Origin of the sequence: Alkaliphilus pronyensis, assembly GCF_009017275.1 — a bacterium.
Classification (GTDB): domain Bacteria; phylum Bacillota; class Clostridia; order Peptostreptococcales; family Natronincolaceae; genus Alkaliphilus_C; species Alkaliphilus_C pronyensis.
The window spans coordinates 1-57,671 of sequence record NZ_WBZC01000031.1 but is presented as its reverse complement, the minus strand read 5'-3'; the positions used below and the strand labels follow the sequence as shown (position 1 = coordinate 57,671).

64 protein-coding genes (1 of these 64 running past the window's edge) are annotated in these 57,671 nt (G+C 34.0%); 3 read left to right on the top strand and 61 right to left on the bottom strand.

Annotation, left to right across the window (positions count from 1 at the left end):
• The 17 genes from F8154_RS09540 to F8154_RS09460 all read right to left on the bottom strand — a co-directional run.
• Positions 1-685, bottom strand: partial view of a YitT family protein gene (locus tag F8154_RS09540; RefSeq protein WP_151861396.1) — the 5' portion only. The gene continues 188 nt to the left of window position 1, outside the view; the window shows 685 of its 873 coding nt (coding positions 1-685); the start codon lies at positions 683-685; its stop codon lies off the left edge, out of view.
• Positions 686-699: 14 nt separating this feature from the next.
• Positions 700-1,422: a WecB/TagA/CpsF family glycosyltransferase gene (locus F8154_RS09535; RefSeq protein ID WP_151861395.1), complete on the bottom strand. Its 723-nt coding sequence runs from the start codon at positions 1,420-1,422 to the stop codon at positions 700-702.
• A 1-nt stretch (position 1,423) separates the two neighbouring features.
• Positions 1,424-2,509: a polysaccharide pyruvyl transferase CsaB gene (gene csaB / locus F8154_RS09530; RefSeq protein WP_192930237.1), complete on the bottom strand. Its 1,086-nt coding sequence runs from the start codon at positions 2,507-2,509 to the stop codon at positions 1,424-1,426.
• Positions 2,510-2,551: 42 nt separating this feature from the next.
• The gene (locus F8154_RS09525; protein WP_151861393.1) at positions 2,552-3,043 is read right to left on the bottom strand and encodes a DUF4330 domain-containing protein; all 492 of its coding nucleotides are present in this window, start codon (positions 3,041-3,043) and stop codon (positions 2,552-2,554) included.
• Positions 3,040-4,170 carry a glycosyltransferase gene (locus F8154_RS09520; RefSeq protein WP_151861392.1) on the bottom strand — a complete coding sequence of 377 codons (1,131 nt, stop codon included), beginning with the start codon at positions 4,168-4,170 and terminating at the stop codon, positions 3,040-3,042. Before F8154_RS09520 ends, F8154_RS09525 begins: the two co-directional genes overlap by 4 nt.
• A gap of 99 nt (positions 4,171-4,269) precedes the next feature.
• On the bottom strand, positions 4,270-4,755 hold the full coding sequence (locus F8154_RS09515) for a hypothetical protein (protein WP_151861391.1): 486 nt from the start codon (positions 4,753-4,755) through the stop codon (positions 4,270-4,272).
• 81 nt (positions 4,756-4,836) lie between these two features.
• Positions 4,837-5,769 carry a PIG-L deacetylase family protein gene (locus tag F8154_RS09510; protein WP_151861390.1) on the bottom strand — a complete coding sequence of 311 codons (933 nt, stop codon included), beginning with the start codon at positions 5,767-5,769 and terminating at the stop codon, positions 4,837-4,839.
• 14 nt (positions 5,770-5,783) lie between these two features.
• Complete coding sequence (locus F8154_RS09505; RefSeq protein WP_151861389.1) at positions 5,784-6,839, bottom strand: GNAT family N-acetyltransferase; 1,056 nt, start codon at positions 6,837-6,839, stop codon at positions 5,784-5,786.
• 16 nt (positions 6,840-6,855) lie between these two features.
• Positions 6,856-7,932, bottom strand: coding sequence for a glycosyltransferase (locus F8154_RS09500; protein WP_151861388.1), 1,077 nt, complete (start codon positions 7,930-7,932; stop codon positions 6,856-6,858).
• The gene (locus F8154_RS09495) at positions 7,925-9,526 is read right to left on the bottom strand and encodes an O-antigen ligase family protein (RefSeq protein WP_151861387.1); all 1,602 of its coding nucleotides are present in this window, start codon (positions 9,524-9,526) and stop codon (positions 7,925-7,927) included. Before F8154_RS09495 ends, F8154_RS09500 begins: the two co-directional genes overlap by 8 nt.
• Before the next feature lie 17 nt (positions 9,527-9,543).
• Positions 9,544-10,035: a DUF4330 domain-containing protein gene (locus F8154_RS09490; protein WP_151861386.1), complete on the bottom strand. Its 492-nt coding sequence runs from the start codon at positions 10,033-10,035 to the stop codon at positions 9,544-9,546.
• 168 nt (positions 10,036-10,203) lie between these two features.
• Complete coding sequence (locus F8154_RS09485) at positions 10,204-10,563, bottom strand: type II toxin-antitoxin system PemK/MazF family toxin (RefSeq protein WP_456298073.1); 360 nt, start codon at positions 10,561-10,563, stop codon at positions 10,204-10,206.
• The gene (locus tag F8154_RS09480) at positions 10,556-10,831 is read right to left on the bottom strand and encodes a CopG family ribbon-helix-helix protein (protein ID WP_151861384.1); all 276 of its coding nucleotides are present in this window, start codon (positions 10,829-10,831) and stop codon (positions 10,556-10,558) included. Before F8154_RS09480 ends, F8154_RS09485 begins: the two co-directional genes overlap by 8 nt.
• 161 nt (positions 10,832-10,992) lie before the next feature.
• Positions 10,993-12,165: an alanine racemase gene (alr, locus tag F8154_RS09475; protein ID WP_151861383.1), complete on the bottom strand. Its 1,173-nt coding sequence runs from the start codon at positions 12,163-12,165 to the stop codon at positions 10,993-10,995.
• Between the two features lie 31 nt (positions 12,166-12,196).
• Positions 12,197-12,829 (bottom strand): LolA family protein, encoded by a 633-nt coding sequence (locus F8154_RS09470; RefSeq protein ID WP_151861382.1) that lies wholly within the window; start codon positions 12,827-12,829, stop codon positions 12,197-12,199.
• A 12-nt stretch (positions 12,830-12,841) separates the two neighbouring features.
• Entirely contained in the window at positions 12,842-13,237 is a 396-nt protein-coding gene (gene acpS / locus F8154_RS09465; RefSeq protein WP_330577875.1) for a holo-ACP synthase, read from the bottom strand.
• A 14-nt stretch (positions 13,238-13,251) separates the two neighbouring features.
• Positions 13,252-13,881, bottom strand: a complete 630-nt coding sequence (locus tag F8154_RS09460; RefSeq protein WP_151861381.1) for a hypothetical protein — start codon at positions 13,879-13,881, stop codon at positions 13,252-13,254.
• A gap of 145 nt (positions 13,882-14,026) precedes the next feature.
• On the opposite strand from F8154_RS09460, the gene F8154_RS09455 reads away from it, so the two are divergent.
• Positions 14,027-14,965: a hypothetical protein gene (locus F8154_RS09455; protein WP_151861380.1), complete on the top strand. Its 939-nt coding sequence runs from the start codon at positions 14,027-14,029 to the stop codon at positions 14,963-14,965.
• Between the two features lie 54 nt (positions 14,966-15,019).
• Here the strand turns inward: F8154_RS09455 and F8154_RS09450 are convergent, their stop codons facing one another.
• The 35 genes from F8154_RS09450 to F8154_RS09295 form a co-directional block, all read right to left on the bottom strand.
• Positions 15,020-16,876: a complex I subunit 5 family protein gene (locus F8154_RS09450; protein WP_151861379.1), complete on the bottom strand. Its 1,857-nt coding sequence runs from the start codon at positions 16,874-16,876 to the stop codon at positions 15,020-15,022.
• Between the two features lie 291 nt (positions 16,877-17,167).
• The gene (locus tag F8154_RS09445; protein ID WP_151861378.1) at positions 17,168-19,336 is read right to left on the bottom strand and encodes a complex I subunit 5 family protein; all 2,169 of its coding nucleotides are present in this window, start codon (positions 19,334-19,336) and stop codon (positions 17,168-17,170) included.
• A gap of 255 nt (positions 19,337-19,591) precedes the next feature.
• Positions 19,592-21,076, bottom strand: coding sequence for a proton-conducting transporter transmembrane domain-containing protein (locus tag F8154_RS09440; protein ID WP_151861377.1), 1,485 nt, complete (start codon positions 21,074-21,076; stop codon positions 19,592-19,594).
• A complete protein-coding gene (locus tag F8154_RS09435) occupies positions 21,069-21,452 on the bottom strand; it encodes a cation:proton antiporter subunit C (protein WP_151861376.1) in 384 nt (127 codons plus the stop codon). The genes F8154_RS09440 and F8154_RS09435 overlap by 8 nt, the downstream gene beginning before the upstream one ends.
• Positions 21,452-21,874, bottom strand: a complete 423-nt coding sequence (locus F8154_RS09430; protein ID WP_151861375.1) for an MnhB domain-containing protein — start codon at positions 21,872-21,874, stop codon at positions 21,452-21,454. Before F8154_RS09430 ends, F8154_RS09435 begins: the two co-directional genes overlap by 1 nt.
• The gene (gene mbhE / locus F8154_RS09425; RefSeq protein WP_151861374.1) at positions 21,867-22,172 is read right to left on the bottom strand and encodes a hydrogen gas-evolving membrane-bound hydrogenase subunit E; all 306 of its coding nucleotides are present in this window, start codon (positions 22,170-22,172) and stop codon (positions 21,867-21,869) included. Before mbhE ends, F8154_RS09430 begins: the two co-directional genes overlap by 8 nt.
• The gene (locus tag F8154_RS09420; protein ID WP_151861373.1) at positions 22,169-22,408 is read right to left on the bottom strand and encodes a hydrogenase subunit MbhD domain-containing protein; all 240 of its coding nucleotides are present in this window, start codon (positions 22,406-22,408) and stop codon (positions 22,169-22,171) included. Before F8154_RS09420 ends, mbhE begins: the two co-directional genes overlap by 4 nt.
• A gap of 30 nt (positions 22,409-22,438) precedes the next feature.
• Positions 22,439-22,744 carry a monovalent cation/H(+) antiporter subunit G gene (mnhG, locus tag F8154_RS09415; protein ID WP_151861372.1) on the bottom strand — a complete coding sequence of 102 codons (306 nt, stop codon included), beginning with the start codon at positions 22,742-22,744 and terminating at the stop codon, positions 22,439-22,441.
• Between the two features lie 12 nt (positions 22,745-22,756).
• Positions 22,757-23,023: a monovalent cation/H+ antiporter complex subunit F gene (locus tag F8154_RS09410; RefSeq protein WP_151861371.1), complete on the bottom strand. Its 267-nt coding sequence runs from the start codon at positions 23,021-23,023 to the stop codon at positions 22,757-22,759.
• On the bottom strand, positions 23,020-23,529 hold the full coding sequence (locus F8154_RS09405) for a Na+/H+ antiporter subunit E (protein WP_151861370.1): 510 nt from the start codon (positions 23,527-23,529) through the stop codon (positions 23,020-23,022). The genes F8154_RS09410 and F8154_RS09405 overlap by 4 nt, the downstream gene beginning before the upstream one ends.
• A gap of 173 nt (positions 23,530-23,702) precedes the next feature.
• Positions 23,703-24,479 carry an ABC transporter permease gene (locus F8154_RS09400; protein WP_151861369.1) on the bottom strand — a complete coding sequence of 259 codons (777 nt, stop codon included), beginning with the start codon at positions 24,477-24,479 and terminating at the stop codon, positions 23,703-23,705.
• Complete coding sequence (locus F8154_RS09395) at positions 24,463-25,437, bottom strand: ABC transporter ATP-binding protein (RefSeq protein ID WP_151861368.1); 975 nt, start codon at positions 25,435-25,437, stop codon at positions 24,463-24,465. The genes F8154_RS09400 and F8154_RS09395 overlap by 17 nt, the downstream gene beginning before the upstream one ends.
• Before the next feature lie 101 nt (positions 25,438-25,538).
• Complete coding sequence (locus F8154_RS09390; RefSeq protein ID WP_151861367.1) at positions 25,539-25,985, bottom strand: CBS domain-containing protein; 447 nt, start codon at positions 25,983-25,985, stop codon at positions 25,539-25,541.
• Positions 25,986-26,081: 96 nt separating this feature from the next.
• Entirely contained in the window at positions 26,082-29,645 is a 3,564-nt protein-coding gene (gene addA, locus F8154_RS09385; RefSeq protein ID WP_151861366.1) for a helicase-exonuclease AddAB subunit AddA, read from the bottom strand.
• Positions 29,638-33,045, bottom strand: a complete 3,408-nt coding sequence (gene addB, locus F8154_RS09380; RefSeq protein WP_151861365.1) for a helicase-exonuclease AddAB subunit AddB — start codon at positions 33,043-33,045, stop codon at positions 29,638-29,640. Before addB ends, addA begins: the two co-directional genes overlap by 8 nt.
• Before the next feature lie 71 nt (positions 33,046-33,116).
• Entirely contained in the window at positions 33,117-34,085 is a 969-nt protein-coding gene (locus F8154_RS09375) for a 3'-5' exoribonuclease YhaM family protein (protein ID WP_151861364.1), read from the bottom strand.
• Between the two features lie 280 nt (positions 34,086-34,365).
• Positions 34,366-34,845 carry a hypothetical protein gene (locus F8154_RS09370; RefSeq protein ID WP_151861363.1) on the bottom strand — a complete coding sequence of 160 codons (480 nt, stop codon included), beginning with the start codon at positions 34,843-34,845 and terminating at the stop codon, positions 34,366-34,368.
• Positions 34,829-35,068 (bottom strand): hypothetical protein, encoded by a 240-nt coding sequence (locus tag F8154_RS09365; RefSeq protein ID WP_151861362.1) that lies wholly within the window; start codon positions 35,066-35,068, stop codon positions 34,829-34,831. The genes F8154_RS09370 and F8154_RS09365 overlap by 17 nt, the downstream gene beginning before the upstream one ends.
• A 14-nt stretch (positions 35,069-35,082) precedes the next feature.
• Positions 35,083-35,340, bottom strand: coding sequence for a hypothetical protein (locus F8154_RS09360; protein ID WP_151861361.1), 258 nt, complete (start codon positions 35,338-35,340; stop codon positions 35,083-35,085).
• The gene (locus F8154_RS09355; RefSeq protein WP_151861360.1) at positions 35,333-35,617 is read right to left on the bottom strand and encodes a hypothetical protein; all 285 of its coding nucleotides are present in this window, start codon (positions 35,615-35,617) and stop codon (positions 35,333-35,335) included. The genes F8154_RS09360 and F8154_RS09355 overlap by 8 nt, the downstream gene beginning before the upstream one ends.
• A 5-nt stretch (positions 35,618-35,622) precedes the next feature.
• The gene (locus F8154_RS15105; RefSeq protein ID WP_192930236.1) at positions 35,623-35,796 is read right to left on the bottom strand and encodes a hypothetical protein; all 174 of its coding nucleotides are present in this window, start codon (positions 35,794-35,796) and stop codon (positions 35,623-35,625) included.
• A gap of 23 nt (positions 35,797-35,819) precedes the next feature.
• A complete protein-coding gene (locus tag F8154_RS09350) occupies positions 35,820-36,128 on the bottom strand; it encodes a hypothetical protein (RefSeq protein WP_151861359.1) in 309 nt (102 codons plus the stop codon).
• A gap of 22 nt (positions 36,129-36,150) precedes the next feature.
• Positions 36,151-36,318: a hypothetical protein gene (locus tag F8154_RS15100; RefSeq protein ID WP_192930235.1), complete on the bottom strand. Its 168-nt coding sequence runs from the start codon at positions 36,316-36,318 to the stop codon at positions 36,151-36,153.
• 128 nt (positions 36,319-36,446) lie between these two features.
• Positions 36,447-36,653 carry a hypothetical protein gene (locus F8154_RS09345; RefSeq protein ID WP_151861358.1) on the bottom strand — a complete coding sequence of 69 codons (207 nt, stop codon included), beginning with the start codon at positions 36,651-36,653 and terminating at the stop codon, positions 36,447-36,449.
• 11 nt (positions 36,654-36,664) lie between these two features.
• Complete coding sequence (locus F8154_RS09340) at positions 36,665-36,886, bottom strand: hypothetical protein (protein WP_151861357.1); 222 nt, start codon at positions 36,884-36,886, stop codon at positions 36,665-36,667.
• Positions 36,887-36,898: 12 nt separating this feature from the next.
• Positions 36,899-37,057 carry a hypothetical protein gene (locus F8154_RS15095; RefSeq protein ID WP_192930234.1) on the bottom strand — a complete coding sequence of 53 codons (159 nt, stop codon included), beginning with the start codon at positions 37,055-37,057 and terminating at the stop codon, positions 36,899-36,901.
• Positions 37,058-37,407: 350 nt separating this feature from the next.
• Complete coding sequence (locus F8154_RS09335) at positions 37,408-38,310, bottom strand: phosphatidylserine decarboxylase (RefSeq protein WP_151861356.1); 903 nt, start codon at positions 38,308-38,310, stop codon at positions 37,408-37,410.
• Between the two features lie 178 nt (positions 38,311-38,488).
• The gene (locus F8154_RS09330; protein ID WP_151861355.1) at positions 38,489-39,256 is read right to left on the bottom strand and encodes a YIP1 family protein; all 768 of its coding nucleotides are present in this window, start codon (positions 39,254-39,256) and stop codon (positions 38,489-38,491) included.
• 131 nt (positions 39,257-39,387) lie between these two features.
• Complete coding sequence (locus tag F8154_RS09325) at positions 39,388-40,296, bottom strand: DUF5050 domain-containing protein (protein WP_151861354.1); 909 nt, start codon at positions 40,294-40,296, stop codon at positions 39,388-39,390.
• Positions 40,297-40,389: 93 nt separating this feature from the next.
• Positions 40,390-40,509 carry a cyclic lactone autoinducer peptide gene (locus F8154_RS09320; protein WP_151861353.1) on the bottom strand — a complete coding sequence of 40 codons (120 nt, stop codon included), beginning with the start codon at positions 40,507-40,509 and terminating at the stop codon, positions 40,390-40,392.
• Complete coding sequence (locus F8154_RS09315; RefSeq protein WP_151861352.1) at positions 40,510-41,103, bottom strand: accessory gene regulator ArgB-like protein; 594 nt, start codon at positions 41,101-41,103, stop codon at positions 40,510-40,512.
• A 132-nt stretch (positions 41,104-41,235) separates the two neighbouring features.
• Positions 41,236-42,552: a sensor histidine kinase gene (locus F8154_RS09310; protein ID WP_151861351.1), complete on the bottom strand. Its 1,317-nt coding sequence runs from the start codon at positions 42,550-42,552 to the stop codon at positions 41,236-41,238.
• A 10-nt stretch (positions 42,553-42,562) separates the two neighbouring features.
• A complete protein-coding gene (locus F8154_RS09305) occupies positions 42,563-43,285 on the bottom strand; it encodes a LytR/AlgR family response regulator transcription factor (RefSeq protein ID WP_192930233.1) in 723 nt (240 codons plus the stop codon).
• A gap of 147 nt (positions 43,286-43,432) precedes the next feature.
• A complete protein-coding gene (locus F8154_RS09300) occupies positions 43,433-43,879 on the bottom strand; it encodes a hypothetical protein (RefSeq protein WP_151861349.1) in 447 nt (148 codons plus the stop codon).
• A gap of 206 nt (positions 43,880-44,085) precedes the next feature.
• A complete protein-coding gene (locus F8154_RS09295; RefSeq protein WP_151861348.1) occupies positions 44,086-44,853 on the bottom strand; it encodes a DUF2087 domain-containing protein in 768 nt (255 codons plus the stop codon).
• Between the two features lie 233 nt (positions 44,854-45,086).
• On the opposite strand from F8154_RS09295, the gene F8154_RS09290 reads away from it, so the two are divergent.
• Positions 45,087-46,595, top strand: coding sequence for a WG repeat-containing protein (locus F8154_RS09290; protein WP_151861347.1), 1,509 nt, complete (start codon positions 45,087-45,089; stop codon positions 46,593-46,595).
• Between the two features lie 118 nt (positions 46,596-46,713).
• Here F8154_RS09290 and F8154_RS09285 read toward each other — a convergent pair whose 3' ends face one another.
• From F8154_RS09285 to F8154_RS15090, 9 genes are all read right to left on the bottom strand, one after another.
• On the bottom strand, positions 46,714-47,283 hold the full coding sequence (locus F8154_RS09285; protein WP_151861346.1) for a hypothetical protein: 570 nt from the start codon (positions 47,281-47,283) through the stop codon (positions 46,714-46,716).
• Between the two features lie 152 nt (positions 47,284-47,435).
• Complete coding sequence (pyrE, locus tag F8154_RS09280; protein ID WP_151861345.1) at positions 47,436-48,020, bottom strand: orotate phosphoribosyltransferase; 585 nt, start codon at positions 48,018-48,020, stop codon at positions 47,436-47,438.
• Between the two features lie 12 nt (positions 48,021-48,032).
• A complete protein-coding gene (locus F8154_RS09275; protein WP_151861344.1) occupies positions 48,033-48,947 on the bottom strand; it encodes a dihydroorotate dehydrogenase in 915 nt (304 codons plus the stop codon).
• Positions 48,940-49,707, bottom strand: a complete 768-nt coding sequence (locus F8154_RS09270; RefSeq protein WP_151861343.1) for a dihydroorotate dehydrogenase electron transfer subunit — start codon at positions 49,705-49,707, stop codon at positions 48,940-48,942. Before F8154_RS09270 ends, F8154_RS09275 begins: the two co-directional genes overlap by 8 nt.
• Positions 49,708-52,920 (bottom strand): carbamoyl-phosphate synthase large subunit, encoded by a 3,213-nt coding sequence (gene carB / locus F8154_RS09265; RefSeq protein WP_151861342.1) that lies wholly within the window; start codon positions 52,918-52,920, stop codon positions 49,708-49,710. It abuts the gene before it with no gap.
• Entirely contained in the window at positions 52,899-53,984 is a 1,086-nt protein-coding gene (locus F8154_RS09260) for a carbamoyl phosphate synthase small subunit (RefSeq protein WP_151861341.1), read from the bottom strand. The genes carB and F8154_RS09260 overlap by 22 nt, the downstream gene beginning before the upstream one ends.
• 28 nt (positions 53,985-54,012) lie before the next feature.
• Positions 54,013-54,948 carry an orotidine-5'-phosphate decarboxylase gene (pyrF, locus tag F8154_RS09255; RefSeq protein WP_151861340.1) on the bottom strand — a complete coding sequence of 312 codons (936 nt, stop codon included), beginning with the start codon at positions 54,946-54,948 and terminating at the stop codon, positions 54,013-54,015.
• The gene (locus tag F8154_RS09250) at positions 54,938-56,245 is read right to left on the bottom strand and encodes a dihydroorotase (protein ID WP_151861339.1); all 1,308 of its coding nucleotides are present in this window, start codon (positions 56,243-56,245) and stop codon (positions 54,938-54,940) included. Before F8154_RS09250 ends, pyrF begins: the two co-directional genes overlap by 11 nt.
• Positions 56,246-56,558: 313 nt before the next feature.
• The gene (locus F8154_RS15090) at positions 56,559-56,744 is read right to left on the bottom strand and encodes a hypothetical protein (RefSeq protein ID WP_192930232.1); all 186 of its coding nucleotides are present in this window, start codon (positions 56,742-56,744) and stop codon (positions 56,559-56,561) included.
• Positions 56,745-57,219: 475 nt separating this feature from the next.
• Here F8154_RS15090 and F8154_RS09245 point away from each other — a divergent pair.
• On the top strand, positions 57,220-57,671 hold a 452-nt coding region (locus F8154_RS09245), incomplete at its 3' end, for an S-layer homology domain-containing protein (protein ID WP_192930231.1).

Below are 57,671 nucleotides of genomic sequence, written 5' to 3'. Positions count from 1 at the left end.
CTCCTCTTCCCATTTCATCAATTATCCTTTTTGCAATTTCATTTGGACTGTTGGATATAATATAAAATGCTTTAGCATAGCTAAGTCCCTCCACAATAAAATCTGCTACTTTAACTAATATGTACAGAGCTATAATAGAATATAAGGAGGTTTCGATGTTTTTTTCAACCAAGCCAGCAGCCGCAACAATAATTAAGTCTAGTAGCATCATTAGCTTAGCTGTGCTAATGGTAGGGAAAAAATGATTTAATATAGCACCTGCTAGGTCGGTACCTCCTGTTGTTCCTCCATATAGGAAAACTAAGCCTAGACCAACCCCCATAATAACTCCACCATAAATACTGGATAAGAGCAAATCCCCCGTCAGCATTGCTCCACTTCCAAACATAATTATAAAAAGTCGTATAAAGCCAGATAATGCAATGGTTGCATATGCTGTCTTAATACCAAAAAGTTTACCTAGCACATATATACCAGTAATAAACAGTGGTATGTTAAAGGCTAGGTTTGTAACGTCTATAGGTATTCCCGTTAGTTTTTGTATTAGTATTGCTAAGCCTGTAACTCCACCTGGAGCAATAGTATTTGGTTCAAGAAAAAAAATAAGACTTATTGCCATTAATCCACAGCCAATAGTAATTCCAATATATTCAATGATTTTTCTGTTTTTATTACTCATTACCATTCCATCTCCCCCATTTATCCCTTTAATACAAACTTTACTAAAAACTTAGGGAGCAAAAGCATTCTTTTATAACGTTTTGGTTCTTTTATTAGTCGGTAGAACCATTCTAAGCCTAGCCTTTGAAATACTATGGGGGCCCTTTTTGCTGTTCCAGCATAAATGTCAACACTTCCACCTACTCCAATAGCCAACTTGCATTTTAATTTATCTTTGTTGTCATCTATCCAATGCTCTTGCTTTGGCGAGCCTAAGCAAACAAATAACACATCAGTACCAGAGCTATTTATTTCATGTATTATCCTTTCATTCTCATTACTTTCAAAATATCCGTTGCATACCCCTGCTATCTTTATTCCCTTATATTTTTTGCTTATGTTTTCGGCAGCCTTTTCTGGTACATTGGGTTTGCCACCAAGAATATAAATAGATTTATTATTAGTGCTACAATGCTTCAAAAGCCTATCTGTTAAGTCTACTCCTGTTACCCTTTCTTTTAATCCTAAGCCCTTAAGCTTTGAAGCTAGAATTAAGCCAATACCATCTGGTACTACGAGGTTTCCTTCCTTAAGTATATTAAATAATTTCTTATCTGCTTGTGCCAGCATAACAATTTCTGGATTAGGGGTATAGACCTTCATAAAATCATCTTGATTTATAAATCCAATAAGCTCCTCCATTGCTTCATCTACCGTTACCGCATCTATTGGTACCTTCAGTATTTCTACTCTTTCCCTCATTTTACTCACCCTCTTTTACAAGCTGTTGCAATATCTGTAGGTTCATTTCTGTTTTTTGCTTCATAGCTTCCTTTGCCTTCTTTAGCTTTTCTATATATGACTCCCTATTATTTAATACTCCTTCTATTATTGTACATAAATGAATGAAATCAAGCTTTTCAACATTACCTCCGTTTTGCTGTGATACAATTTTTAAGAAGCTGTTAATTTTAGGGTCATACTCTAAACCAACCATTGGTACTAATGCTATTGCTGCAAAGATTAAGGCATGGAGCCTCATACCTATTAATAGGTGGAAGCTGCTAATTATGCTTAAAATTTCCTTTGGTGTATAGTATTTATCTAATATCTTAGCCTTCGTTCCCATCATAGCTGCTATTTCATAGGATATTTTAATATCGTCAGGGTATTGCATTGGAATAAATATCACTTGGTAATTCATTTTGTTCAAATAATCTGCAATTTGAGCCACTACTTCCTTATGGGCTTCCTCCTTCCAGCTTCGTACCGAAATCCCTATTAGCCTCTTCTCCTTAGATATATCCTCCTGCTGAAGAATTATATCGATAAGATGCTGGTCTAATAGCTGTAGATTGAAGGCTGTATCTCCTGTTACTGTTATATTTTTATTAACCCCTATAGACTTCATAAGCTCTTTAGATTCAAAATCTCTGACTGTAATTGAATCAACATTATTTATTACATAAGCAGCCAGCCTTCTGTTTATGGTGTTTTTTACAGGGCCAAAGCCATTTCCATAAAACATAACTTTTTTCCCCATTTTTTTTGCAACATAAACAATTGCCAGATAATATATTAAGGAGCGACTACTGGTTACATCCTGAAGAATTGAACCCCCACCGCTAATTACAATATCTGACTCCTTTATAGCCCTTAAAACCTTAGTAAAATCGTTTCTACTAACTGCTTTAATGTTATATTTGTCTTCTGTATCTTTAGCCTTATAGGTCATAGCAGTAATTTCTACATCATTAATGCTTTTTTTAAGCTGCTCTACAATAACCTCTAGTATAGCTTCATCTCCTGTGTTTTGAAAGCCATAATAGCCAAATAAGAATACCTTCATCCGTTGCTCTTCCTCTCCCGACATTAAATTTTCTTTTGTCAGTTACTTTTCTACTTCATCTACTACAAACACCGTTGTACTAACCTCATACAAATTAGTGTATACCTTTAAAGGCATGCCGACACGAACTTCCTTTGAGCCTATAATAATGTTTCTATCATTTACTGTACCAAAGCTTTTGACTGTAATTAACATATCATATTTACCTGGTATTTCTGACTTTACAACTTTGCCATCCTTAGTTTCTACTAGCTTCTCTGCTCCATTAACCTGTTTGTCTATTATTTCACCAATAAATCTATTATTCTGTGAAGAGTAAAGCATATCCCCCACTTGAATTGCTTCGGTTGTAACATTCCTTACTTCGTGTATAAAAAGTTGTAAATGTATTTCAGATTCTTCACTGTTGGCTGGTTGAACTTCATTGTAGCGTTGGTAACCCCAGAAGCCACCATATAATATTATAACAATTATTAATAAATCGAAAATATTTATTTTACCAAAAATTCTTCCTTTGTTGTCTATAAGCTTCATTTTGAGTCACCCCTCAACAGTTTATAGTATACCTCAATGGTTTGTCTTGTGGTTTCTTCAACAGAGTATATCTGATGCACCTTATCTCTAAAGAACTTTCCTCTGTTTATTATTTCTTCTTTAGGTAATTGTAGTAGATTAATAATGTCTTGACTTAATTGATGGCTTGACTCTATTGTGTTAATTCCTCTCCCTGTAAAGTTTGTTCCGAGAGCTAATTCAAAGTTTTGTTCCGAAAGTATTCCCATGTAGCCTTCTCCACCTGCTATAATTACTGTTTTTTCTATTGCCATAGCTTCGATAGCAGTTCTACCTACTGCAATAACAGCATCGGCTATATTTAGGATATTGTGAATATCTGTCCTTTTTCCTGTTATCTTTACTATATCATGACTATTATCTATTTTACTGGCAAGTTCTTTTATTTTATTTAATCCTTCTCCATCACCGACTATAATAACTTCTATATCATTAAATGCTTCCTGTAGCCTTGGTGTTATTTCCACAACCCTAGCAGCAAGCTCTGCCAATGGCCCATCTAGTCTACTGACATAGACAACTTTTTTACTTTTTTCTCTTAGAGAAAGCTCCTTCATTATGTTATTATCCTCAATATCAGGGCTGAATCTTTTCATGTTAATACCATTAGGTATAACAGTTATTTTATCCTTTTTAACATCAAATCTATTTATTAGGTGCTGCTTTACATCATCACTAATTGCTATTACTTCATCACCCCAAAAAGTTAAATGCTTCAATGGCCACCTATAGGTAAAAAGTGCATGGGAGGTGGTCATGAAGGGCACTTTTAATCTAGCACTAATTAGCCTTGAAATTAGAGCTGCTATTCTTCCATGGGTATGGATTATATGGGGTCTATATTGTTTTACTGTATCATAAAAGCACTTTATGGATACAAGCATATCCTTTGGACTTTTGCTATTTAGTGGACTCTGTACATGCTCTATATCATAGTTTTGCAATTCATCAACATAAATACCCCCGCTAGACATAACTATAGGTTGGTGTCCCATTTCCTTTAATTGCTTTGCTAGCTCTGTAACATGGGTTTCCGCTCCACCAATATCAAGTCCTGTTGTTGGTAGAAGGACTTTTAACTTATTCATATATTAACGCTCCTTCGATATTTAAATAATAACAGTTTATCGAAAAAAAGACTTCCATTCAATTTGGAGGAAGTCCTATAGGTTATAGAGTAGCTAAGTCTATTGCTGAATAGTATAGGCTCCCTTAACCATCAATATAGCATCTGTTGTAGCAATTACCCCTCTTCCGTCATCTCTAGGGATTATCAACAGGTGGTTAGTTGGTATAGATTGATCTTTGCCTATATCATATCCTTCTGTAACATTAGACAATCCGCCTAGCTCACTTACAATAGCCTTTGCTTTGCCACTTCTTAATATTAGCTCTGTTCCCCCACCAGTAATAAGCCTTTCACCGTTTTTCAACTCAACAACTTTAAAGGTACTTGCCGCCTCACTTGGTTGACCTGTTTCATTATTAGCAAGCTTTTGGTCTACATAGTATTTGAACTGCTCTATTCTTTGCTCAACATATGATTGTGTTACTAAAGGATCTTCTGTAGAACCAGGCTCCCCTTGATTAGCATATACGAACTGTGCAACGAAAAGTAAAAATCCTACAACTAAAAGTGAGGTTAATATCCTTTTTCTTTGAGTATTCAACATATGTACTCCTCCTTGTTATCTCAGCTCAAATAGCATCTGTGTCCTTCTTATTATACTACACTATTTCCAATAATTAAAGAACTACCTGGAGCTATGGCTTCTATTTAATACTGCTTGTATTTTATTGGTATATAAAGCTTTTTTACCATAGCCTTGAATGAAGCCTAATAAAAGGTTATACCTGTTGCTTAGCTGCCTAAACTGGTGGTATGAAAAGCCTTCAAGCTTAAGTATTTCATATATTTCTTCTATTTGCTGTAGGTTTACTTTAACAAAAACCTCTACTGCTGCGGCTTTACCCTTTACAAGTAGTCCCTTCCTTCGATTAAGGGATATGAAGCCGTCAAACTCCATAGACTCTTGAGTCTTAAAGACATCTAATAGCTTAATTTTTCTATTAAAGGTCTTTTCATCTAGTACCATAGCAACATTTACTAGTTTAGGTATTATAGGACAGTTTATCTCATACATGTATATATTATCAAAGCTAGGGTTCCATTGCTTTAGCACCTTAATTATATTAACGGTTGTTTCTACATGGTCACTGTGGGCATCAATTAGAAAGGGTGTATAAATAACATCTGGCTTCACCTTATCTACAATGCTATAAATACGCTTTTGTAAGCTTTCTGATGGTTGTATACTACCATCCACCTCATTCATAAAATATAATTCATTAATGCCTATAAGCTCCTGAATTTTTTTAGCCTCCTGCTGCCTAGCCTTTGTAATTTCCTCTTTAGGCAGCTCTGTATTACTACCACTTCCATCTGTTATATATACACAATGGATAGAGCTATTATCTTCAACATGTTTAAGCAGTGTTCCCCCAAGACCTATAGTTTCGTCATCTACATGGGGGGCAATTACTAAAACCCTTTCCCTTTTACCCTCCTGCATGTTTTCAATAGAGTTATTATTCCTTTCACTCCACCTATAGTAATTCCATAATATAGCATAATTAACTACAGCTATGGGATATTTTACTATTGCTTTAATTATATCTTTTACCATATCTTTTCATTCCTTTAATAGGTATCTGTTTCTATTGGCATAAGGTACCAGTTGCTTTTATTGTATAATAGTTCATCTAGGCTATTATCAAAGCCTTTAACAGCAAAGGGTATACTTCCTTTAGTCTTAATGAAACCTGCTTTTTTTAATATAGGTGTTTGCTGCATATGCTCTAAGCCCCACGCAGCACCATAATCCACCTTGTTTTCTTGAAAAAACTCTACAGCCTTACTTATTAACTCCTCTGTAGCTGTGCTGTTTAAAGCTATCAAATCAACTATAGTACCCACCTTCATTGGATATTTACCCCTTACCCTTTTCTCTTCAAGCTTTAAGACTATATAACCCATTAGCTTTTCATCTGTAGCTTTAAAAACCCTGTAATTAATGTCTGGATGACTACATATTCGCCAATTAAGATACTGGCTGTCACGTACTGTTAAATTTTTAAACCTATCCTTAAAGCTTAACCATAGCTCATTAAAGCCTTTATCGAAGTCATTTACTTCATTAATTTTATATTTGTAATCTGTTTTTAATTTGCTTTTTTTTATTATTCTCAGCAAAGTATTTATTGGCTGTGAGAACAGCTTTGCCAAGGTTTTATTTTTTATAAATATAGCAACAAAGCCATTGGCATTAATAACCTTAACATATACAGGTATTTTACATACTAGTGTACCACCTAGCTTTTTTAAGATACCCTCAAGGGTTGAAGGGCTAGGGAAGCTATATCTAAATTTAATACTCTTTTTCTCTCCCAACTCATAGGAATAAAGAGAAAGCTTTTCATAATATCCCTGCCGTCTATAATCCTTATGGATCATAGCATCAATTGATTGCCCCCCTGTAATATTATCTTCTCCAATTTTCATTGCTGATGGCAATAGGGTGCATTGTCCAATAATTTCATCTGCTTCTTCTGCTAGTGCAATAGTTGAAGTATTGAAGGGGTTATCTCTAAACTTCCATAGCCAATGCTCCATACTTCTGTCCATTTTAAATATATCGTTAAATAGCTTTAGTATTTTAGCCTCATCACCTGGTTTATACTCTCTTATTAATGCCATTACTCTACCTCTATTTCTATAGGATATTTCTGTAGGTTTCTTCTAGCCTTTTAACCATTATCCTTGAGTCAAACAGCTTAAGAACTCTTTTTTTTCCTTGTTTACCTAAATCTCTTCTTAATTCCTCATTCATTATTAGCTCAAGCATATGCTTTGCTAATTCCTCTTCATCACCTGCTTTAAAAAACAAGCCTGCCTCTCCAACCACCTCTTGAATACTGTCTAAGCTAGTTGCGATTATTGGCTTTTCCAGTATCATTCCCTCTGCCAGCACTAAACCAAATGCCTCATTTACAGAGGTTAACACTGAAATATCTAAAATATTTATTAGTTCCTTTATATTATTCACAAAACCAGTAAATATAACATTTTCACTTATTTTAAGCTCCTGACTTAGCTTTTTTAGCTCCATCTCCTTTGAGCCTTTGCCTGCAATTATAAAGGTTACATCATTTGTATGGTCTAATACTATTTTTGCCGCCTTTAAAAAGGTTTTATGATCCTTTTCAGCTTCAAGTCTTGCTGTCATACCAATGACTATGGAGGTGTTTATATTAAGCTGCTTCTTTAAGCTTGTCTCTGGTAAACTTTGAAAGCTTTCAATATCAATGCCATTGTGTATTACCTCTATATATTTTTCTGGTACCCCCGCATTTATCAGTGATTTAGCTACTGCATTAGATATTGCAATTATTTTTTCAGTAAGCTGCCTCGTCATTAGCTTTACAAAATAATTATTACCTGGTTTTTGCTTCCAATGCTTTGTCATAACTACTTTAATGCCAAGAAATTTCGCAGCTAATCTTCCTGCTAAGCTTGCATGGGCATGAAGTATTTGTGGACTTTCTGCCTTTAATATTTTAGTAATTTTAACAAATAGCTTTGGATCAAAGCTTTTAGGGCCAATAGTTTCAGAGGCTAAGTGAACCTTGATGTTACCTTCTTCAATCAGCTTATGATACAGCTGACCCTTTCCATGACAAATGACCTGAAGATCGAACTCTTGTCTATTATAGTGTTTCAAAATACTCATGAGATATTGTCCTGCACCACCAAAGTTATGATCAGAAATAACGTGAATTACCTTAACCATGTCTAGCCTCCTGTCCTAGAACCACACTACATATTGTTGCACCCAAAAGCATCCAAAAGGAAAACAATATTCTTGGATCATACCAGACATAATCTACAAAGCCATGTAGCATATGACCTGCTATTGCTGCCAGTAGACCAAATACTATGAATCTGCTTTTGCTATTAAGCATCTTTACAGCCGATAGTATTGCCCATTTTATTAATGCCAGCAGCATAACCATAAAGGAAATAAAACCGGGTATTCCAAGCTCTGCAGCAATCTGTAAAACCAGATTGTGGGAATGTACAGCTAAAGCACTTCCATAAACAAAGTACTGATACATATTGGAGAAGGCAGGAAGCCCTAGTCCTGTACCCTTTAGCCAATTGCTTTTAATCAAATCTAGTGTCCCTATCCAAATAGATATCCTGTAGGCATTTGATGTGTCCTGTAGATTAGTTATAGAGCCTAATCTCCTCATTATTAAGTCTGGGGAGATAAATAACACTCCTACACCTAAAACAGCCATTAAAAAAATTAATCTCTTGTCTATTAAAATTGCCATTACTATTACAGCAAAAATAAATGCTAACCAGCCTCCCCTTGATAGGGATAGAATTAAACCTGTGGCAATTACTAGGTTCAGTAGCCCATATCCAATTTTATTTACTAACTTTTCCTCCGTCAGCATAATAATTATACCCATCATAATAGTAATAACTAAATATTTAGCAAGTACATTAGGATTTCCCAGGGTTCCCATAGCCCTTGTTGTAATTTCACCAAATTCCTCTAAGTCCACCCATGTACCCCCCATGGTTATTCCAAATCTATATTGCAAAATAGCATAAAAGCTTTGTAGTACAGCAGCCCACACATTTGCCTTTAAAAAGCTTAATAGCTTTTGTCTATTGTTTAAAGTATAAATTATTATATAGCCAAAAATAATTCCACTTCCATATAATATTAAAGTCATTAGACTATTAACCTTAAATGGAGAGGTAGCTACGGAAATTAAAAGAAATGCAAAAAACAGTAGAAAAAAAGGCTCTATCTTTAGGGATTTAACCTTTATATTGTTAAAGACAAAGCTAACAAAAAGCCCTAATGCTAGTAAAATCAAATTGGTTGAACTGGTGAAGGGAATAATAAAGGCTATAGTATATATACCCCTCTCTATTTGGAAGAGAGAGCTGTATATAATATAAGCCAGCCCCAATAACTGTAGCACTTGATTTGTTGATAATACTGTCAGCAGCACCGACAAGGCTAGAATACTATAGCTCCTAAGTAATGATTTACTTATTACTTCATAGGGAATACAAAAAATTCTATAGCTCCAACTATATGGTGCTGATTTTTTTATTGTGTTAGTTACTCTTTTTATATATAGCCAAAGAAATGTTATTGACTTGTAAAAACCAGTACCCAATAGACTACCTCGCCATGCCTCATAAAATTTATAATCCTTTATTAAAAGCCAATAGAATACACTATTTTTTATGGCTACTCCAATAAAATCCCTTAATCTCATCATGCTTTTAAAGGCAATGCTGTCGGTAAAAATGCCATATATTATTGCAAAGGATTTAATAATTATACTATTCTCCATAATTGCTTCTCCCTTCGCTATTCTTCTATACTAAAAACCACACCAACGCCTTCAAAATATTTGGTTAATAGCCTTAAGTCTGTACCTACTTTTATTTCGATGGTTCCTATTGTTATTCTGTCGGTCATAACCTCACCTACTCCAGTCACTTTAACCTTTGCATCAAATTTATCTGGAATACTGGCTAACACAATAGAGCCTTCCCCTGTTTCTACTGGCTCCTTTGCTGCTTCAACCTCTATATCTAAAACTTCAATATTTGCATTTCTACCTGTACGTTGAAGTCTACCTGCCCCTTTTTCTAAAGCCTCAACCTGAAAGGAGGTTAGTTGTGGTAAAAACACAGTTACCGTAACGTTTTGCTCTTGTCCAGCATTTTCCTTCAACTCAGAAGACATATATCCTTGATATATTAAGAATATAGCCATTGTAGCAACAGCAAATAATACCATTAAGTCAATCCAGCTTATTTTACCAAACAATCTGCCTTCCTTATCAAATAGCTTCATATATATCGCTCCTTCTACTAACAGTTAAATTTCTTTGTTTATTTTAATGGTTTCTAACCTCTTTATTATATACTTAAAAATATCAAAAGTGAACACCATAAAAATACATTTTAAAATGTTAAAGTGAAACATAATAAAAAGACCTAAGTTATACTTAAGCCTTCTTCCTTAGAAATCAATTAATCCCAAACTTATTAATAAAGCCTCATTTACCTTTTCCATCATCTCCTCACTCAAGTGACCCACCTTTTCTTCTAGTCGTCTTTTATCTATTGTACGTATCTGTTCCAGTAAAACAACTGAGTCCTTTGGAAGTCCATATTCTGAGGCAATAATTTCAATATGGGTTGGTAATTTTGCTTTGTTTATTTGTGACGTTATGGCAGCAATTATTATTGTAGGACTATACCGATTACCTATATCATTTTGTACTACTAGTACAGGTCTTACACCCCCCTGTTCCGAACCAATAACGGGGCTTAAATCTGCATAGTATATATCTCCTCTTTTAACATTCACATTACTCACACTCCGCCATTTTTACCTCATAGTTTTCTAAAGAAGATATATCGAGGCTTAATCCCAATTCTGCCAATGAAACATTAATATTAGCCATTTCTTGGTATCCGGCTTTCATTTTCTCCCTTAGCTCTATCTTGCTTTTTTCTCTAAGATACAGCTTCATTGCTTTTCTGATAAATTCACTTCTGTTTGTTCTTTCTGATGAAACAATGTTATCGATCTCCTTCAGCAGGCTATCGGGTAGGCTTATCATAATACGTTTTGATTCAGCCATTTGGCACCTCCTAGAAACATGAGTAAAAAATACATATTAAAGTCAATAAAATTGCAGTAAAAAATATATACCCAATTATATATTATTCATTTAAAGTGTGTCAATATGATAGAAAATTTATACAAAAGACTGATAAAAAGTTATTATTTAGGTACTCTTTATTATTCTAACAAATTATCTCTTATGTGTAAAAGCTTATTATTTTCCAAGTAAACCCGTGGCACTCTTCTTCCCACCATACATACTATCTCATAATTGATGGTTTTTAATATTTCAGCAAAATCATCAACTGTTGGTGCCACTTTAGTATCTTCACCAAATATAATTACTTCATCTCCTGCTTTTACCTCTAACCCAGTAGCATCAGCCATGGATTGATCCATGCAAATTCTACCAACTATCGGAATCTTTTTGCCATTTATGGAGACCTTTACTTTCCCAGTAAGGAGTCTAGTAAATCCATCTGCATAACCGATAGGTAGGGTAGCTATTTTCCTTTCTCCCTCTGTTTTATATACTAAGCCATAGCTTACACCAGTATTAGGGGGTAAATTTTTCACTTGAGATACTCTAGCCTTTAATGACATTACTTGCTTCAGATTAACCGCATTATGGTTAACCTCCTTAGATGGATATAAGCCATAAAGCATAATGCCAGCCCTGACCATATCAAGGTTCATTTCTGGCAGGTCTATAATTGCAGCACTATTTGACACGTGTTTTATTGGAATGAAAATATCTATAGCTTCAAGCCTTTCAATTAACCCTTTAAACCTATTGAACTGAAGAAGAGTAAAGGATTTATCCTCCTCATCGGCTGTAGCAAAATGAGTATAAATTCCCTCAATTTCAACATTGGATAACATAGATATTTCTTTGATTTCCTCAATAGTTTCATCAGACACATTAAAACCTAATCGAGACATACCGGTATCAATTTTTAAGTGTAGCTTAACTGTATTATTTAAGGTTTTTGCAGCTTCAGAAAGTTCCTTTGCTTGACTAAGGGAATATACTGTCTGAAGTATATTATTTTCTATAACTATATGGGCTTGTTCTTCAGGAGTATAGCCAAGAACTAGTAATGGCGCATCTACTGCTGCTCTCCTTAGTTCCATAGCCTCTGTTAAGGTTGCCACAGCTAATCGATCAGCACCATTACTCAAAAGCGTAGCTGCTATATCAACAGCTCCATGTCCGTACCCATTAGCTTTAATAACTGCACAAACTAGTGTGTCTTTTTTTACAACCCTTCTTACCTCAGAAATATTGTTTTTCAGGTTATCAAGATTTATTTCTGCCCAAACGGGTCTTAAATCTCGCTTTGTTAGCATCCTCCCACATCCTTTCATCCTTTGTTATAGATTATTGTACTTCACTATGTATGTAAAAAAGCTTGTCATCTAGCTTAGGATTATACTGAAAATTTTCAAAGGCTACACTAAATTTAATGACTTTGTCTTCATCTAATATTTGAAGCTCTACTGGTTTAAGGGTTCTGGTATCTATCCAAAGCTTTTGTGAATGGAAATAATAGTTGTTTTTTGGCAGCTCTGTTTCTATGGTCAAAAGCTGTTTTTCTTCATTTTTAGACAATATTGTAGATGAACCATTACTAAACACATTTTCCATAAAATAGCCTATAAATAGTAGCTGCTCCTTAGACCCTTCAAAGGAGTTCATTCTCCAAATTTCATTAATTGATGGATCAATTACCCAAGCCATTTTCCCATTATATATGGTTGCATTCCCTTTAAGCTCTTCTGGCATAATTATTTCTAATCTATACTTGTTTGGGTACTTGAAGATTTGCTCCATAACATACTCTCTTGAACCGGTTTCTCCCTTTGCAATAATACGTGCAATACAGCTATAGCTCTCCATTGCATTTATTTTTTTCTGGGCTTTGTAATAAATTTCTTCATTTGTAGGCTGTTTACAGGCTGTTAAACATAAAAAACATAGAACTCCTATTATGGCAACCTTTATAAGCCTCAATTTAAAGCCTCCCTATTGTTTATTATTGAATCCTAAAGCAATTGCCTGTGCAACTGCATTTTCCCTGCTATGGGAAATTGATATTAATATATTATCTATATTTTTACTATATGCAAGCTTTGATGCATTATTATGGAAATGTACCATTGGTTTGCCTAAGGAGTCTTTATATATTTCTATATCCTGCCACTGGATATCTCTAAACCCAGTGCCAATTGCTTTAACTACTGCTTCTTTAGCAGCAAAAAAACCTGCTACAGATTCTGGCTTCATATTACTTTCCTTTAAAGCTTGTATTTCGTTATCTGTTAAGATTCTATTAATAAATCTTGGATTTTTTTTCATAGCATTTTCTATTCTTTTTATTTCTACTATATCAATACCTATTCCAATAATAATAGAAATCACTCCTTCAAGGGTTATTAATTGTTACTGTTTTTTTTCAATAGCTGATCATCAAGATTCTCCATTTCTTCATGTCCCAGCATTGTATGTAGGAATGAATATAAAAAATCTATCCTTTCTTCTAACTCTTCCTTCTTCTCCCTTAGCTCTCCTAAAGCATTTCTTAAATCAGTTATTTTTTCATCTGTTTCCTTTAAGTGGCTTACACTTGCTGATAAATCTTCATAGGCTATTCTTATTGTTTCCTTTAAGAGTGCTAAATTAACTTCCTCAATTTGCCCTGGTAGCTCTTCTAATCTAACATAAAGAGCATCTAGCTCTTCATTGGTCTGTTCCATCTCAAGCTTTGATTTCTCCATTTCCTCTAGTGCGTCGTCCCTATCATCTCTATTAACTAGTTCAGATAGCTTTAATATCTTTTTAATAAGAGTAAGCTTCCGTTGATTTTTGATTTTCAACTGTTTTTTTAGATCACCCTCTTCCTTCAAAAGGGCTTCCAGCTCTTGGGATAGCTTTTCCATTAGTTTATTTTTTTTATCTTCGAATAGATTTTTCCATCCTTTATCTTTTATAAGTATTGGTACTTTACTCTTTTTAATAACCTTTTCATTTAATATTATATCCTTAGCAGATTTCTTGAAGAACATTTTATCCCTCTTTTCTGTAAAAAAGTGCAGACTTCTGTCTTTATTATTATATTATTATTCCATTTATCCTGCTAGTCTCCTGTCCTAATTTTAATTATAGTAATTAAATTTTATTAAATGGAAAAACTAGTTTAGAGGTGATACTGTGAAGATAAATTGTAAAAAAGGAAAATTAAGTATTGTATTAATAATTGTTTTACTGCTTATATGGGGATGTAATGGGAATCAAAGGCCTAGTCCCGAGGAGAATAAAAGCAAGCCTCCTGAAGTACCAGAAACCTTTACTAGGATGGAGGAGGAGCTTCTAACAACCATGTTTGCCATTGATGGTGTCGCTGGACTTGAAAAGGTAATAGAAGAGGTTGAGAAGGCAAAGAAACAGGTAGAAATGGAGTCGGAGGTAGAGCTTGATGCAGAGGAAAAGAAGGAGCCAAAAAAAAAAGCAATAGACATAAATATGTTTCTTTATCAGGAATCTACAGTTATTCCGTTACTTGAAGAGGAGGGTATAGAAAGTGATATAGTTATGGTTGATGATCCCCCAGAAAACATAGACAGCATATGGTATCAAATAGATAATTTAGTTGCTTCTGTTCACAAAAACTGGAATTCTTTGGAGCCTTCCTTAAAAAAAGCAGGTGCATCTGATGATTCAATAAGAAGGTTTGAAAATTATTTAAGTGACACTTCTGTTACGGTATCCAACAAGGACACCCTTCAAAGCTTAATGAAGCTTAACAGATTATCCTCATACCTAAATGATTTTCGTGAAAATTTCACCTCTAAGTCACCAATGCAGGTGTATGAGGTTAAGTACCATCTTCGGCAGTCAGTTTTAATGGCATCTCAGGAGGACTTTTTAGGGGCAGAGGTTGAGATTAAAAAGGCAAACGATGTTGGAGGCGACTTAAAGCAACCATTAGTGGAAAAAAATAAAGGGGATGTGTATCAACAATTTAAGCTGTCAATTGAGGATTACATGCAGCAGTTAGCAGTTGAAAGCTTTTACATTACACAGGTTAAGGGTTCAATTGTCATGGAAAACATAGAAAAAATGATAGAGGTTTTTGAGTCTGGTAAGTAAATATAAAGCAGGGTCATAGTCCCTGCTTTATACTGATGAAAAAGCTAAATGTGACTATAATACAGTAAAAATAAATGCTGCAAGTATTATTGTCAGTAGCATTACATATATAAACACATCCCCCAATATCATTGATTTCTCATACCTTTCAACACACATGTTTGGGAACTCTTCACATACTTTAGTAATTGGCTTAAATATAAGCTTTTCTGCATTAATCCATCTAGGTATGTGACGCTTGAATAGATGGTACTTTACACCTACTATAAAAAAGCTGATACCTAATCCAAAAACCAATATGGTATCCATAAAATTCTTCATGTTCCAAAAGCTCATACCCACAATATATTCTCCTACAAACTCTGGATCATAGGTAAAGGAAAGCACAGCAGGTATTATTAATTTTTCTAAAAACATATAGGGGTTTATACCTATTATAATTATAATTATTGCTAAAGCCCCCATGGCAAACGACATTCGAGTATATTTAGGCTTTAAATTCTTATACTGCGGTGGACACTCACCCATAAAAATAAATCCAAAGAATTTTATGAATGAGGATACAGTTCCTGCACTTACTACCTTGAATGCCAGTTCAGCATAACGGAAGGAGGGATGTCCGTATTCATAGGCTTCTTTAATTCCATGATGTAATATAGTTTTACTGGCAAAGCCATTAAGCCCAGGCATTCCAGTTATCGCCAATACAGCAACTAATGCAACAAAAGCAGCAAATGGCATTTTTCTCCATAGACCACCCAGTTTATACATGTTTAACTCCTTAGTAAATATATAGACAACTCCAGCCACCATAAACAGCAGTGATTTAAAGAGTCCATGATTAATCATATGATATATGCTTCCCGAAAAACCCATAGCCCCTTGATAGCCCAGATAGGCTGCTACTCCTATACCCATAATTATATATCCCATTTGACTTATGCTATGGTATGCCAGCATCTTCTTTATATTGCTTTCCAGAAGTGCTAAAAATACTCCAACAACCATTGTAGCAATTCCAAGCCATATAATTATAATCCCTAAATTTGCTGATGTATTCCATAGAACTTCATTGGCGGTAGAGGCTTTAACAGCATTTACTGAATATATTATGGTTACCACCCTTAATATTCCATAGGCTCCTACTTTAGTTAAAATACCAGAGGATATTGCATTTACAGTATTAGGAGACTCCCTATATATTTTGGGCAACCAGAAATGAAAGGGAACCATACCAGCCTTGATACCAAAGCCGAAAATGAATAAGCCTCCAATCACATACTTAACTATACCCATTTGACTGAATTTTTCAGCTAGATTTATCCATTCATAGCTTTGGGTATAGGCAGATAATAATATTATTCCACTTAGAATACTGAGACCTCCGATAATTCCCATATAAATATATACATTTCCTGCCTCTAATACTTTATTACCTCTATAATGAACCATTAAAGCATAGGAGCTGAAGGTCATTATTTCGAAAAATAAGAAAAAGCTTAATAGGTCTCCAGCCATCAAGGTTCCTATTGTTGTTATATAGGTAATTATATAGAAAAAATAAAAGGTTCTTTCTCTATCTCTATGATTAATATCATCAAGGCTATAAATACTTGAAATAGTATAAATGATTCCTGTAAAAACCATTAATATATAATTCAATAAGTCTATTTTAAAGAAAATTCCAATTGAAAAAACCTTATCAAACTTGTAAATAATAGGAGCTTCCATGACGTGGTTAAAGGTTAGCATAATAAGAATGGTAGTGGAGATAATAAAGGCATTTACAGAAATTCTTCTGACTAATCGATGATTATCACTAAGCAAGGGAATTATTATTGCCTCAAGCAGTCCAAAAAATATGATAACTGCAGGCAACCAAAATAGTATAATTAGTCTTAAGTCCTCCATTTTTACCCCTCCCTTAATAGAGTATGTTTTATATATACTGAAGCTACTAATTTAATATAATTATCTATTAATCTTATATGCTTACAATAACAATTGTCAAATAAACTGTGTCCTGATTTTTCTCTTAATATCCCGATTTTTCTACCTTTAAAGCTATTTTTTTAAAGTTTATGAATATTTTTAAATTTCATTGAATAATTATTATTTAGTGGCTATAAATAAATCTGTAAAAAAAGGCCTAATAGGTATACCCCATTAAACCCTTCAGTAGATTTTGTTTAGTTACATAAGTTACTTAAAAATAATAAGCAATACCATTATGCTAGTTAATACAATTGAATATATAACTACATCACTTCTTATAATCCTGGTTTCATATTTATTGGTAAAGATATGGACTGTAGCTACAAATTTTTGTAAGCCACCTTCTTTTTCATTTGCTAAGTCATCATCATCTTCTGTAATCACGTGTAATTCTCCATTATCTACACCATTGCCTTTGAGCATAAGTTTTCTAATGAGCTGAACTGTCTTTAATAATGGTAAAAAGAAAATATATTCTATATTAAGCCATTTTGGCAGTTGGATATGAAATAAATGAAATTTTATCCCCAAAGCGAAGGTTATTATTCCAAGTATATATACCCAAATCATAGCTGTCATATCAAAGCTGTTAAAGAAATTTATATCTACAAGATATTTATCAATAAAGGCTGGATCATAGGTGACATTTCTTACAGCTGGTATAATGAATTTGTTTAGTAGGTAATCGGGCTTTAATCCTATACCTATAATCATTAAGGCCATACCACCCATAGCCATTTCCATCATTCTATAATTGCTCTTAATATTATTATATTTTTGGGGTAGCTTTCCTAGAAAAACAAATCCAAAGAGCTTAATAAATGAACACACTGTTCCTGCACTTATTATTGTAAAAATTATTTCAGCATACTTAAAGGAGTAATGTCCATATTGATAGGCTTCTATTATGGCATGATGTAATAAGGATTTACTGGCAAAGCCATTAAAGCCAGGCATTCCTGTAATTCCTAATGCTGCAATTAGGCATACTATAGCAGTAATGGGCATCTTTTTCCAAAGACCACCCAGCTTATACATATCCACTTCACGGGTCTGTAAATAAACGACTCCTGCAACCATAAACAACAGAGATTTAAACAGTGCATGATTAATTATATGATATAGGGCACCTGAATAACCCATACCTCCTTTATAGCCTAAATAAACTGCTACACCTATTCCCATAACTATATATCCCATTTGACTAACACTATGATATGCCAACATTTTTTTAATATTAGATTGCTGTAAAGCCAAAAACACCCCAAGTGCCATTGTAGCTATTCCAAGCCATATTATAAATCCCCCTAAGCTTTGGGCTGGTATCCATAGAATATCCTTATAGCTTGATATCTCAAAGCTGGCTGGAAAAAAGATTGTGGTTGAGGCCCTAAGTATTCCATAAGCGCCAATTTTTATCATAATACCAGATAATAAAGCGCTGGCTGGTGTTGGAGCAACTGGATGGGCCTTTGGTAGCCATATATGAACAGGTGCCATACCTGCCTTAATACCGAAGCCAAATACAAATAGACCTATAATCCAATACTTTAAGGGCCCTATATCCTGCAGCATAGAGGCCATGGGAATAAACTCTAGGGTTCCAGTCTTCACATAAAGTAATATACCTCCTAATAGAATGCTTAGTCCCCCTATAACACCCATATAAATATAATTATAGCCTGCAACAATACAATCATCATGCTCACAATGAGAAACCAGCATATAGGAGCTAAATGTCATAATTTCAAAGAATAAAAACATTGTAAATAAATCCGCCGCCATTACAGTGCCTAAAACTGCTCCATAGGTGACCGACATAAAAAAGTAGAATCGGCTTCTATGGTTCTCTATTAGCATATAATCGTGGGAGTAAATCATAACCAATAACCACAAAATAGATGTTGTGAATAGCATTGAGAAGCTAAGCATATCCACCTTGAAATGCAGGCCAAAGCCTAACACCTTAGAAATTTCCAATATCTGCCCACCATTTATAGCCTGGGGATATAAGGCCAAAACAAGTATTAGGGATATGAAGGTAGTATTTACAACTGTCACATCCCTTAAATCATCAGATTTCCTCCCCCAATATAACTCTATAAGGCTTCCTAAAAAGGGAGTTCCTATAATGAAAAGGGGTAGATACTTAAAATGGGTTATACTATATAAAATCCTCTTTAATAAATCAATTTTTATTTTTAAAACCGTTTCTCCTAAGCCTACATTAGTAATAGTAATAAAACCTAAAATTATAGCAGCTGATGCAATAAAAATAACTATGCAATCGATGCAAAAGGAGTTAAATCTACTGTTTTTAACCGGTAATAGATTATTATTCCTTGATGACAGCTTGACATTTTCATCACTTTTCATTTAATCTCCTCCAAACAGTTAGAAGCAAGTGCTGACCACTGGTTTTTATGCCTTTTAGTTAATGGTATATACAATATTATATTAATGGTCCATAATATATTGTACTATATGCTAGAGTTATTGCAAGTAAAATATTCTGTCCCACGGTGTTTACTATTTCTTCACCCTCTTTAGAGGTAGTTAGGTGCCAACAAGCTTTAAAACATTGGCAAATAAAATTCAGGTGGCAAAATGGCCACCTGAGCTAAGTTTTAACTATTGTAAAAAGGTTGGTACAGCTTTTTCTATTGCTTCCATTATCAGATGGGGATAAAACCCTAATATCAAGCTCCCTAGTGCCAAAATAACCATAGGAACAATCATAGTTTTAGGCAGCTTATCCAATACCATAATATTTTTTCTTTCTTTGCTTTCCTTCAAGAATGCAGAAATAATTATTGGTAAATAATAAATAGCATTTAAGAAGCTGCTAACCAGTATCAAAATAAGATATATTGGCTTATCGGCCCCTAAAACTGCAAAGCTTAAATATATCTTACTCATAAAGCCATTAATTCCTGGTATTCCAATCATACCCAGGGCAGCTACAGTAAACACTAGCATTGTTATAGGCATTTCATAGCCAATACCATCTAAATCATTTATATTACGTTTATCTTTATAGTATATAATTGCTCCTGCACTTAAAAACAGTGCTGACTTCATTAAACCGTGGGATATAATATGAAACATAGAGGCAGCTAATCCATCGGTGGAAACTAGTCCAAGTCCCAGAAAAATATAGCCTAATTGTGCAACACTGGAATATGCAAGTACTCTCTTTATATCTTTTTGTCCTATTGCAAAAACTGAACCCATAATCATGCCCATTGCAGCAAAGAAGGTTATAAAGGCTGGTATGCCTAAAGCATTAACTATGGTTTCACCCAACACATTAAATAATATTTTGTAGGCTGAGAATATATAAACCTTTACAACTAAGCTTGACAACAATGCACTTGATGCTGATGGTGCTGACGAATGGGCATCTGGCAGCCATACATGAAGGGGAAACATGGCAGCTTTAATAGCTAGCCCCGTAAGAATGAATCCCACTGCTGTTAATATATTGGTTGGAAACAGCTGCCAAGCTACAGATATTATTTCGTATGATTTCCCTATATTTAAGTGTCCTGTAACCATATATAGCATTGCAATACCAAACAAAATTGATAGGGAGCCAATAGTGCTTATTACTAAATATCTAAATGAAGACATATAGGTTTCTTTTTTATTTTTAATAGATACAATACTACAGGAGGTTAATGATAATATCTCCATAAACACGTACATATTAAACAAATCGTTGGTGTAGGTTATTCCTATCATAGAGAAGATAAGAATAAAAACTAGTGTATAGTAATCATTAAGCTTGTGGTTATTTATTACATGCTCCATGTCTTTAAAGGAATAAATTAGTATTAATAAAGATAGGGTTAAAATAAATAGTGACATAAATGCGGAAAACTCGTTCACCAGAAGCTGTACTCCAATTGCTTCATTCCAATTACCGAAGTTATAGGTGAAGGAGCCGACTTTATAAACGTATAATAATGCCTTTAATGTCAATAGCCAAGCAATTGCTAAAACAGATACTAAAAAAAGCTTTATTTTTTTAAACTCTATATTTAAAAGGGGTATCAATACAGAAGCCGTTAGTAACAGCACTATACTATATATTGGAAAATGTATATTATCCATTGGACTTTTCCCCCTTAATTTCCATTATCTCATTAAGGTCAATAGTACCATATGCTTCATGTATCTTTATTATTAAGCTTAATGAGTAGGCAGTAATACTAACAGCAACTACAATACCTGTAAGAATAATCGCCGAGGGTAATGGATTTATATACAGCATTTTATCTCCCCCTAGATTTATAATAGGAGATCTACCCTCATTAACATAGCCAATTGAGACAAAAAATAAAAATATCGCTGTCTCCATAATATTTAGACCTATTACCTTTTTTAAGAGATTACTATGGGTTAGTACGGTATACAATCCAATAACAAAGAGGGCAACTGAAGCCACATAATTTATATTGTCAATAATTGATTTAATAAATTCCACCATCAGTCCTCCTCTATTATGGTATGAAATAATGTTATCATTGTACTGGCAACCTTTAATCCAATTGCAGCAGTAATTAATGGTATAAAGCCGCCGCTAATTACATCACCTGCTTTCCCCATAAAAAACCCTACCTCTTTATTAGACAAAAAACTTCCTCCAAGGAAGATACCTACTAATCCCAGTAGTACATACCATATAATTCCTCCTGACTCAAAAACCCCAGTAACCTTGTGGGGGAGCTTTTTATTTGCTGCCGTCAAGCCATAGGATAATGTATATAGTATCATACTAGCACCTAATACTGCACCACCTGAAAACCCACCACCCGGAGAAATATGTCCATGTAGAATAATAAATATTCCATAGATTTGAATAAAGGGAACAATTAATCTGGTAATAGTTTTAACTATCAAGTTATCCATTGTTTTTGTCACCCTTTTCCTTTGAGTTATGATTTAATCTTAAAACCGATAATACTGCAGCGATAGAGGTAAAAAGTACTGTTGTTTCCCCCAGTGTATCAAAGGATCTATAGTCTGTTATTATAGAGGCTATAGCATTGGGGGCATGGGTATCCTCTATAGCATTTTCAATATAATAAACAGAGGTTTCATTATAGGATGGATTATCTATACTACCCAATGAGGGCATTTTTAAGACACTGGAGGTTAGAAGTACAAAAAGCCCTAATAGAACCAATATAACTAAAGCCTTTTTCATTTTTTCACCCTCCTAGTACGACTAATAACACTTACAAACAATATTGTAGTTACTCCCGCTCCAATTGCTGCTTCAGTTAGTGCAATATCAGGTGCTTTTAGCAGCAACCATAGCACTGCCATGGTTAAGCTATAGGCATCAAATATTATCACAGCACTGAGTAAATCCTTTGTACGCTCTACAGCTATAGCACAAACTATCAAAAATACAACTAAAATAACATTCAGAAGCTCCACTTTCCCCACCCTTTCACTGTAAAGCCAACCCTATTCCTTTAATGCCTCAGATTTCATTTTATTATGCTGTGCCTTTGCAATTATATGGGCTGCTGTAGGATTAGTAATCCATATAAAAATGATAATAATAAGCAGCTTTAAGAATATGATATCGAAGCCTTTGTAAATCATTAATCCTATCAGTATTAACCCCGCCCCTAAGGTATCACATTTTGTTGTGGCATGCATACGACAAAAAACATCAGGCATTCTTATTAATCCAAGTGTTCCTACAAAAAAGAAAAAGCCTCCACCAATAAAAAATAATATCACCAGTAGGTTTAATAATAATTCCATCATTAGCACTCCTTAAAAAAGTTTTCCTTTTTCCATATACTTAGAAACACAAACAGTTGTGTTGAAGCCTATCATGGCATAGACAATAGCAACATCAACAAAAAAATCCTGCTTAGTCATCATTGCCAGCAATACAATTAAGACGGTTATTTTAGTTGACATAACGTTAATAGAAACAACTCTGTCTGCGGCCGTTGGTCCCTTATACGCACGATACAAGCATATGAAGGTCAAGGCTGCAAGAAAGGCAGCTAAAAGTGAAAATGCTAATTCCATCATTTTTCATCAGCCTCCAGTTTTATTACAGCTGCTTCTAGTTTACTACCCTTAATCCCCTCACCTGCTTCCTTTGTTAATGCGTGAACAATATATCCTTCATCTGTTAAGTCGACAGTTAAGGTACCTGGAGTTAAGGTGATAGCATTTGCTAATATAACCTTATTTGTATCCTTTTTAACTGAATTAGGGACTGTAACAAAGGATGGAGAGATTGGTAGTCTTGGGTTTAAAACTATTTTTGCAACTTCAAAATTAGCTTTTATAATTTCAACAATTAAGGTAATTATAAATAAAACAAAATTTTTTAATCCAGCAAGGGAATAAAGGGAGGTTTCTTCTTCATTAAAGATTAGGTCCTTTGAAAAGGCAACAACACCACTACATACTATAAAACCTATGATAAAGGCTTCAACTGTTAAAGCAGGAGATAGTATTAACCAAAAAACCATTAAAGGAATAAATAGCAAAGCTTGTTTTTTTGTAAAAAACATATAAAAAAATCTCATTATAACCTCCTATTATTCTAAGATTAAACAAAAACCTGTAAAAAAAGTAGATAATAACACTCTTTATTAACAATTTGTTATATTTTATATATTATACAGCAGTTTTCAGTTTTCTTCAATGATTCATTCATTACATTAATAGATAATATTGGCAGGGTCAAAGGACTGAAAAATTAATATTGTCCCAGCATGCCTCTTTTTAGTACCTGTCTTTCTGAAAGCTTATATCCATATAGCCCAACAAGCATATATATTACTGAGTTACCTATTAGAAAGCTCCAGTCAATTATAGTAAAGTTAAATACGGAATATCCCTCCCTCATAATATTCATTATTAATTCTCTACCGTAAACAAAGGGTAAAAATTTTACAAAGGGGATAGTTGTAGGTGATAAAACCATAATTCCAACAATAACAAATTGGGCTGCACCCAATAAGTTTTGTATCCTCTTGAAAACCAACCCTAAGCCCGCTAGAATTAAGCCGATCCCATATAGGCTAAATAGGCTAATAAATAGGGTTATTGATATGCTCAGTAGGTCTAAATTTAAAGCTATGCCTGTAATCTGCATCTGCATTATTATAATAAAAACAAAAAGCAGCAGAAAAAATACAGTTGATACAAGGTTTTTGCTTATAAGCAGCCATGTAAAGGGTATTTCCGTCATGTATAGCTGTTCTAATGTACCTTTTCTTGCCTCATCTATAATTGAATGGGCAGTATCTGAAAAAGCACCTATTGCTAAAAACCATAGGGCATACCCAATCAAAAATCCCTCTAGGCTATCCATAAGGGCAAAATTATTTTGTCCAATTGATTGGGCACCTGTAAACAAAGCAAGAAAAACTAATATATACATTACGATACCGATAAAACTATTAAACCAGTATCGTTTTAGTTCAATCCACTCTCTTTTGGCAATTGCCGAAAAACTATAAAAGTATTTCATGCTGCTCCTCCTTCAAAAGATCTATAAAAATTCCTTCTAGGTTTTTAGTAACCTTCTCTATAGCTATTAAACTTATACCCTCCTCTTTAAACAGTTGAAATATTTCTATAAGCTGATTTCCATTATCTAATTGTAACAGAAGGCTTGTGTTTTCAGCCTGTTTTTGATAGTTCAGTAATTGGGCTACTTTTTTTAGCCTCTCCTTCAATTGATTTTTAGGTCCCTCCATTAAGGTTACTTTATATATCTCTTTATTAAAAAGGCTTTTTAAGTTATCTACTGTATCCTTGGCAATAATCTTTCCTTTATTTATAATTATCAACCGGTCACAGGTTGCTTCTACAACATTCATATCATGGGTGCTAAGTAAAATAGTCTTGTTTTCATCCTTAGCAATTCCCCGCAGTATACTTCTCATTTCATGACTCATAGAAACATCTAAGCCTAAAGTAGGTTCATCCAGTAGTATAATATCTTTATTTGCAATTAAGGATATTGCTATTGCCACTTTTTGCTTCATTCCCCTTGAAAGCTTATTAACAACCGTATCTTTTTGCTGTTGTAGCTGAAATTGATTAATTAGATAATTAATTCTTTCTTTAACTTTTGAACTAGAAATTCCATTAATTCCAGAAAAAAACTCTAGGTTTTCTTTTACAGTCATCCTCCAATATATATTTCGGTTTCCCTCTAGGACGGCACTTATATGTCTGAGTCCCTTCCTTCTCTTGTTCTTCATTGAATATCCATTAACTATAATATCTCCGCCATCATAATCCAGCAAACCACATATGCACTTTATTATGCTTGTTTTACCAGCTCCATTTGGACCCAAAAGCCCAAAAACCTCACCTGCTTTTACATTAAATGTTACATCATCAACAGCCTTTATTTTGCTATTGTTTACATAGTAAAGCTTCTGTAGATTGTTTACCTGAAGATAGTCCACCATACCCATTTCTCCCCTCCTAAAGGAAAACCTACTTACAATAAGTAGGTTAGGTTATTAATAATATAAAAATTCTTTTTCTTTTTAACTTCCTCTTTTTTAAGCTTTATCTATTTGGCATAGGCCTTAATTATATCCCTTCGACTAACAATTCCAACTAAAGCTCCATCTTTAACTATTGGAATTCTATTAATTTTATTATTGGCCATTAATGTGGCTACATCTTCTATGTCATCCTCCTCATTTGCAGTTATCACTTTCTTTGTCATTACATCTTCAACCCTATAACCCACCATTTTTTTAATCTGCTCCCTAAGGCTTTTAGTGCTTTCAAGAAATATATAGCTATCTAAAATTGTAAAATATGATGGTAGCTGTAGTTTCTTATTTCTATAGATTAAATCTCCTTCTGTGATTACACCAACAACCTTATTTTCTTCATCTACCACAGGCAGCCCACTAATATTATTGTCAATCAATAGCTTAACTACTTCTTCAACAGTGTTTTCCCTTTTTACGCTAATTACTTCCTTTGTCATTATTTCTTTAGCCTTCATAGCTTCACCCCTCTTTTTAAAATATATATTTAAGATACCCAATTATATACTATTGTAAAAGCAATTCATAATTAATATTATATTAAGCTAAAGGCATTATATAATGATGGCCTTATCTTTATCAAACAGATAAATATAGCATTCTTTAATCTCTTCTCCACCAATAGCTTGTAATGCCTCTTTATATAGTTGTAGTTGGGTTTTATACTTTGTAACTATTAGTTCTACATCTTCAAAAACATAGTCACTTTTATAGTCAATAAGTACAATGCCCTCGGCTTCTTTAAAATAGCAATCTATTACTCCCTGTATTAACAGCTCTTCGTCGGACTCTATTCCATCAAGTACCTCTGAAGCAGTTTTCTTAATATTAAATGGTACCTCTCTATATACTTCTTTAGCCCTTAAAAGACGTTTTCCAATATCACTGCTAAAAAACTTTTCTATTTTAGCTACATTAACTGTAGCAGCCTCTACCTCAGTTAATAACTCATTAGTAACCATGCCGCCTATCTGTTCCTCTATATCTTTAAAGCTTAGCCCTCTGCTGAAGTCCAAATGCTGCATTACAAAATGTAAAACCGTACCCTTTTCAGCAGCCGATAGGGTATTAGATTTATCAATAAATTTTGGAATTTTAATTAGTTTAGGTATTTTAATTCCTAGCCCTTCAAGCTTGCTAATTTGACTTTGCTTTATATCGGTAACCGATAGCTTAGATGGAATTTTAGTAGCTGCTACATATGGGTAGTGCCAATTTAGCCTTCTATTTATATCATCTTTATATGAAGTAGCTTCTAGGTCAGGGGATTCTAACCTCTTTTTTAGTAGTTCCCTCTCTGTATTTTCTTGAAGCTCTTCACCAACCAGTTGACCTTTATTATGAATTTTTATACTCCATCTGGAATTATCCTCCAGTAGGTCTGCCTCTAACAGTTCTAAATCTGCAATTCTTCTTAACTTCTCTCCATCCCTATGCTTTACTAAAAGACCTCCTATCCAGTCTAAATAGGTGATGGCACCAGCAATAGAATAATCCAGTAGCGGTCTTCCCCATTTCCTGCATTTTTTTTCTAGCTGCTTAACAGAGCCCACTAGTATTAATTTATCCTTTGGTCTGGTTAAAGCTACATATAGTATTCTCATTTCTTCCGATAAGCTCTCTAGCTTTATTTTATCCTTCATTGCCATTTTAGCTATCGTTTCTCTTATTATTCTTAGGTCTGGGTCAACGTAGTCTGGTCCTATGCCTAAATCCTTATGGAGAAGCATTCTATTGTTTAGGTCCCGTAAATTAAACTGCTTTCCTAGTCCTGCAACTATTACCACAGGAAATTCTAAACCCTTGCTTTTGTGGATACTCATTAAGCGAACTACGTTATCATTTTCACTTAGTATTTTTGCCGAGCCCATATCCCCCCTATTGCTTTGTAGCTTTTCAATGAAGGAAATAAAGTTAAATAGCCCTCTTATAGATGTACTTTGAAATTGATTGGCTCTATCTAATAATACTCTTAGATTGGCCTGTCTTTGTATTCCACCAGGCATAGCTCCTACATAATGATAGTAGCCTGTGTCTGTATAGAGCTTCGAAATCAATTCATCCATCCTTGTATATTTAGCTTCTTCAGCCCATTCTTCTATTCTATTGATAAAGCTGTTTAATTTTTTACTCAGTCCATCACTTTTTTCGTTGATATACTTGAATATACCATTAAAATAGCTTTTATCCCTATACTCGGTTCTAACGGTTATAAGCTCATTGATTGTAAAGCCTCCTATTGGTGAAGCCATTACACTTAATAAAGGTATATCCTGCCTTTTATTATCTATAACCTTTAAGAGATTCATAAATAAGCTAACCTCTATGGCTTCAAAATAACCTGACCCAATATCGGCATATGCTGGTATACCCTCTTGAAGAAAGGTCTGCAAAAAGGAAGGAGCCCATTGTTTTGTTGCACGCAATAGTACTACTATATCTCTATATTGTACCCTTCTAAAGGAGCCTGTAGCTCCATCGTATACTTCCTCCTTTAATGCAGCCTTTATCCTTTTAGCAATTATTTTTGCTTCAACATCTATATCCTCTAGCTCCTCTATAGCTTGAGAAGCTTCTTCTATATCAGGGTCCTTCTCGATAAGATGCAGCTCTAAGGATTTATCCTCTGTAACGGGAAACTCGCCACCAGCATTTAAAAATACCTCCTCTGTATAGTTAATCTCACCAACAGTACGGGACATAATATTCTTAAAAATAAAATTTACCCCATCTAATATCTCTTTTCTGCTTCTGAAGTTTTTAGCTAAATCTATTCTTCTATTTAACCCATCCTCTTCACTTGAAAAGGTGTCATATTTATCAATAAACAGTGATGGATCTGCAAGTCTAAAACGGTAAATGCTTTGCTTGACATCACCTACCATAAATAGGTTGTTTTTTCTCTTAATCCTTTGTATAATTGTTTCCTGTACAATGTTGCTATCTTGATATTCATCTATAAAAATATACCTAAAGCCTTCTTGATACTCCTGGGAAACCATAGGATTTTCCAATAGCCTTAGTGCAAAATGTTCAAGGTCATTGAAGTCAACTATTCCTTTTTCTGCCTTTTTATTTTGATAGGTACTGTTAAAGTCCTCAACGATCTTAGCTAGATACTCCATAAGGGGCTGAAGGCTATTTAAGTCTTCAACATATTCCTTTGGAGAAGCTGACAAAATTTCATTCTTTAGCTTTTTTATTCCATCCTTTGCTGTATTCCGTAGCTTCTTAGCCTCCTCCTTTAAGGCTTCATCAGCCTCCTTGCACCTTCCTAAGGTTTGGTGCTTTACTTCCTTTAAGGAGCTATAAAACTCCACTAGTCCAACTTCTATGGCATTAATTAAAGCATCTATAACTAATATATCATTGGTAATTGCAGCTTCATATTGATAGGGTCCCATAGGCTTTTGGCAAACATTTATTGCCTCTAGTAACAAATCCTTTATCCCCTTTAGCCTCAGTATAATGCTTTGTTTTATAGTCTTTACCCAGGGTGATTTGTAGAACTCTTCTAAGTTCATAGAAAACAGCTCTACCTTTTCCTTTAGCCACATTAATGGGTATGGTTGACTTTGAATAAAGCTATATATATTTAATACCAGTTCCTGCAGCTGATTATCATCTCTTCGACCTCCATAGGCTTCCACCAGCCTATGAAATAGCTGATTTCCTTCATTATACTCTTCTTCAAATACTTCTTCTATAGCCTCCTGCTTTAAAAGTAATGTCTCAGTAGCATCTCCTATCCTAAAGGAGGGATCAATGTTAATAAAGTGAAAGTGTTTTTTTACTATTTCTATACAAAAGGAGTGGAGGGTTGCAATAGTAGCCTTATTTAAAAGAGTCAATTGTTTTCTTAAATGCTCTTCTTTACTATTTTTTACTTCCAGCTCCTTTATAATGGCTTTTGCAATTCTTTCCCTCATTTCACCGGCTGCTGCATTTGTAAATGTAACAATAAGTAATTCATCTATGTTTACTTCATCTTCAATTATTAGCTTTATTATTCTTTCAACTAGCACAGCAGTTTTACCTGAGCCAGCAGCAGCAGATACTAGTAAATTGCTATTTCTAGCTGTTATTGCAGCCTCCTGCTGCTTTGTCCAACTAGGCATCTGAATCACCCTCTTCCATTTTTACAGGAATTTTTTTAATTATTTCTTCTTTCTTTAACTCCTTAATAACTTTATAATTGTTATCCTCTATCAATCTATCGAATTGGCAAATTGATGGAAATTCACAGTGCTTACAGGCAGTATAATCCCCCTTCTTAATAGGCTCTATCTTTACATTCCCCTTTACTATTTCGTCTGCTATCTCCCTTATAGTAGCTCTAATATGCTGGTTAATAAGGTTAAACTCTTGGATAGTTAGGGTATTAGAGGACTTGGAAACTTCATCACCCTTATTTATGCTTACTGGAATAATATTTGAGTAGCCTTGAATATTATTATCTATTTCTTTAATAACCTTTACATCATTAAGGGCAAAGCCCTTCATCTTCAATGCTTTGTTGATTTCCTCTTCTATTACTTCTACTGCCCTGTCGGTGGTTTTTATTAGTGGATCATCAATTTTAAAGTAGAAAACCCCTGCTGGGTATATTTTATCCTTCTTTAGGTATTTACCCATAGAAATAATAGCATCCATATAGACCAATAGCTGTAGCTGTAGTCCATAATAAACATCCGTCAAGCTTATGTCTTTATGGCTGGATTTATAGTCAATTATTTTAGCATAGGCTCCTGTTTCGTCCTCAAAAAAGTCTACCCTATCAATTCGTCCTTCTAAATGAATTTCTTCCCCTGAGGTTAACTGGATAACAATAGGAGGTAGCTTACCTTCTTGACCAAAGGATATTTCATGGCCAAAGGAGTTAAAGCTCCCCTGCTTTAAATGTGACGTTAACACCCATAGGGCACGCCTACTAATTCTCTTTAGCCTTTCTAGTAAATATCGGTACCGTTGACTGCTATAAAATATACCATTTTGTATTTTTTCTGCCATTTTATCTATTATTTCATCAATTGCTTTATCACTGTACTCCTTAGTAATTTCCTTCCAATCTATACCTCTGCTGCCTATATGATTTTGAAATTCTTCTAAGGCGTCGTGGAAAAGCTTCCCCATATCAGGGCTTGTTACTTCATAGGTCCTTCTCTCCTTTGGCTTTAATCCATATGATACAAAATGAGAAAAAGGACACCTAGAAAAGCCCTCTAGTCTTGATATGCTGGTATTCATAGGGGTTGAGTATAACCTTCGTGCCTTTGTTTCTGGAATGTAGTATATTTGATTCCTGTGGAATAATCCCTGTAGCATCATTTTTCTCTTATAGTCCCATAAAGGATTATCAAAATACCATTGGTAAACATCCCACCAAATATCCTCCATTATATTGTCATCAATATAATGGCGTAGGGCTTCAATTAAATACTTAAATGTACTGGCTGGAGTCGAAATTAGATTTACTTGCTTTTCTAAGGTGTTGGTGATATCACTATATACCTTTATTTTAGGAAATAGCCTTTTAAATCTATCCACCATAACTGAGGGTCTAAGTGCCCTTCCCTCATTATCGGCAAGTGAATAGCTTACCCATAAGTATTCACTTGGCTTTGATAGGGCCGCATATATAGATAGCTTTTCTTGGTAAAGCTGACTTTCCCTATCATATGCCAAGGCTATTCCCTTTTCGCATAGAATACTTCTTTCATTTAGCTGCAAAATACCTTCATCTTCACCTGTAGCTGGTAATACTCCATCATTTACTCCTATAAGAAATAATCCTTTAACATCATGACTTCTGGATCTTTCTATATTTCCTATTAATACTTGATCCACTGTTGAAGGAATTACACCTATCTCTGTAGCAGTAAAGCCCGAATCTAAAATTCCTCTGTATTCCTTCAAGGAGACTTTTTGATCCCCCAATATTTCTGTAAGCTGATCAAAAATTTCCATAACTGTATTCCAAATTTGAGTGTTTTCGTTTACATAGTCATATCTCTCTTGTTTCTTAAACAGTTCTATCCAACCATTGAGCTTTTCTTCAATTTCCATCTCCTTCAAAAACAAGAACAGCTCTTTTGTTATATCACCAATATTATTGGCTTTATTAACTGCCTCTGCCAATTTAACTAAGGGTGATATTATCTTCTTTCTACTGATATTTAACTCTTCTAGGTTGTATTCCTCAGATGAATTTGTCACTCTAAAATCATTAAGCCATTTATGCCCTTTAATACCGTATTGCAGGCAATAGTTTCCCAGCTCCTCCCATAGGTCCTTTGAAATATCAGTAAAGCCTGTCCGTAAAAATCGGAATACATCATGTGAAGCATAGTTGTTGGAGATAATATCAATAGCTGACAATATCAGCTCTATTATTGGATGATCAATTATTGATCTTTTCTCATCCATAAAGAAGGGAATGCTATACTCCTTAAATATGCTTTTTATAAGAATATTGTAGCTGTCTATTCCACCTGAAACAATTGCAATATCCCGCCACCTATAGTTTTTCTCCCTAACTAAGGATACTATTTCGGCAGCTATGCCTTCAATTTCCATATAGGGATTTGAGGCCGCCAATAGCTTTATTGCATCAGTATTTTCTTCATATATTTTATAGGGGTATCTATAAAACTCACCTTCAATATGGTTCATATAGGGCTTTTTATTTAAATTAGCTGAATTAACACAGCTAACATCTATTATTTCTCCAGTGATCCCCATATTTTCAGCAAGCTTATTTACTTTATTATAGGTCTTATTGGTTAGCTTAAATAAATCACCATCTATTTCTTTAGGCTTTGGATCTAATGTAAAGGTTATGTTTAATTGCCTAGCCTTTTTCATTAGTTCTTCTATTATCTTATAGGTTTGTGCTGTAAGACTATGAAATCCATCAATCCATATTATTGAGTCATTAAAGGTAGCTGTCATATGGAGCTTTTCTATTAAAAGATTAATATGGTCTTCTGTATCTATGTATCTGTTTTCCAAGTATTGGTTAAATGCTTCATAAATTGTAGCTACGTCTGAAAGCTTCATTTTAAGGAGTTTATTTTCCTCCAGCTCTTCTATTTCCTCCTTCAGCTTAGCTGGAGTTATATTATTCTGCTTAATTTCAGTGATTAATTTGTTAAGCTTTGTAACAAAACCCTTTTGTCTTGTCACCTTCTGATATATACTTAGCTCTTTTTCTAGCTCAGTCAATAGTCTTCTTATAACCATGCTTTTTCCTATATCATTAATATGTGTTTTAGTTATTCCTCCAACCTCACTTAAAACACGATGGGCTAATCGGGTAAAGCTCAAAACCTCCACATCTAAAATTCCCCTTAGGTTACCTTTTTTTATCAAATCCCTTTCTGCTTGTAGAGTAAACTGCTCTGGGACGATTAAAAATTGCTTTGCTTCTTTTTTTTGAATGTTTTCACTAATCTGCTTGTATATGTAGTGGCTTTTTCCTGCACCACTTCTTCCTAAAATATATCTAACACTGCTCAACTGTATCACCTCTGTTTTAATACTAATAGCCCAATTATATCATAGTAAAAAACTACAAGTGCCTTCAAAGTTTAACCCTTTTTGTAAAACTCTGTTCCCATATTCCATAGCTTACCAGTAAAGCTATCTTCTTTACCTTCTTCCTCCTTCATGAAGGATAAAATACTCTCTACATCCCCCGACATTATATCTGCATGATGGAGTATTTGAGCTTCTACAGTTTTAGGTAATACAGGTGAACCAAACTCAAGCTTTCCATGATGGCCTAATATTCCATTTAATATTATCAGCTTATCATCATTATCAAAGCCTTCAATTTCTTCTATAGTATTTAACGTGGCATGGGCACCCAAAAATATATGTCCCAGCATACTTCCCTCCTCTGTAAAACCTGTTTCAGGAAGCTGCTTATATTCCCAAATTTTAGCCCAGTCATGTAAGAAGGCCATTACAATTAACCTTTCCATTTGTCTTTCTGACAATTTTTTGGTTGTAGCTACTGTATATGCATATTTTAACACCTCAAGAACGTGCTGTAGCAGCCCATGATAAAAATTATGGTGTACTCTGCGGGCGGCAGGATAGGTGCAAAACTTTTCGTAATGGTCTGTTGCAAATATCATTTTGTCTAAAAGTGTTTTTAAATGAGGTCTTTGGACTTTATCATAGAAGTACTGAAGTCCTTTTTTCATGGATTCTATCTCCCAATCACTAGTGGGAGTTAAGCTCCTTATATCTACCTCTGTATCATTAATCAAGTCGATCTCTTTAATTGTAAGCTGAAGTGCTCCTTGATATTCTCCTACAACTGCCTTTATACTTACTGGCTGATTTGACTTGAGTCCTTTAAAGAACTCTTGTTTTTCATCATAGTCCCAAAATTTAGCATCTATTTGCTTTGAGGCATCCTGTAGAACTAAATCTACATATTTTTTTTCTGACTTAGTTAGTTTAATTTTCATGTCAGCTACTAAAGCTATAGCTTCTATTATTTGATTAACATGGTCTTTATTGATATTAATAAGCTGTTTAATTAACATAAACTACCTCCTGTTTAATCAAGATATACCTTTAATTTCTATAAAAAGATTCAAACTCCTTTATAGTTTAGATATAATGTTGGACTGCTCAAAAAAGACTAAGATGACCTGTTAAGGTCATCACATATTATTAAGATGGTAGACTAAGCAAAAAGTCTTAGACTCAAGGCGCGATAAATCCTAGCGATTGCAGCGTATATACTAATACGTAAGAATGCTAGGATTTTGATGCAACGAAGAAAATAGGGCTTTTTCATTAGTCTAAGATGACCTGTTAAGGTCATCTCTCATGTCTATTATTATAAATATCAATTAACCTCTCTAGAGCTTCAACTCCAGGCAACTCTTCATGTTTTGTGGCCTCAATTATCTGTCTATATTGCTTCTCCTCTTCCACTACAGGATTAGCTGCAGGGGCTCTGCTATTTTTATTCACCTGTGAAGCCTCCTTTGCTTCAGGTTTTTCTTCATTAGAGTTGATGTATTTTTTATTTCTTCTTTTAAAATACTCCTGTGGCGAAATAACCTCCACTAATTCCTCTTTGTTAATAGCTATTTTAGTATCGTCAGGATTATCATTTTTTTCATTAACTATATCAGTAGTTACCGCAGCATTTTTATCTTCTAGTTCTTTATTTATGCTATCGTTTTTTATAGTTTTAGATACCCTTTTTCTTTTTATATACTCCTCTGGTGTATAAACCTCCACCTCTGCTGCCTTTCCTTCTAATGAAACCTTTTTTTTATTTTGTCTCTTCATGCCTACATACATCCCCCTCTTTACCTGCTTCATTATACTGAACTAGTTTTTTCATAATATTGTAAAGATCTTTTTCTGTGGCTCCACAAGTCTTTAATAGCTCCTTTAGCTTAGATTCAGGTAGAGCCTTTGAATAGAAGGTTTTATTTTTATCTACTTCCTTTAATATGCTTTTATAAAGCTTTAGCTCATCTGAAGTCAGTAAATCTTCAAACTTTTCCACTATACACACCCTCTTTATTTTACTAATGCCAACAGTTTTACACCATCCTTTATTTCTATAGGCTGATACATGTTGTTTTCTATAATAAAATTTCCATCCTTGTCAATTTTTATTTCCAGCTGGAGCTCCTCCAATTCTAAGGCTTCTAGTTTATAGCCATCCACAAAAAGAAATATGGAGTTTATTTGTAGTGTGTTATTGTTTTCTGTTTTATATATGTTTGCTTGATTGGATGCATTTATCATAAAGCTTATATTCTTTGTATCACTCATTTTTTTCCCCCACTTCCTTTAATTTAATGTCTAAGGAGTGAGTTTCCTTTTTATCTGAATAGAACTTAACCCCATTGTCATTAATGTTAATCTCCTCTAAGCCTTCAACTAATAGCTCACCTGATTTCATGAGCTTTATTCTTAATGGGTTAAGTATGGGATTATTGTCCTTAAAATTAAATATAAGAAGGTAGTTGTATTGAAGTAATTTTACTGCTTTGCAATCCTTAAGATTACCTTGATTTGATAAGTTTAAGGAAACCGGTATATTATTCAAATCCATCACTCCAAATATTTTTTTATTGCTTCTTCTACATAAGCTCTTTTTTCATCATTACTTATGTTACCATTTCCTTTAATTGATGCCAGTTCCAACATTAGCTCTCCTATATTCTTGTTTAAATTAATATACTTATTTATCTCAAACTCACAGGTTTTAAGTTTTATACTATCCACCTTTATCTCCCCTTTAAAAACTACTAATACTTAATGGTTGTTTTTTCCCTCTTGTTTTTATCTTTTTCATCTTTAATTGTAACTATTTCACCCTCACTGGCCTCTTGAAATTTTTTAAACATTTTTTGTGTTTCTTCACCAGTACTTATCCTATTATGCTTTTCTACATCTACACTTAAATTTTCATATCTTGAGTTGCTTTCGTCAAAAGGCTCTCCATCAATATACACATTACCATTATAGTCGATAGTAATACTCTTTGGCTCTTTTCCATTATTTCTAAGATTCTTTACTGTAATCCAATTAGGACTAGGTTTTTCCTTTATAGACATTTTGAATCCTCCTATACATAAGCTATGCACTGTTAATTTTTATGCTTGAATAAGACTGTGTTATAGTTGAATAGGCAGAGAGCGTCATATTTGATTGTTGATTGGCATTTATTTGATCTATTATGTCGGCTTGCATGTAAACATCACCGCTACTTTTTTTTACAGCCTTCTCGTCGGTTTTATGTGTCATTATTACCCCTCCCCATAAGGAACTACATTTATTTGAAAGGAAATTCCTTTTAGTCACAAAAAGGAATTTCCTTAATTATCACATTAATTATACATAAATGTCATCATTATACTGATTAGTTGTAATTATTAAAGAATATCCTTTAAGATATTTACCTTTTGTTCCTTAGTCATTTCTGCATCTTTTGCTTTAGCTAATTTCTCCAATAGTTCAAAAGGATCCGTTTCTAAATCCTCGAGATTCGACTCCAATCCATATCCTTTAACAGCTAAATTTAGAGGATGAAATTTCTTGGAGTTTATTGTTAAGCCTGTTTTACTAAACCCTATTTTCATACATTCCCCTCCTATAAAGCTATTATTTGATCGTCGTCTTTGTTGGTTGAAAAACCAAGTTGTGCTTCGATAATATTTGTTGCCTGAACAGCAACAACTGCTAGTATCTGTTGAGCATTTTGATTTATTGCCTTTTGATTAATAACCCCTGCTACAAGTATATCTCCACAGGCAATATGACCAAACTTCTTTGATAGGTTCTTTAATTTGTTTGGATTTGGTAAACTACTCATTACTATACCTCCCTACTTGATGTCTAACTCATCATTATCCTGATTAGTTGAGAAACCAAATTGTGCTTCAATAATATTTAGAATTTGAGCTGCGATAATCACAAGAATCTGTTGAGCTGTTTGATTTACAGCTTTTTGATTTATAACACTTGCGAAGAATATATCTGACATATAATAACCTCCTTTAAATAATGATTAGTTATTGTTTTTGCACTACATATTATGTTAGGCTCTATATTTTGACACAAAAAACAGTTATTATTAGCTGTTCTATATTTTACACAAAGTCTTCAAAATGGTAGACTGATGAAAAAGTCTTAGTTTCGAGGCACAAAAAAATCCTAGCATTGCCACGTAAACTTGAGAAGCTAGAAGTTTGAGGTTAGAAGCTTCAGAGAAATCAAAAACTCTTATCTCTAGCCTCATACATCCTGCCTCTAAGTTTTTTAAGCGTGCTAGGATTTTGAAGTAACAAAGAAAATGGGGCTTTTTCATCAGTCTAAAACAACCAGTAATAGCTGTTAACTTAGTACAAGCTTTGTTCCTATAGCTTCTCCCATATAAACCTTTGTTTCGTAACCTTTTAATGTGTTTTCTAATAAATCGGAATCTATTTTTACAACTGCCTTTTTAAAAAACATGATAGTAGTGGAACCACCGAACTTAAAATAACCCTTTTCATCACCCTTTAAAACAGGCTTATCCTTTTCATAGGTTTGCACTATTGTTCCAACACAGGTTGCACCTACTTCTATCATTATTATTTCTTGAAAGTTATCTGATTGAAAAATTGCTACTTCTCTTTGATTTTTACAATAGAGTTTTTGTATTTTACTTAATGCCAAAGGATTTACAGAGTATAGGCTGCCCTTTATTGACTTGCTTTTCCTAGGTATGCCAGTATCAGGAAAGTGAAATCTATGGTAGTCTGAAGGGTTTAGCCTAGTTATAATACATGCACCACCATTGTAATCATTTGCTAGTTCACTATCTCCGATAAGTTCTGAAAGGGTGTATTCAATCCCCTTCACCTGAACAACTTTATTTATATCTATGTTGTCATAGGCTAAAACTCTTCCATCAGCAGTGGACATTAGCTTATTCTTATCCATAGCAATAGGTCTTGCTTCTTCTTTTAGCCTTCTAATAAAAAACTCATTGAAGTTTTTATAGCTAGTAATGTTTTCATCTAGGGCCTCTGACATATTTATAGAAAGGTCGTTTATGAAGGATGGAATCTTCTTTTTGCTTAAAGGGGTATCCATATATAAACCCATAAGCCTTGAAAATATCCTTTTCTTTATTACATATTCTAAAAACGACTTTCCAATATTAGTATCATACAGCCACTTAAGGTATTTTTCCCCTGCTACTGTTTCAACCTTTAACTTACCAGTTTCACGATCAATAAAACATACCCTCATTTTATCACCCTGTCTAAAAAAATTATTGTCTATAAATTATACTATAAATTATTAAAAAACAAAAACAAGATTTTATATAAAAAAACAAACCACAAGCAAAATGAAGCTCCCTTTTACAGCTATAGCTTAAAGGGAGCAGCTCACTAATTGATGTTTTAAAGATTTTTACATTGTTTTGTTAAAACAATTGCCCAATTCCAAGAACAATGATAACCATTAATGCCCAATTACCATAGGATATGGCCGCTGCCTTTTTAAGGCTAATTTTATATACATATGTAAGGCCTAGGGCAACAAAATATAAGAATATTAAGTTGAAAATCTCAAAGCTACCCATAACACTATATAATATTGGATTGTCTGTCGCCATATTAGGATTAATTAATTGTCCAATGGAAACTAAAGATGTATTTACTTCTGGATTACCAGTAATAAGTGCAATAATGGTTCTAATAGCCTCCCCTATTACAGAAATAATACTGGAAAAGGCCACTACAGATAACACACCTTTTAAACGACCTTTACATCTTGTAATAAGAGCAAGTATGATTATAACAACACTGTTCAAAACCCAGCCTATTAAAGGAGTAATGAATCCTCCTATTATAAGGCCTACCTTCGTCATGGTTATAACTGTAGCTGGTAGTTCGGAGGCTGTTATGTTTACCCCCTGCTGCCGGTAAGACTCAATTATTTGTGGTATAGAGTAATCCACCAGCATATTGACTTTTGGAATTATAAGCATCATAAATATTACTGCAATAATAAATATTGGATAAATAATTGGGTTTAAAGCTAAGTCCTCCATTGTTTTAGAAGGCTCACTGAAAAAGTACTTTAGCTTTTCTCCCAAAGAAAGCTTTTCTTCTACTTCTTCATCCATTAGCTCAGTTGTATTATCCATTTCCTCCTGCATGTCTTTTTCTAACTCTTTCTTTTCATTCATTTTATTCCCTCCTAATTAACAAACTTTCCCATTAATTATAACATGAATCTTATATTTTTTTATATAAAACAAAAAAAAATAAAGATTTAATTATTTTTATTCATTAAAAAAGGTATTTATCAACATTATCTTTATTGTACCTTCACAGTTTCATTATCACTACCGTCTAACTTCATTCTATGATAATTACCTTCTGAGTAATAAAATATATATTTATCTACAATATTTAAGTTTTTGGCTATACCCTCATGTATAAGCATAGTTTCTTGTTTATTGGGGTCTATTTTATAGACTTTCCAAGCATTATCTTTCAGGTCACGCTCTGAAAAATAGATAATTCCATCTTTTACATTTAACCAACTCACAACTCCCTCATTTTCTCTTATAACTGTATTTTCATTTCCATTAGCTTTAATCTTTTTAATGTATCCATCGGATAAATAATAAATAGAATCTCCTTCCATTACCATAAAAGTAATTTCATCTTCTATTATTACCTTCTTTTCATCAGTTGCTAAGTTTATCTTGTATAACTTGCTATTATCTGATAGGTTGATATAATATAAAGAGTTTTCAAATATATACATATAGCGTGAGTTATCTTCTGCCAGTTTTTCAATTTTTTTATTTTCTATATTTAATTTATTTATACCATTATAAGAAAAATATAGATAATTATCTTTTTTGTTAATAAAGGTTCCAGGTAAATTAGTTAACTCCTCTAATGTAGAACCATCTATTTTTACTCTGTATATTCCCTGTCTATCTTTTGAATACAAACCTGTATATATCCAGTCATTGTCAATGTTAATAGTAGAAAAATTACCCTCAATAATTCTTTTGCTGTTTTTCATGTTCATATTAAACTTGAATATTCCATTCATGCCACTATGATAAATATGATTGTTATACTCAAAAAATGTCATACCATTAGCTATGTTAGAAGAATTATCATCCTGTATATTGATTTTACTTAAATTACACCCTGTTAAACTAATTAAACTTAGAAAAATTAGAAATATAATTATGCTTTTCCTCATTTTTATCTAATTCCTCCTTGATAATAGATTCAAGTCTATTAGTTACTTAGCATTAAAAAAGGTGTCTAGCTAGACACCTTTTTAGTAATATTCTTATTTTTTTATTTTTGGAAACTTAGGCGTATAAAGGAAACCTATGCAGTTTATACCAGTTCCAACATTTGCAACAACCAAAGCTACATCAGCAATCGAATTCAGGATCATTTTTTTCATTCAAAACACCTCCTTAAAATTTGATTTTATGTTAATTGGTATTAGTGTAACCCCTTCAAAGGCTAAAGCCAATGCTGCTATATTACCATAATAGTGCCAGCTAGGTATTAAATACCCAATGCCAACTATGACTACACTGGCTATTACGGCAGTTATAAGGCTTCTTTTTCTATAGGTCTTTTTCTCTTCCGCATCTAATCTTCTATTTGGTGTGTCCTTTGGTGCGAATATGTAAACAGCTAATAAAGAGCTTATAATTAGAATAATCTGAATTATCCGATAATAATTAATTGGTATTAGCCTTCCTATATAGACAGCAGTAAAGGTAATCAAACAAGTTATAATAAAGCATTTTAATGGGGATTGTGAATGACTACCCCCAGCCTGTACCCTTAGGGAGCTGAAAAAGATAATAAACACGATTGACTCTATAAGTACACCTAGTAGTAATGATAGTACTAGAATACCCGTTGTTTTTAATAAAACAATGATAATTAACTCTAGCCCAAATCTATAGTAATCTATTTCTTCACTATCTATAAGGCTGTTTGTTTCAAGGGCCTTTGCAACATTTTGTGCCCATTCATTAATCATTTGACACTCCCCCCAAAAACATAAATATATACACAGTAAGTATACTATTTAATCATTCTTGAAACAAGCTTTTTTTCATCATCGGTATGTTTATTGCTATATTTGGTGAATGAAAGTAAAAAGATGATGAATTTAATATCCATCATCCCCTAAGGGTAAAGCAATATTTACCTCAAATAAATCCCCTTTATCCTCAATTCTTATTATACCCTTATATCTATAGACAACCTGTTTAACATTTAATAGTCCAAAGCCATGATTGTCTGAATCCTTCTTGGATGTGAATCTATTGCTGCCATCATTTTCTTGATAAATGTTTACCTGTGACTTGGTATTGACTATATTTATTATCATGTAATTACCCTTAGTATATAAACGTACATCTATTTCCTTTTCATCGGCTTCTTTACCTGCTTCAATTGCATTATCCAGTAAATTTCCCAAAATAATAGATAGGTCTATATAATCGAAGGACAGTTCTTGTGGAAGCTCTATATCTAAGTCCATTGTAATTCCTTCACTACTGGACTTCTGCTTTTTTACATTAACTAAGGCTGTAATAACTGGATGGTTTACCTGTACTATATCGTTTAATTCAGAGACACTTTCCCCTAGCTCCTTTATGTATTTTTCTGCCTCTTTGTTTTTCCCAAGGTGTATCATTCCATAAATTATACTAATATGATTATTAAAGTCATGCCTTTGTGCCTTCATGGTGTTAACTATTTCTTCAAGGCTACTGAAGTAAACCCTTTGATTTTGATATTCTTTTTCCCTCATGGTCCATATCAATTCTTTTTCATTTTGAGCTATAATTCTTCTCATTATCATTATTACAACCCAGCTAAAGGTAATAGTACCTGCCGCCATACCTATTAAACTAATGTAATCTATTAATGATGTTATCTCTATGTTTTTAAACAAAAGAAAGGTCATAAAGGTAATAATCATATTAAATAATAATACTACAGTTATGGGAACAATAGCCTTTCTATCAAAGGCTCTTTGTACATTTATCTTACTTAAGCCATACCGAATTATTATAAAAAATAGAGATTTCGTTATAATAATTGCCAATATCTTATAGAGGTTTACCGATAAAAGGTCGGCAGGTGATAAGCCAAATACAATTACAATTATATTAATAAATATTATTTCAATTGCAAAAATAAGTACTGCAGTAATTAGAGTTAATGAGAAAATATATAACGGACCTTTTTTTAATATTAGTGAATAAATTAATGAAGTCAAAAAAAGTACAATTAGAGTAGCAATGGCATTGGCTAAACCAAAAACTATATTTGAAAATGTATTTAATAGTATTACTGTAGCCACCGCAGGGATAATATAAATAATTCTGGGCTTTTCCTTAGCCAATGTTTGAATAGAGTAATAAATAAGAAATGTATCAATTGTACTGGTAGCAAGGTTCATAATCATACCATCCATTACATCACTCCTATCTAAAAAGGTTTTCTTCAAATGCTTCAACAACTTTTTTCTTAAACCTTCTACTAATTGGAACCTTTTCTTTTATATCTCGAAAGTAAATAAAGTAGTCCTTTACTTCTAGTATTTTAGCTTTACTAACAATAAACCCCTGTTGACATTGTATAAAAGAGTCAGAGTCCAGCTCCTCTAATAATACCTTCATGGTTCCATAGAACTTAAAGTCGCCTTTTTTTGCACATATTCTTATCCTTCTTAATTGCTTTTCAAAGAAGTATATATCATTATATTGCAGCTGCACTACCTCTTCCTTATTCTTAAAAGTAAATACTTTATTTCTAGTGTTTAAGGCATTTTTTTCTTCAATTCTTAGGGTGATTTTACCCATTAGCTGCTTCATTTTTTCTATTGTTATGGGCTTTAAAATATATTGAAGGGAATATACCTCAAAGGCTTCTAAAGCATAGTTTCTATAGCCGGTAATAAACACAATTATGGAATCAGGAAATTTTTCTCTAATAGCACGTCCTGTCTCTATTCCGTTTAGTCTCTTCATTTCTATATCAAGAAAGAATACATCTATCCATTTTTCATCTAGTTTATATAATAGTTCTTCTCCACTGTATGCCTCTAGAAACTCCACATTAAATGGTGGCTTTACTTCTTCAATATAGCTTTTTAATAAATTCACCTGTTTAGGCTGATCATCACAAATTGCGATAGTAATCTTCACTATCAAATCCTCCTTGCTTAATCCATATTATCTATTCGCTAATAAATTATTTTTTCCTCTATTTTCGACAAATAAAACACAAAAATACCTGCTTAGTGAAACAGGTATTTTTGCGTTTTATTATATATCCACTGCTACATTTAAAATCTATTCTAAAAGGGCAAAGTGCCATCTTCTAAATCTGTAGGCTACAGATTTTTGTGTATATAGTGTGCCTTTGTCAATATCTACTAGATATTTATGCTTAAAATCCTTTATTTCTGGAACAAGGTCTGCATTAATATAGTAAAGCCTGCGATTCATGTTTAAGTTGCCCTCTTTAAAAAACTTATATAGCTTCTTTTCTTTATCCCATTCAATAGGACCCCCAATAGGATAAGTATTACTCTGGCTGTAATACTCATTAACAATTTCTTCGGCTAACGAATATTCCTCTTTATACTTAGCATAGTTATAATCTTCAATTTTGAAGAAAATTGGTAGCATAAAAACACCAATAACTGCAAGTACTAATGCAAAAAATGTTTTTCCCCTTGTTTGCTTAGTGTAGCTAACAGAAAAAATATTTTCTATAAAGTCTGATATTTTCTCCATTTTAATCCCCCCTAGTTACCTGCTAAATACTTCTACTCTTGTTTATTATAAACTATTTTAGACCTTTATGTAACGGTTTACAATTTACAAAAACGTAACAATATTCATAATATTTAATATAAAGGCAGTAATAAAGCTATATCTGCAAAATACTTTTCATGCTAATACATACATATATTACCACAAAAGTTGAATTATGTGAAGTACTATTTAACCCAATATTGGCTACAATCCCTTTCACGATCTAAAAATCCATATTGAATTAAATATCTTCTTATCAATACATAATCCTCATAGATGTTTTTTAGTATGTCATTAACTTCTTTTTCTGAATATTTGACTCCTGTCTTAAACTTTTTTGCGATATGACTTAGAATTACAATTTTTCTTTTTTCCTTCCTTGCTGGAAAATTTTCTAATGGCCCATCAAGTCCTTCTCTAAAATAAGCCTTTAATATTTTTTGCTTTTCTTCCTCTGTTGTAGCATAACGCTCATCAATCATGGTTGCCCCCCTATGTATAGTAATAAATTTTTCCTTTGGAGAATGGTTTCTCTCCAACAGCTGCATTATAGCTAAAAATATTTTTGCCTGTTTTTCCTTCTCTCTAAGGGTAAAGCGATGATTTCTTACTGTAGATGTACTTCCACCCCCAGTAGCTTTAACAATATCTGAATCACTATAGCCTTCATAAAAGTATTTTAGTAGATTTTTTTGGTGATCTGTTAAACCAGTAAGCTTCTTGTTTAGATTAATTAAATACTCAAACATTGAGCTATGCTCTTTACTAACGTGATAACTGGCATATTTCTCAGCTTCAAAATATTTATTGTTATCAGGTGTATAAATTATGCCCTTTTCAAAGGCTTCACCGCATATAAGGCAAATATACAGCTTCTCTTTTTCATCATATACATATCCTTTGGTTATTTCTTCAACCGATGCCCGCCAAAACATTTCACTTAATTTTTGCATAAACAAATTCTCCTAATGTTTAGTTATTATATAGACATATTATTATATAGTTTGTGTTTTGTCAACTTTAATTATGTGATTAGTATAAACTTAAAAAAATTAAGTTGCTTAGGTATAATTAGTATATTCTTTCATTTATGTTTTTTTTTTGAATTTGGTAGTAAAACCCTGTTAAATATTGTATAATGTCATTAGTTGTTTAATTTAATAAGTTAGAAAGGGAGTCAGAATTTATGAAGAGAAATCACAGTTTAATGCTTATTAGTGTGGTTATAGTAATTGCCTTTACATTAATAGGATGCCAAAGTCCGCTAGAATCTAAATCTAAATATGAATTCTTCCATGAAGCTAAAGATTTTAGCGGGGGGTTAGCAGCAATAAAAATCGATGAAAAATGGGGATATATTGACAGTAAAGGTGAAGTAATCATTAAACCTATTTATGATGAAGCCCACGACTTTAGTGATGGTCTAGCTATGATATCTATGGATTCTAAATTAGGGTGTATAGACAATCAGGGCAATACCATTGTAAAGCCTATATACGATATGGTATTGCCATCTCTTATTTATACATTCTCATTAAACCCAATATATTTTGATATAGATACAGATTCATCATATGAAGAAGAGTATTTTATTGTTAAGAAGGGGAACGGAACTGGGCTTATTCATGTAAGAGAAGGAGTTGTTCTTGAACCTATATATCAAGAAATAGTACTTTTGTCACCTGATATATTTGCAGTGGGTCTTGATGGTAATTTTAAAGTAATTAACTTTAAGGAGAATATTGAAACTGAATTTAAGTATAAGGATATTGGACCCTTTAAGGATAATAGGGCTGCCTTTACTACAGGATCAAAATGGGGTTACTTAAATCCAATGGGTGAAGAGGTAATTCCAGCTATTTATGATGGAGTTCGCTACTTTATAGAGGGAGAAGCCTTCGTAAAAAACAAAGATTTCAGCGGTCTAATAAATAGAGATGGAACCATTGTTTTTGAGATGGATTTTGATGACTTCGACGGCTTTTATGATGACAAGGGATTTTTTAGTTCAAATGGTAAATGGGGAATGATTGACAGGACAGGTACTATAATACTTGAACCCCAGTTCCATACAGTTGTACCTCCTACTGATGGCATTTCTGCTGTTCAAATATTTAATGAAGGAGCAGGCTATATTAATATGGAGGGAGAGCTAATTACTGATTTACAATTTGATTTAACCTTACCCTTTGAATATGGTTATGGTCGTGTTATAAAAGATAATAGGTATGGTTTGGTTAACGAAAAAGGCGATATTCTATTAGAGCCTATTTATGATTCTATAAAGAAAGTTGATTCAAATACTTCCTATTGCATTGTCGAAGAAAATGGTAAAAAGGGTATAGTTGATATTAATTCTAATACAACTATAATTGAACCTGACTATGATAGTATACGGGTATATACAGATACCAATGTTATTAAGTTGATAAAAGAAAATATGATTGGCTTTACCGACCTTAAGGGTAATATAATTATAGACTTTTTACCTAGAGATAATATACATGGTAGCTTTTCTGAAGAATTGATTGGTATAAAGGAAGGTGAGTTTTGGGGCTTTGCAAACAATCAGGGTGAGTTAGTGATTGATGCTAAATACGAAGATGTAGGTAAATTTTCAGAAGGATATGCAAGGGTAAAGGAAAAGGACGGATGGTATTACATTAATAATAATCAAGAGAGCTTAAATTACTGATATTATTAGGGGGGGTATCTTCCCCCTGATAATATCTGCAGATAAAAGCTTTAATCTATTGATGCTTATACATGTTGTAATCATTTTGCCCTTTGGTAAAGAGCAATAATTTGGAAAATTACGGTTCTTCCTTACGTATATTAACCCTTTCCTTAATTTCTTCAAAGTCTCGTTTGGGATAAGTAACAACTGTTCCCCTATTAACTGGCCCTAATCTAAATTCATCCCAATCCTCTCTATCCATTGGCCAATTTGGATAAATCAGAATAATTATATCATCTGCCCTTCTGTCCATACTCAAAAACCCAAACATAGCAATATCATATCTGGGTGCCTGAGATATAGAGCTTTCATATGTTTCATCTTCCCAATAATAGTCCATAATCCCATAGCTTTCTTCTATTGGGTACACTCCTCTTGTTTTATTAAAGGTTATTTTCATAAGACCTTCTTGGGTTATCTCGTAACCCTCTAATATTATTTGCCCTTCAAAGGTATCGTCTGAAAACCAATTCCAATTATAAACACCTTTAATAGAAATCTCTATTGGCTTACTTTTTTCTTTGCTTTCCATAGATATCTTATTTCCAACTACAGCCTTATCGATTTCATATTTTTTGGGATGCAAAACTATAACTAATGCTGCTAATAGCAAAATCCATATAAATCTTTTCAGCCCTTTTTTCATAATCACCCCTCCAACAAATTTTTCTACTTTATGTTTATATTATATAGTTGTATGGTTGTTTCCATAAATTTAGAGATAAACCAAAGGGAAAATTATGATTTGCGTTTGCAATAGAGATAGCTGTTTTCCTATTAAAGAAATCATTACCAAAACTATAGGTTTACTTTCCTACTACCAGGCTTTACTAATTCAAAGTTACCTTCTTTACATATAGGACATTCTTCTGCTGTATAAGATTTTACCTCTGTTGTCAATGCAGCCCTTTGCTTTGTTCCAAAATCAATTTTACCGTTGCTTCTATCCACCAGCAAAGCAACTCCCACTAATCCCCCCCCATGTTCTTTAACTATATCAATGGTTTCTCTTACTGAGCCACCGGTGGTTATTACATCCTCTGCCACCAACACTCTAGCTCCCTTTGGAATAGTGAAGCCTCTTCTTAAGGTCATAGTGCCATTTTCTCTTTCTGCAAATATGTTGATGGCCTTTAGCTTTCTTGCTAACTCATAGGCTAATATAATCCCTCCCATTGCTGGACCTATTACTATGTCTATGTTATCATTTATAAACTCCTCTGCCAGCCCTGCTGTAATTTCCTCTGTATACCAGGGGTACTGAAGTAGTCTAGCACACTGCATATATTGATTACTGTGTCTTCCAGATGTTAAGAGGAAGTGTCCCTCCAATAGCATATTTGTTTCTTTAAAAATTTCTAAAACCCTCTCTTTATTTAACACTTTACTACCTCCTTATTTGTTTAAGCTACCTATAATAGATGTAATGTCTTTTTCCTTATGCTTTATAATATAGTCTTCAATTCCATTTAATATATCAATAGTGGCTCTAGGGTTAACAAAATTTGCTGTACCGACAGCAATTGCTGTTGCCCCAGCTAAAAGAAATTCTATAGCATCTTCTCCCGTCATTATACCCCCCATACCAATGATCGGTACCTTTACTGCATTAGCAGCTTGATATACCATTCGAAGGGCCACTGGCTTTATTGCAGGTCCCGACAGGCCACCTACAATATTACCTAAAACTGGCCTTCTTTTATGAATATCAATTGCCATACCTAACAGGGTGTTAATTAATGAAATTGCATCTGCCCCTGCTGCCTCCGCTGCCTTTGCAATAGAGACAATATCTGTAACATTAGGTGTAAGCTTTACTATAAGTGGTTGCTTTGCAATTTTTTTAACTTCCTTCACCATATATTCCACCATTTTTGTGTCGGTTCCAAAGCAAACTCCACCCTCTTTTACATTAGGACAGGATATATTTAGCTCAAGTAAATCTACATCCTCTCCTGCAAGTCTTTCCACCACACTACAATACTCCTCTAGGGTTTTTCCAGCTATATTGACAACTATTTTTGTATCATGCTTTCTTAGGAATGGAATGTCCTTCTTAATAAATTCTTCTATTCCTGGGTTTTGTAGTCCCACGCTATTTAGCATTCCACCGTAGGTTTCTGCCACCCTAACACCGGCATTTCCCTTCCATGGGATACTGGCCACCCCCTTTGTAACTACTCCTCCTAGTTTGTTTAAATCAACATATTCACCGTATTCTAGCCCCGAACCAAAGGTGCCAGATGCTGTCATTACGGGGTTTTTTAGCTCTACTCCAGCTATATTTACTTTAAGACCCGGTCTATTCATTCCAAATCACCTCTTCTCTAAGGAAAACTGGTCCATCCTTACATACCCTTTTGTATTGCCAATCGTTATTATCCTTAGCTTTGCAGGTACATACTAAACAGGCTCCTATACCACAGGCCATTCTTTCTTCTAATGAAAGCTGTGCCTTTATATCATTATCTTCTGCCCAACTTGCAACAGCCTTTAGCATTGGCTTTGGTCCACAGCTATATATCATTTCACCCTTTGGGTGATTGCTTTTTAGTAGGCCTATTACATTCCCTTTTATTCCCCAGCCTCCATCTTCAGTTGCAATGTAGACCTTATCAGTATATTTTTTAAACTCCTCCACCAGTATTGGCTCACATCTAAAGCCTAAATACACTGACATTTCACCTGTTAGTCCTTTAGCCAGCTCTAATAGGGGTGGTACTCCAATTCCACCTCCTATTATTATGTGTCCCTTTATCTCTTTAGAAATTGTAAAGCCATTGCCCAGTGGACCCATTACTTCTATAATATCCCCCACATGCATTTTGCTGATATCGGATGTTCCCTTCCCCACAACTGCATATACAAGCTTAATGAAGCCCTTTTCTTTGTCTATTTCACAAATACTGATGGGTCTTGGTAGTAACAGGTCTTTTCTATTGCTATAAAGATTTATGAACTGCCCCGGGGAGGCTAAAGCTGCTATTTCTCCCACTGATAAAAGCATCTCAAACATTCCATGTGCAATTTGTTGATTTTTCTTTATGATTGCCGTTAGTTTTTTCTTCAATTAATCTCCACCTCCTATTTCTATTGCCTCTAGGGAATCTATTGAAACATTTTTTTCAATGAGCTTAAGCATAGTGTTGGCTGTGTCTAATGAGGTCAACACCTTTACAGATGTTTCTACAGCTGTTCTTCTTATCCTAAAGCCGTCCCTTTTGCTATCCTTGCCCTTTGTAGGTGTATTAATTATTAAATCTACTGTTCCACTTCTTATTAAATCTAATATATTGGGTACTCCCTCTTGTATTTTCTTAACCCTAGTGGTTTGTAAGCCATTAGCCTCTAAAAACTTTGCTGTTCCCTCTGTTGCAAATAATTGATAGCCTAATTTAATAAAATTCTTTGCCAGTGGCAGAAATTCCTGTTTATGATGGTCATTTATTGTAACTATTATATTACCCTTTTCTTTTGGCAGCTTTACTCCAGCGGCTGTAAACCCTTTAAGCATAGCTTCAGAAAAGCTTTTTCCCACACCTAAAACCTCACCAGTTGACTTCATTTCGGGACCTAGGCTTATTTCTGCCATTGGAAGCTTTTCTGTGGAGAAAACCGGTACCTTTACCGCCACCAGCTGGGGCTTTTTATATATTCCTGTACCATACTTAAGGTTTTTTAGCTTTTCCCCCATCATTACTCTTGTTGCTAGGTTAATAACAGGTACCCCACTTACTTTGCTTATATAGGGAACAGTTCGACTGGACCTGGGGTTTACCTCAATAACATATAAATCCTCTTGGTATTCAATAAACTGAATATTTATCATGCCCTTAACCTTAAGACTCTTGGCTATTTTTTTTGTATAGCTCAGTATTTTTTCTTCTATCTTATTGGAGATATTGTTGCTTGGAAAAATAGTTATACTGTCACCAGAATGGACACCAGCCCTTTCTAAATGCTCCATTATTCCAGGTATTAAAACCTCTTCTCCGTCACATATTGCATCTATTTCAATTTCCTTCCCCAACAGGTAGCTATCTATAAGCACAGGGTTTTTCTTGTCTCTTTGTAGGGCCTCCTCAAGATATGGTTTAAGCTCCCCTTCTCCATAGGTTATTTCCATGCCCTGTCCTCCTAACACATAGGAGGGTCTAACTAGCACAGGGTAACCAAGCTTTTTTGCCTCCTCTAGTCCCTCCTCAACCTTCCATATTCCTTTACCTTTAGGCCTTTTTATATTTAGTTCCTCCAGCATTGTATCAAATTTTTCTCTGTCCTCTGCCATATCTATCTGTTGAGGCTGTGTTCCCAAAATTGGTATATTCATTTCCCTTAAAAAACCTGCTAGTTTTATAGCCGTTTGTCCTCCAAATTGAAGGACTACTCCATCTGGCCTTTCTTTCTCAATTATGTTTAGTACATCCTCTTCAGTTAATGGCTCAAAATAAAGCTTGTCGGATATATCAAAATCCGTACTTACTGTTTCAGGATTATTATTAACTATAATTGTTTCTATTCCCATGGCCTTCAAAGCTATAACACAATGGACAGAGCAATAATCAAATTCAATACCTTGCCCTATTCTAATAGGTCCAGAGCCCACCACCAACACCTTTTTTCTTTCCGATACCTCTACTTCATCTATTTCATCATAGGTTGAGTAATAATAGGGGGATATTGCATCAAACTCTCCACCACAGGTATCCACCATTTTATAAACTGCTTCTATCCCAAAGCTCTTTCTTAGCTTGTATATTTTTTCTGGTGAAATATTCATTAGGTCTGCTATTCCTTTGTCAGAAAAGCCCTTTCTCTTTAACCAATGTAGTCTATCATAGGTTAAATCCTCTAGCTTAGTCTCCTTTAGCTTTTCCTCCTCCATAACAATATCCCTAAGCTTTTCTATAAAGAATACATCCATTCCTGTTATTTCGCAGGCTTTATCTACCCTGTAATTTCTTCGTAGCATCTCTGCTATATCAAAAATCCGTTCATCATCTGGTACCTGTACTCTTCTTTTTAGCTCCTCTAAGCTCTTTTCCTTTGAGGCTTTTCTTTCCAGATTGTATTGTCCTATTTCCAATGATCTAATGCCCTTAAGCAATGCGGCTTCAAAGTTGTTTGCAATTGCCATAGTCTCACCTGTTGCCATCATCTTTGTTCCCAGACTTTTCGTTACTCCAGAGAACTTTTCAAATGGCCATTTGGGTATCTTGATAACTACATAGTCTAGGGTTGGCTCAAAGCAGGAGTAGGTTTTTCCAGTAACTGTGTTCAATATCTCGTCTAAGCTGTAGCCTAATGCAATTTTAGCTGCTACCTTTGCAATGGGATAACCCGTCACCTTAGATGCTAATGCAGAGGAGCGACTAACCCTAGGGTTTATTTCAATAACTATATAATCTAAGCTTTTAGGGTCAAGAGCCAGCTGTACATTGCAGCCGCCTTCTATATTAATAGCGTTTATAATATCAATTGCTGCACTTCTTAACATTTGGTATTCTTTATCTGTCAAGGTTTGAGAAGGGGCAATTACTATACTGTCTCCTGTATGGACTCCCACAGGATCAAGGTTTTCCATATTACATACAGTAATGCAATTTCCATCACCATCACGCATTACTTCATATTCAATTTCCTTCCAGCCCTTTATTGATCTTTCAATCAAAACCTGTCCAACACGACTTAACTGAAGTCCTTGTGCCAAAATTTCTCTTAGGGCTTCCTTTTCTTCTGCTATACCTCCTCCTGCTCCTCCTAAGGTATAGGCTGGTCTAACCACTACTGGATACCCAATTTCTTCGGCAAGTTGCAAGCCCTCTTCAAGGTTTGTAACAATCTTACCCTCTATAACCGGCTGATTAATTTTCTTCATAAGCTTCTGAAATAATTCTCTGTCCTCCCCCTGCTTTATTGAAGCAATGGAGGTACCAATAATTCTTACATTGTGTTTTTCTAGGATACCCCTATCATGTAATTCTACAGCTAGGTTTAAGCCTGTTTGTCCACCCATTCCCGCAATAAGACTATCGGGCTTTTCCTTTTCAATGACCTTTTCAATAAATTCTATGGTTAGGGGTTCAATGTATATTTTATTAGCTACTTCTTTGTCAGTCATTATTGTGGCAGGATTGCTATTAACTAATACAACCTCAATTCCTTCTTCTTTAAGGGCTTTACAGGCTTGAGTTCCTGCATAGTCAAACTCTGCTGCTTGTCCAATGATAATAGGACCCGATCCAATAACCAGTACTTTTTTTATGCTGTTATCCCTTGGCATACCTTCTCCTCCTTTACCATTCCTAAAAATCTGTCAAATAAATAATCATTTTCCTTTGGTCCCGGTGAAGCTTCTGGATGAAATTGTACGCTTAGCAAAGGTAATTTCACATGCTGTATACCCTCTATGGAATTGTCATTTAGGTTTATATGACTTATAATTACATCCTCTGGAAGACTATGGCTTTTTACTACATATCCATGATTTTGTGATGTTATATATACTCTGTTATTGTTTATATCCTTAACAGGATGATTACAGCCCCTATGTCCATACTTTAGCTTTTCTGTATCTCCACCTAAGGCAAGGCTTAAAAGCTGATGACCTAAGCATATACCGAATATTGGTTTTTGCTTCATTAGTTCTTTAACAGTATAAATTATCTCTGGTAAATCCTTTGGGTCTCCTGGTCCGTTTGAAAGAAGTATTCCATCTGGATTTATGCTTAAAATCTCCTTTGCCTTTGAGTAGGCTGGGAATACTGTAATATTGCAGTTTCTTCTTCTTAGGGAGGCTATTATATTCTGTTTTACACCAAAGTCTAATACTGCAATCTTCTTTCCATTTCCTTCAATGTTATATATCTCTTTAGCTGTAACCCTTTTTACTGCTTCTTTATTACAGAAGGAGTTAAACCTTTGTTGTACTTCACTTTCCTTCATTTCACTGGTGATTATTATTCCCTTCATGGTACCCTGGGTTCTGATAATCTTTGTTAAGGCTCTAGTGTCAATCCCTTCTATAGCCATAATTCTATGATGCTTTAAATATCCATCTATATCCATCTCGCATCGCCAATGGCTTGGCTTTGTAGCCCTTTCTCTAACAATTAATCCCTTTACCTTCGGGGCAGTAGACTCATTATCCTCTAAATTAATTCCGTAATTTCCTATTAGTGGGTAAGTCATGGTGACAATTTGCCCTGTATAGGAGGGATCCGTCAAAACCTCTTGATAGCCTGTCATAGCAGTGTTGAAAACAACTTCTCCCAATGTTTCGTCTATATGTCCAAAAGCCTTGCCTATAAAGACAGTTCCATTTTCTAGTATTAGTTTTGCCTTCATTTCTCCACCTCTTCCTATAGTTAAAATGTTATACAAATGTCCTTAATACATTTTGTAAGTCCTGCTTCATCTTAATAACTGCCTCTCTTGATGCCAAAGCAAAGTCTTTTTTTGAAAACTTGTTTTCGTACTCTTTACTTTTATGGGCAGCTATAATTCCTCTTGAAGAATTTATAATTGCTCCTAGCCCATCTTTATTAAAGCAACCTGCTAAATCGGCTGCTGTTGCTCCCTGAGCCCCATAGCCTGGTACAAGAAAATAGGTATTGGGCATTATTTTCCTTAATTTCTTTGCCTCCTCAGGATGGGTGGCACCTACTACTGCTCCAATGCTATTGTAGCCAGAGGCTCCGATTAAGCCTTTACCCCATTTCGATACAAGCTGTCCGATTCTTTCATATAGCAGCTCACCACCTATATCTAAGTTTTGTATTTCACCACTATTGGGGTTTGATGTCTTAACCAAAAGGAATAAGCCTTTGTCATACCTACTACAATCTGCTAAAAAGGGCTCAATAGAATCGAAGCCTAAATATGGATTTATGGTTATAGCATCCTCTTTGTAGATTTCAAATTCCATCTCCTCTACTCCAACTCTTCCTATGTGACCATGGGAATATGCCTCTGCTGTGGATGCTATATCTCCTCTTTTAATATCACCTATTACAATTAAGCTCTTTTTCTTGGAATACTCTATCGTTTTTATATATGCTTCTATTCCATGGGCACCATATTGCTCATACATTGCAATTTGAGGCTTTACTGCTGGAACTAAATCATAGGTAGCATCAATTATTTCCATGTTGAATTTTAAGAATGCTTCTGCTGCTGCCTTTGGAGTTTTTCCGTATTCTCCATAGCATTCTTCCTTAATCCACTCTGGAACAAAGCTTAATCTTGGGTCTAGTCCTACTACAATTGGACTTTCCTTTTCTTTAATCTTTTCTATAAGTCTATCTATCATTTTCAGTCTCTCCCTTCAATTTTCCATTTTCCATAACCACTTTACCTGCTACAATTGTATGGGTAACTTTCCCCTGTACTAGACGATTGTTAAAAGGTGTATTTTTACTTTTTGATAGGAATTTGTTTTTATCAATTTGGTACTCAGCCTCGGGATCTATTATTGTTATATCTCCTCTTTTTCCAACCTCTAGGCTGCCACCCTCTATCCCCAATATTCGGGCTGGATTGGTGCTCATTTTCTCTATAAGCTCCATAGGTGTTAAGACATTTTTATTTACTAGCTCTGATATTCCTAGAGCAACAGCTGTTTCTAAACCAACAATTCCAAAGGGAGCCTCCTCAAAGCCAACAGACTTTTCATCTGCGTGATGGGGAGCATGATCTGTTGCTATTACATCAATGGTACCCTCCTTTAATCCTCTAATTATCTCTTCTACATCCCCTCTGCTTCTTAGGGGTGGGTTCATTTTAGTATTGGGATCTTTACTCATTACTGCTTCTTCTGTTAGGGTGAAATGATGGGGGCAGACCTCTGCCGTTACATTCTCTCCCCTAAGCTTTGCTTCTTTTATATACTTTACTGAAGCCTTAGTGCTTACATGGCATAAATGAAGCTTAGCACCTGTTTTTTTAGCAAGTTGTATATCTCTTTTGGTTATGTTATCTTCAGCAGCACTTGGTATCCCCTGTAGCTTTAGCCTTTTTGCTAATTCTCCTCCATTCATTACTCCATTTTGTGCTATTTCATGGTCTTCACAGTGGGAAAATACTCCTATGTTTAATTGGGCGGCTAATGACATAGCCCTCTCCATTAGCCCTGTATCCATTACTGTCTTACCATCCTCACTTATGGCACATATTCCTGCTTCAAGCATATCTTTTATGGGGGCTAACTCTTTTCCCTGTTGCCCTATTGTAATACTACCTATTGGTAAAACCCTTATTAGGTCTGCCACTTTAGTCTTCTTATTGATGAAATCAATTACTTCTGTTGAGTCAATTACAGGCTTTGTATTTGGCATACAGCAAATGGTAGTAAAGCCACCCATTACTGCACTTTTACAGCCGGTCAATACATTTTCCTTATGCTCATAACCAGGCTCCCTTAAATGTACGTGGATGTCGATTAAGCCAGGAACCACCCACTTACCTTCCGCATTTATAACCTCAGCTGCTTCAATATTGATGTTTTCTTTTACTTCAGCAATTCTTCCATCTATCAATAGTACATCTGCTTTTTTGTCTGTTTTCGAAGCTGGGTCAATAATCCTTCCATTCTTAATTAATAGCTTCATGGTAAACCTCCTTCCAAATTTTTCTTAAATAAGCAAACAAAAAGAGCAATGGAAAGAAGATTTTTATCTTCCCTCTATTGCTCTTATCTTTTCCAATATTTCTTTATCAATAGAAAAATTAAACAAGAAACTCTTATTTCCTACGGTTCTTATGTTATCCTTACAATAATGTACTTTTACATAGCAAAAACAATGAGTTGCATTTGACATTCTCATAATCATCTTCCTTTCTGGCCTCTCTGGACCAAATTAAAGGTATACACACATTTAGATAATATTAGCACAGGAAATTATTTATGTCAACAGTAAATGCTTATATTGTGCTTTTAATTTCCTTTAATATTTCTTCATAGGCCTTTATCCATAATTCCTCTGGCATATCCATTATTTTATGGTGAATTGTCTGGGCAATAAATATTGTCTGTAGTTCAGCTGAGTCTTTTTCACCTTGTATTACTGTAACCAGCAAAGCATCACCCTCTACTAGCTTATGCCGCAAACAGCTTGACCATTTCACACTATGCTTTTGCTTTGGTTTTGTACTTTAAATTAGTTTTAAGGTTTGTATTTTTCTTTTAATGTAATGTTTTGTTTTCTGTTTTTAAGTTTTTCTTTTTTGATTATTCATTCAACATTCAACATTTCTTTATTTGGGGTTTTTCATTTTTAACTCTTAACTCTTAATACATAATTCTTAACTCTTAATTCTTAATTGTGATTTGTAATTTTCCATTTTCAATTTTCAATTATTATTTTGTTGTTTGCATTTTTAACTTTTAACTTTTAATTTTCTTTTATGGTTTTGATTCTTTACTTACTTATTCCCTATTCCTTATTACTTGCTTTTATGGTTTTTTCGGTTGTTAATAGAAAAATATAATGCTATAATAACCATAGTAATAAAATCCATAAATTAACAAATTAGTAAAGTCATTCTTTGTTATTTTGTTACATTTTAAAGGAGGAGTTTAATAATGAGAAAAGCAATACTATTTATTTTAATTACTATGGTTTTAGCATCAACCTTAACAATTACCTACGGAAGTATTAATGAAACAGTTAATCGATTTAGTGATGTAAGTAAAGGCGACTGGTTTGCACCAACAGTAGCAAAGCTTGTTGAAATGGGAGGTATAGAGGGTTACTCCAATGGAACCTTTAAGCCCAATAGAACCATGACACAGGCTGAATTTATTAAAACTGTAGTTGCCACATTACATGAAGAAGAGCCTATAGCAGAAGATGAACACTGGGGAATGAACTATATTAGAGAAGCTGAAAAGCTAGGCTATATAGATGGTGGAGAGTATAGGGAAGATGACTTAAACAAACCAATTAACCGTTATCAAATGGCTAAAATTATAGTTAGGGCTGTTGAAGCAAGGGGTGAAGCCTTTAAGGAAAATGCCAGAGACTATTCAGTTTT

Coding starts and splice junctions, on each gene's coding strand:
- F8154_RS09430 (WP_151861375.1), bottom strand. CDS start 21,874: ATGGATAACTTGATAGTTAAAACTATTACCAGATTAATTGTTCCCTTT.
- F8154_RS09395 (WP_151861368.1), bottom strand. CDS start 25,437: ATGGGTATGGTGGACTATCTTCAGGTAAACAATCTACAGAAGCTTTAC.
- F8154_RS09400 (WP_151861369.1), bottom strand. CDS start 24,479: ATGAAATACTTTTATAGTTTTTCGGCAATTGCCAAAAGAGAGTGGATT.
- alr (WP_151861383.1), bottom strand. CDS start 12,165: ATGCTAACAAAGCGAGATTTAAGACCCGTTTGGGCAGAAATAAATCTT.
- F8154_RS09435 (WP_151861376.1), bottom strand. CDS start 21,452: ATGGTGGAATTTATTAAATCAATTATTGACAATATAAATTATGTGGCT.
- pyrF (WP_151861340.1), bottom strand. CDS start 54,948: ATGATAGATAGACTTATAGAAAAGATTAAAGAAAAGGAAAGTCCAATT.
- F8154_RS09440 (WP_151861377.1), bottom strand. CDS start 21,076: ATGGATAATATACATTTTCCAATATATAGTATAGTGCTGTTACTAACG.
- F8154_RS09310 (WP_151861351.1), bottom strand. CDS start 42,552: ATGGATGGTATGATTATGAACCTTGCTACCAGTACAATTGATACATTT.
- carB (WP_151861342.1), bottom strand. CDS start 52,920: ATGCCAAGGGATAACAGCATAAAAAAAGTACTGGTTATTGGATCGGGT.
- mnhG (WP_151861372.1), bottom strand. CDS start 22,744: ATGGAATTATTATTAAACCTACTGGTGATATTATTTTTTATTGGTGGA.
- F8154_RS09535 (WP_151861395.1), bottom strand. CDS start 1,422: ATGAGGGAAAGAGTAGAAATACTGAAGGTACCAATAGATGCGGTAACG.
- F8154_RS09495 (WP_151861387.1), bottom strand. CDS start 9,526: ATGGAGAATAGTATAATTATTAAATCCTTTGCAATAATATATGGCATT.
- F8154_RS09450 (WP_151861379.1), bottom strand. CDS start 16,876: ATGGAGGACTTAAGACTAATTATACTATTTTGGTTGCCTGCAGTTATC.
- F8154_RS09295 (WP_151861348.1), bottom strand. CDS start 44,853: ATGCAAAAATTAAGTGAAATGTTTTGGCGGGCATCGGTTGAAGAAATA.
- F8154_RS09330 (WP_151861355.1), bottom strand. CDS start 39,256: ATGAATGAAAAGAAAGAGTTAGAAAAAGACATGCAGGAGGAAATGGAT.
- F8154_RS09515 (WP_151861391.1), bottom strand. CDS start 4,755: ATGTTGAATACTCAAAGAAAAAGGATATTAACCTCACTTTTAGTTGTA.
- F8154_RS09520 (WP_151861392.1), bottom strand. CDS start 4,170: ATGAATAAGTTAAAAGTCCTTCTACCAACAACAGGACTTGATATTGGT.
- F8154_RS09375 (WP_151861364.1), bottom strand. CDS start 34,085: ATGTTAATTAAACAGCTTATTAATATCAATAAAGACCATGTTAATCAA.
- F8154_RS09410 (WP_151861371.1), bottom strand. CDS start 23,023: ATGATGGAATTAGCATTTTCACTTTTAGCTGCCTTTCTTGCAGCCTTG.
- F8154_RS09460 (WP_151861381.1), bottom strand. CDS start 13,881: ATGTTCTTCAAGAAATCTGCTAAGGATATAATATTAAATGAAAAGGTT.
- F8154_RS09275 (WP_151861344.1), bottom strand. CDS start 48,947: ATGAATAGACCGGGTCTTAAAGTAAATATAGCTGGAGTAGAGCTAAAA.
- F8154_RS15095 (WP_192930234.1), bottom strand. CDS start 37,057: ATGTCAGATATATTCTTCGCAAGTGTTATAAATCAAAAAGCTGTAAAT.
- F8154_RS09345 (WP_151861358.1), bottom strand. CDS start 36,653: ATGAAAATAGGGTTTAGTAAAACAGGCTTAACAATAAACTCCAAGAAA.
- F8154_RS09490 (WP_151861386.1), bottom strand. CDS start 10,035: ATGAAGCTATTTGATAAGGAAGGCAGATTGTTTGGTAAAATAAGCTGG.
- F8154_RS09445 (WP_151861378.1), bottom strand. CDS start 19,336: ATGAAAAGTGATGAAAATGTCAAGCTGTCATCAAGGAATAATAATCTA.
- F8154_RS09340 (WP_151861357.1), bottom strand. CDS start 36,886: ATGAGTAGTTTACCAAATCCAAACAAATTAAAGAACCTATCAAAGAAG.
- F8154_RS15100 (WP_192930235.1), bottom strand. CDS start 36,318: ATGACACATAAAACCGACGAGAAGGCTGTAAAAAAAAGTAGCGGTGAT.
- F8154_RS09285 (WP_151861346.1), bottom strand. CDS start 47,283: ATGAAAAAAGGGCTGAAAAGATTTATATGGATTTTGCTATTAGCAGCA.
- F8154_RS09260 (WP_151861341.1), bottom strand. CDS start 53,984: ATGAAGGCAAAACTAATACTAGAAAATGGAACTGTCTTTATAGGCAAG.
- F8154_RS09335 (WP_151861356.1), bottom strand. CDS start 38,310: ATGAGGGTATGTTTTATTGATCGTGAAACTGGTAAGTTAAAGGTTGAA.
- F8154_RS09505 (WP_151861389.1), bottom strand. CDS start 6,839: ATGGCATTAATAAGAGAGTATAAACCAGGTGATGAGGCTAAAATACTA.
- F8154_RS09405 (WP_151861370.1), bottom strand. CDS start 23,529: ATGAGATTTTTTTATATGTTTTTTACAAAAAAACAAGCTTTGCTATTT.
- F8154_RS09500 (WP_151861388.1), bottom strand. CDS start 7,932: ATGGTTAAGGTAATTCACGTTATTTCTGATCATAACTTTGGTGGTGCA.
- F8154_RS09525 (WP_151861393.1), bottom strand. CDS start 3,043: ATGAAGCTTATAGACAACAAAGGAAGAATTTTTGGTAAAATAAATATT.
- F8154_RS09480 (WP_151861384.1), bottom strand. CDS start 10,831: ATGGCTGAATCAAAACGTATTATGATAAGCCTACCCGATAGCCTGCTG.
- F8154_RS09510 (WP_151861390.1), bottom strand. CDS start 5,769: ATGGTAAAAGATATAATTAAAGCAATAGTAAAATATCCCATAGCTGTA.
- F8154_RS09300 (WP_151861349.1), bottom strand. CDS start 43,879: ATGGAGAAAATATCAGACTTTATAGAAAATATTTTTTCTGTTAGCTAC.
- F8154_RS09360 (WP_151861361.1), bottom strand. CDS start 35,340: ATGAGTGATACAAAGAATATAAGCTTTATGATAAATGCATCCAATCAA.
- F8154_RS09390 (WP_151861367.1), bottom strand. CDS start 25,985: ATGAAGGCTAAAGAAATAATGACAAAGGAAGTAATTAGCGTAAAAAGG.
- F8154_RS09325 (WP_151861354.1), bottom strand. CDS start 40,296: ATGAGGAAAAGCATAATTATATTTCTAATTTTTCTAAGTTTAATTAGT.
- F8154_RS09320 (WP_151861353.1), bottom strand. CDS start 40,509: ATGAAAAAAATGATCCTGAATTCGATTGCTGATGTAGCTTTGGTTGTT.
- F8154_RS09290 (WP_151861347.1), top strand. CDS start 45,087: ATGAAGAGAAATCACAGTTTAATGCTTATTAGTGTGGTTATAGTAATT.
- F8154_RS09250 (WP_151861339.1), bottom strand. CDS start 56,245: ATGAAGCTATTAATTAAGAATGGAAGGATTATTGACCCAGCTTCGAAA.
- mbhE (WP_151861374.1), bottom strand. CDS start 22,172: ATGAAAAAGGCTTTAGTTATATTGGTTCTATTAGGGCTTTTTGTACTT.
- csaB (WP_192930237.1), bottom strand. CDS start 2,509: ATGAAGGTATTCTTATTTGGCTATTATGGCTTTCAAAACACAGGAGAT.
- addA (WP_151861366.1), bottom strand. CDS start 29,645: ATGCCTAGTTGGACAAAGCAGCAGGAGGCTGCAATAACAGCTAGAAAT.
- F8154_RS09350 (WP_151861359.1), bottom strand. CDS start 36,128: ATGTCTATAAAGGAAAAACCTAGTCCTAATTGGATTACAGTAAAGAAT.
- F8154_RS09370 (WP_151861363.1), bottom strand. CDS start 34,845: ATGAAGAGACAAAATAAAAAAAAGGTTTCATTAGAAGGAAAGGCAGCA.
- F8154_RS09315 (WP_151861352.1), bottom strand. CDS start 41,103: ATGATTAATGAATGGGCACAAAATGTTGCAAAGGCCCTTGAAACAAAC.